This window comes from Sphingobium sp. FG125 (genome assembly GCF_057809795.1).
In genome coordinates, this window is sequence record NZ_JBMDKQ010000010.1 from 1 (window position 1) to 56,090 (window position 56,090).

A 56,090-nucleotide genomic window follows, 5' to 3' on the forward strand; every position below is an offset into this window, starting at 1 on the left:
CCCGCGACCTCCGGCGTGACAGGCCGGCACTCTAACCAACTGAGCTACACCCGCGCAGGGTGACATCTTTTCGGGATTTTAGTCCCCAGACGATGCTGCCTGATCCACCAAAATTCCCACCTTCCGGTCAAGGAAAGTGGCGCGAGTGACGGGGCTCGAACCCGCGACCTCCGGCGTGACAGGCCGGCACTCTAACCAACTGAGCTACACCCGCGTTCGGTGTGGAAGCGCCGTCTATGTGCGTCCGCCGGGACTGTCAACCGTCCGCATCGGCTGTTTTCGCATTCTCGTCACTTTCTTTGCGTGGCGCGACCGTCAGCGTCCCCTGCTCGAACAGGAAACCGGCGATGTCGGGCGTGCCGGCGGCTGAAACGACGGTCTGGATGATGATCAGCAGCGGCACACCCAGCAGCGCGCCCGGCGTCCCCCACACCCAGCCCCAGAAGGTCAGCGACACGAGAATCAGCAACGGGTTCATCGTCAGCCGCCGCCCCAGCACCGTGGGCGTGATCACATTGGCCTCGACCAGATGAAAGCCGACCTGGAGTGCCGCGGGCATCAGCGCCACCCACACATCGTCGAACACCATCAATCCGCCCAGCGCCAGCAGCACCGCCGCCAGCATCGGCCCGAAATAGGGAATGAAGTTCAGCAGCGCGACGATCCCGCCCCACATCAGCGGCGACGGCATCCCGATCAGCCACAATGCCAGCGCAACCGCCAGACCCAGGCACAGGTTGATGACGGCAATGGTGATGACATAGGCCGATGTCGCGTCGACCACATTCTGGATCACCCGCGCCACCGCCAGCGCACCGTCGAAACTGTCGCGACTGTTGATCGTGCGTCGCCGCAGACCGGTCCAGCCCGCGAGGAAGAAGTAGATGATGAGCAGCCCGAACACCATCTGGATGATCGCCGCCGGGGCGGACATCGCCGCAAACTGGAGCAGCGATCGCGGCGTATCGACCGTGGCGGTCTGCGCCGCCGCAACCGGCCCGGTCGCCAGCATCTGCACCGTTTCGTCGACGAAGCGCTGGAGGTTGGAATAAAAGTCGATGAGCGGCGCGAGGTTCGCCTGAATCTGCGGCAGTCGCTGGGGCAGGATGCGGAACCAGTCGGTGGCCGGCACGATGATCAGCACCAGCGCGGTATTGGCTACGACCAGAAAGCCGATCACCGCCAGCAACGCGGCCAGCCCCGACGGCAGCCGGTGCCGCTCCATCCATTCGAGCAGTGGCACCAGCGCGATCGCAATCACCAGCGCGGCGGTCAACGGCAGGAAAAACTCGGCCCCCGCACGCAATGCAAAGGGCAGCGCCAGCATCAGGCCAATGCCTGCCGTCAGCGCGATCGATGCGAGCAACCGGTCGCGCCTGCGGTTGATTTCCTGCTGTTCGGGCAGTTTCACGGTGGATTGATTCTCCGGTCGAAAGACCAGTCCGATGTGCGCCCGCTGCCACCGGGCGTCAATTTGCAAAGCGGGGCCGGACCATGACCGGGCGCAGGAAAACAGCGACTTAACCAAATATTGGCCGAGCCGTTCTAGGGACGAACAGGGGAACGCAGAACGGGAATGGGCATGAAGGCCGCCACATTGTCATGGATGATCGCGCTGACGGGCCTTGCGGCGTCGCAGGCGGCATGGGCGCAACCGGGCGTCCGGCTCGACACGCAGATGTTCGTCGAGCGGGTGACGACCGATGTCAACGGTCGATCCCGCCGGATATTGGCCAGTGCCGACCGGGTCGTGCCCGGCGACCAACTGATCGTCATCGTCCATTGGCGCAATGACGGCAGCGCGCCGCTGCGCGATCAGGCCGTGGTGCGCCCGCTGCCGCGTGGCGCGCAGATAGACCCGACCGATCCCATCATGCAGGTGTCGGTCGATGGCGGCGCGCATTGGGGCCGGATGGAGCAGCTATGGCTGCCCACGCCCCTTGGCGGCACGCGCCGCGCCGTAGCCGCCGACATCACCCATGTCCGCTGGCCGCTGCCCGACGCTGTACCGCCCGGTCACGCGGGAAGGCTCAGCTATCGCGCGACGATGCGCTGATTTTTAACCGACGAACAGCAAAGCCGGATTTTCCAGCAATTTGCGGATCGCCTGAACATAGCTGGCCGCGTCCCAGCCATCGACCACGCGATGGTCGCAACTGATCGACAGGTTCATCAGCTTGGCCGCGACGATCTCCTTGCCCCGGAACATGGGCCGCTCGATCACCCGGTTTGGACCGATGATCGCGACTTCGGGCCGGTTGATGACCGGGGTGGTGGCGATGCCGCCCAATGGACCCAGCGACGTCAGCGTCAGGGTGGAGCCGGACAGTTCCTCCGACTTCGCCTTGCCCGAACGCGCGGCGTCGGCCAGGCGGCGGATTTCACTCGCCAGCTGCCACACATTGCGGTCCTGCGCGTCGCGGATCACCGGCACCATCAGGCCCGCATCGGTCTGCGTCGCCAACCCCAGATGCACCGACCCATGGCGGGTCACCACGCCCGCCTCATCATCATAGCGGGCGTTGAGCATCGGAAAATCGGGCAAAGTCTTGCAGATCGCAACGATCAGCAGCGGCAACATGGTCAGCTTTGGCTTGTCGCCCCGGCTGGCATTGAGCTGTTCACGCAGCACTTCCAGCGCGGTGACGTCGATTTCCTCGACATAGGTGAAATGGGGAATGTGCCGCTTGGACGCGGCCATATTCTCCGCGATGCGGCGGCGCATCCCGATGACCTTGACCTGCTCGTCGGGACGACGCGCGGACGCCCCCGCCGCGCGATAGCCCTGCCCCTGTCCGTAGAGCAGATAGGCGTCGAGATCGGCATGGCGGATATGGTCGCCCGCGGACTTCACCTGCGCGAGGTCTATGCCCAAGTCCTTCGCGCGGGCGCGGACGGCCGGGGAGGCCAGGATGGGGGAGCTGGGCTTCTCCCCCTCTCCTTCAGGGGAGGGGGTCGGGGGGTGGGGCTGTTCGGCCAGCGGCGCGCTATCGTCGATAGGCCCCACCCCAACCCCTCCCCTGAAGGGGAGGGGCTTTTCAGCTTCCGCTACCTCAACCGCACCCGGCACCTCAGCCTCAATCACTTCGACCGGCGGCATCGGCGCGACGACAGCCTCGCCCTCCACCTCAATCTCGACCAGCATCGCGCCGATCGAAACCTGATCGCCTTCTTCGCCCGCCAGCCGCACGACTATGCCTGCAACCGGGCTTTCCATCTCGACTGTGGCCTTGTCGGTCATCATGTCGGCAATCGGCTGGTCCTCTTCGACCCGGTCGCCAACCTTGACGTGCCAGCCGACGATTTCGGCCTGCGCAATGCCTTCGCCGATATCCGGCAGCTTGAAAGTGAAGATGGCCATAAATAGCTCCGTTCGTGTCGAGCGAAGTCGAGACACATGACTTGAAACTGCGCTTCCGTTTCTCGACTTCGCTCGAAACGAACGGAAGGGGGAGGAAGGCTCAATCCTTCATGATCTTGTTGATGGCTTCGCGGATGCGGACGGGACCGGGGAAATAGGCCCATTCCAGGCTGTGCGGATAGGGCGTGTCGAACCCGGTTACCCGTTCGATCGGCGCTTCGAGATGATGGAAGCAGCGTTCCTGCACCTGCGCCAGCAGTTCCGCGCCAAAGCCGCTGGTGCGCGTCGCTTCATGCACGATCAGGCAGCGCCCGGTCTTTTTGACCGACGCCTCGATCGTCTCTATGTCGAGCGGCACGAGGCTGCGCAGATCGGCAATCTCCGCGTCCAGACCCAGCATTGCGACCGTATGTTCCACGACATGGACCATCGTGCCATAGCAGAGGATGGTCAGCGCCCCGCCCGCCCGCGCAATCCGCGCCTTGCCAAGCGGGATGCGATAATAGCCGGATGGCACCTGCGCATCCTTATGCCCGGCCCAGCTGGTCGCCGGCGTGTCATATTCGCCGTCGAAGGGACCGTTATAGATGCGCTTGGGTTCAAAGAAGATCGTCGGATCATTATCCTCGATCGCCGCGATCAGCAGCCCCTTGGCATCATAGGGGGTGGACGGGATCACCGTCTTGATCCCCGAACAATGGGTGAAGATGCCTTCTGGGCTTTGGCTATGCGTCTGACCACCGAAGATGCCGCCGCCAAAGGGCGACCGCACCGTCATCGGCGCGATAAATTCGCCCGCCGACCGATAGCGCAACCGCGCGGCTTCGGACACGAGCTGATCGAGCGCGGGATAGATATAGTCGGCAAACTGAATTTCCGGCACCGGGCGCAACCCATAGGCGCCCATGCCGACGGCTACGCCGATGATCCCGCATTCGGTGATCGGCGTGTCGAACACGCGGTTCTTGCCATATTTCTGTTGCAGCCCGGCGGTGGCGCGGAACACCCCGCCGAAAAAGCCGACATCCTCGCCCATCACCACGACGGTGGGGTCGCGCTCCATCATCACGTCCATGGCGCTGTTGATCGCCTGGATCATGTTCATGTGTTGAATGTCAGTCATGAGCGTTCCTTCCCTCTCCCTTGAGGGAGAGGGTTGCGCAGACTTGGCGGCTTTGCCGCCCAGTCGAAGCTGGGAGAGGGTGAGCGGCGGTTGAACGACGGGACCACGCAGCCCCCTCTCCAACCTTCGCTAGGCGACAAGCCGCCAAGCTACGGTATCCTCTCCCCGCCGGGGAGAGGAGGAAGTTGCGCGCCCTCACAGCCCTGCCGCCTTCCATTCGTCCAGCATCTGTTGCTGCTGTTCCTTCAGGTGCCAGGGCATGTCCTCGAACACATCCTCGAACAGGCTCTCCATCGGATGGTGCAGGCCGTGGCCAAGGATACCGTTCTTCTCCGCCTCACGCGCGGCATCGCGGACCATCTCGGCCAGTTCCTTGTCCATCGCGGCGTGGCGTTCCTGGTCCCAGATGCCAAGGGCGATGCAATGCTGCTTCAACCGCGCGATCGGGTCGCCCAGCGGCCACAGGCTGCTTTCCTCGGCAGAGCGATAGGCAGTCGGATCGTCCGACGTACTATGCCCTTCGACGCGATAGGTGAAATGTTCGATCAGCGTCGGCCCGGCATTGGCGCGCGCCCGGTCCGCGGCCCAGCGGGTCGCGGCATAGACCGCAAGCACGTCATTGCCATCGACCCGGAGGCCCGCAATGCCATAGCCTACGGCGCGCGCGGCAAAGGTCGTCGCTTCGGCCCCGGCAAAGCCTGAAAAGCTGCTGATCGCCCATTGATTATTGACAATATTCATGATGACCGGGGCGCGATAGACGCTGGCGAAGGTGCAGGCGCTGTGGAAGTCCCCCTCCGCCGTCGATCCCTCACCGCACCAGGTTGCCGCGATCCGCGTGTCGCCGCGCGCGGCGCTGGCCATCGCCCAGCCAACCGCCTGGGGATATTGTGTCGTCAGATTGCCGGAGATGGAGAAAAAGCCCGCCGCCCGCGCCGAATACATGATCGGCAGCTGGCGGCCCTTCAGCCGGTCGCCCTTGTTGGAATAGATCTGGTTCATCATGTCGATGATCGGCCAGTCGCGGGCGATCAGGATGCCCTGCTGGCGATAGCTGGGAAAGCACATATCGTCGCGATGCAGTGCCAGCGCCGCGCCGATCGACACCGCTTCCTCGCCGGTCGACTTCATGTAGAAGCTGGTCTTGCCCTGCCGCTGCGCCCGGAACATCCGCGCGTCAAACGCACGGGTCAGAGCCATAGCGCGCAGCATCCGCAGCAGCGTTTCAGGTGGCAGATTGGGGTTCCATTGCCCCACCGCCGCGCCATTCTCGTCGAGCACCCGCACTAGCCCATAGGCCATGTCGCGCATGGTCGCAGGCTGCGCCGTCTCGTCCGGGCGAGGCGCTGCGTCGGCAGCGGGAATATCGAAATGGGTGAAGTCCGCGCTCTCGCCGGGGCGGGCGGGCGGCTCAGGGACGTGCAGGCGCAGCGGGGGCAGATTGCGTCCCGACTCGCCCTGCAATCCTGCCGAAACATGCGGATCGGTCATCCTGCCTCCTATGCTGCATCGCAATAATGTTGCTTGCTGCTAACATTATATTACGTCGCCGCGAAAGGCAAGCCTTCCTTACCCATTTTTCCTTTTCACTATGTCCGGCTCACTGTCGCCTTAGACAGCGACCGGCGCGGAAATATGGGCTTGCGGCGCGTAGTCGATCACCTCGAAATCCTCGATGGCGTAGCTGAAAATGTCCGAAGGCCGCCGATTGATCCGCAGTCTGGGCGCGCCACAGGGAATTCTCTCCATCTGCGCCTCCACCAGCGCGGCGTGGTTCAGATAGAGATGCACATCGCCGCCCTGCCAGACAACTTCGCCCGGCTGCAGATCGCATTGCTGCGCCAGCATCCGGGTGATCATCGACAGGCCGAATATGTTGAAGGCGAACCCCAGCCCCAGGTCGCAACTGCGCTGGAACAACAGTCCGTTCAATTTCCCGTTCGACACCTGAAACTGATAGGTCATATGGCACGGCGGCAGCGCCATATTGGCGACTTCCGCGACATTCCATCCGGTGAACAGCAACCGCCGCGACCCCGGCGTTGCCCGGATCGCCGCGACCAGATCGGCAATCTGGTTATGCCCCTGCGCTGCCCGCCGATAGAGACCATCGCCCGCTGCTTCATAACGCGGCCAGTTGACCCATTGCGCGCCATAGACCGGGCCCAGATCACCCCATTGCCGCGCGAACGCTTCATCATCGATGATTCGCGCCTCGAACGCATCCCGGTCGATCGCCTCGCCGGTTGCGCGGCGATAGGCGTCGAGCGGCCAGTCGGTCCAGATATGCACACCCTGTCGCACCAGTTCGCGGATATTGGTGTCGCCCGACAGGAACCACAGCATCTCCCGCGCCGCGACCTTCCAATAGACGCGCTTTGTGGTCAGCAACGGAACAGCGTCGTCGGCCAGCGAAAATCGCATCGTCGCGCCCAGGATCGACCTTGTGCCGACCCCGGTGCGGTCGATCCGCTCGTCACCATGCCGCCAGATGTGGCGCATCAGATCGAGATATTGCTGCTCATAATGGGGCATGGTGTCGCGCAAGGGCGGGGATCCTGAACTAAAGGCTTTGGATTGCCTCCGCTGTAGCCCAGCCAGTCCCGCCCGCCAATCTCCCCTTCGTTCTGGACCAGATTGCGGGTGTCTTTCACCATAATGGCGCGGCTTGCGCTGGCGAGGCGGAACCGGGCTGGGTCACATTTCTGCCATGGCCGGACTGGACCTGCTCATCCTCGATCGCACCTGGCGTCCGTGCAACCGCGTGCCATTGGCGCACGACTGGCGTACCGTCATCGGACAGTTGCTGGCGCTGGAGGGGCGATGGCTGGCCATCCACCAGCAGCGACCCGGCGACATCCCCGCCCTGCCCCGCCCTGCCGACATCGCCCTGACCCGCGCCCTCACGCGGCGGCTGCGCCCGCTCGACATGCGGCTGGCCGACCATATGATAGAGGCCGGGGAAAGCCGGTTCAGCTTCCGCGCTGCCGGGCTGTTATAGAGCCGCAAAAAAAGCCGCTCTGCCCGCTTGCCAGCCTGAAATGCCGCCTCTATAGGCTGCGGCCTGCCTTACGGGGTCGCTTCATGGCGGCTTCGGCATCGGTCGGGGAATAGCTCAGCCTGGTAGAGCACTGTCTTCGGGAGGCAGGGGCCGGAGGTTCGAATCCTCTTTCCCCGACCAACTTTCTTCACAGCATCATGAACTGATCCACCCCTTCACGGGGAACGGCCATCCGCGCCGGATTTTGTTGTGTCCACGCAACGTCCGGCCTGTTCCGCGCTGGCCAGCGACTTTCGACAGATGTCATATGTCGAAAGCGGGCGGCCCCAAGTTGCGCAGTCGTAAAAGATGTTTGACCCGGCCCCGCCCTGCCGCGATGATCCAGCCCATCGGTACGGCCAACCGGCCGCATCCCAAGCACAATCCGACCCGCTAAGTGCGGGCATTTGCAGGTGGAGACGAACCTTGCACAGAAGAGATTTTCTGGCCTTTGGCACCATGGGCGTGGGCGGCCTGATCCTGCCGTCAATGTTCGGCAAGGTCATCGCCGCCGAAGAATTGAGCAGCGCCATCGACGTAGCCGTCAAGAAGGCGCTGGCCGACGCAGCGATGAACGCGGCCAAGAGCGCAGGCGCAACCTATTGCGACGTGCGCGTCGGTCGCTACCTGCGCCAGTTCGTCATCACCCGCGAGCGCAATGTGGAAAATATCGTCAACACCGAATCGACCGGCGTCGGCATCCGCGTGATTGCTGGCGGAGCCTGGGGCTTTGCCGCGACGAACGAGATGACCAGGGAGGCTGTCGCCAAGGCCGCGACCCAGGCCGTCGCCATTGCCAAGGCCAACGCCCCGACCCAGTCCGCCCCGGTGCAGCTCGCCCCGGTCAAGGGCGCTGGCGAAGTCAGCTGGCGCACGCCGATCGTCAAGAACAGCATGACCGTGCCGATCAAGGACAAGGTCGACCTGTTGATGGGCGTCAACGCCGCCGCCATGGATGCAGGCGCGGACTTCATCCGCTCGATCCTGTTCCTGGTCAACGAGCAGAAATATTTTGCCAGCACCGATGGCAGCTATATCGACCAGGACGTCCACCGCATCTGGGCACCGATGGAGGTCACCGCCGTCGACAAGGCGACCGGCAAGTTCCGCGTGCGCGAAGGCCTGTCCGCGCCGATGGGCCTGGGCTTTGAATATCTGGATGGCGCAGCATCGGGCAAGACCGTGCTGCCCAACGGCGTCACCGTCTATGGCAACAGCTATGACATGAAGGAGGATGCGATCGCCGCCGCCAAACAGGCGCGCGCCAAGATCAAGGCGCCTTCGGTCAAACCGGGCAAATATGATCTGGTGCTGGACCCCTCGCACACCTGGCTGACCATCCACGAATCGGTCGGCCATCCGCTCGAACTCGACCGGGTGCTGGGCTATGAAGCCAATTATGCCGGCACCAGCTTTGCCACGATGGACAAGCTGAAGGCCAATTTCCAATATGGCAGCGACACGGTGAATATCGTCGCGGACAAAACCCAGCCCGGCAGCCTGGGTGCGGTCGCTTTCGACGATGAAGGCGTCAAGACCAAGAAGTGGGATTTGATCCGCAACGGCAAGCTGGTCGGCTATCAGGCAATCCGCGATCAGGCGCATATCGAGGGAAAAAGCGAGAGCGACGGCTGCTGCTATGCCGACAGCTGGTCCAACGTCCAGTTCCAGCGCATGGCGAACGTCAGCCTTGAACCCGGCAAGGCCAAGCAGAGCGTGGCCGACATGATTTCCAATGTCGAGGATGGCATTTACATCATCGGCGACGGCAGCTTCTCGATCGACCAGCAGCGCTACAACGCGCAATTTGGCGGGCAGCTTTTCTACGAGATCAAGAACGGCAAGATCACCCAGCAGATCGAGGATGTCGCCTACCAGATCCGCACCCCGGAATTCTGGAATGCCTGCGCCGGGGTGTGCGACGCCAGCGACTATCGCCTGGGCGGCTCCTTCTTCGACGGCAAGGGTCAGCCTGCGCAGGTTTCCGCCGTGTCGCACGGGTCAAGCACCGCGCGCTTCAACGGCATCAACGTCATCAACACCGCCCGTTCGCTCGGTTGATCGGTCAGGGAGAGAAAATATGAGCATCCTTTCCGAAGCACAAGCCAAGGCGATCCTGACCAAGGTCGTGGGCTTTTCGAAGGCGGACGAATGTACCGCGCAGCTGACCGGTTCGATCCGTGGCAATGTGCGCTTCGCCCGCAACGACGTGTCCACCGCAGGCATTACCGACAATATCGAACTGTCGGTGCAGGTGGCCTATGGCAAGCGGGTCGGTATCGCGACCATCAACCAGTTTGACGACGCCGCGCTGGAACGCGTCGTGCGCCGGGCAGAGGAACTGGCCAAGCTGGCCCCGGAAAACCCGGAATTCATGCCCGCCGTCGAGAAACAGAGCTACACGCCGACCCCCACATATAGCGCCGCCACAGCCGGGATCACCGCCGACTATCGCGCCAAGGTGGCGATCGATTCGATCGCACCCTGCCGCGCGGAAAAGCTGATCGCGGCGGGCTATCTGGAGGATCAGGCCGGGTTCGTCGCCTTCCTGAACAACAAGGGCAATTACGGCTACCAGACCGGCACCAGCGCCGATTATACCTGCACCGTCCGTACCGAGGACGGGCGCGGGTCCGGCTGGGTCGGACATAATGTGCAGGACGTCGCGACCTTCAACGCAGGCGAGGATATTCGCGTCGCCATGCGCAAGGCGAGCGCGTCGGCGGAGGCCAAGGCGCTTGAACCGGGCAAATATACCGTCATCCTGGAACCGGCGGCGGCCGCTGGCCTCATCCAGTTCATGTTCTTCTATTTCGACGCGCGATCGGCCGACGAAGGCCGCAGCTTCCTGTCGAAAAAGGGCGGCGGCAACAAGCTGGGCGAACAGGTGTTCGGGCCGCAGGTCAATTTCTTTGCCGACCCGGCCTATCCGGGCGCAGCCGTCTATCCGTGGGACGAAGAAGGCCTGCCCCGCAAGAAGATGCCGATCGTCGAGAATGGCAAGCTGCTGAACATGGAATATTCGCGTTACTGGTCGCAGAAGCAGGGCAAGCCCGCCATGGCCCAGCCGGGCAATCTGATCATGACCGGCGGGACCAAATCGACCGCCGATCTGGTGCGCACGACCGAGCGCGGCATATTGGTGTCACGCACATGGTATATCCGCATGGTCGATCCGCAGACGGTGCTGCTGACCGGCCTGACCCGCGACGGCACTTTCTATATCGAAAATGGCCAGATCAAATATCCGATCAAGAATTTCCGCTTCAACGAATCCCCCGTCATCATGCTCAACAATGTCGAGGAACTGGGGAAGCCCGTCCGGGTGAAGGGCGACGAAGCGGACGCGCCGATGGTCGTGCCGCCGATGAAGCTGCGAGACTTCACCTTCACATCACTGTCGGACGCGGTGTGATATCAACGAATGTGATCCTCCCCCTTGTGGGGGAGGTGGCTGGCGCAGCCAGACGGAGGGGTGTCGTCCTATCGATAAGGCGACACCCCTCCGTCAGCACTTCGTGCTGCCACCTCCCCTGCAAGGGGAGGATTTCCTAGCGGGCCAACTCTCGTTGCATGATTCTCAAATCCTGAGACGCAGGACTTTTATGCGCTTGATGGCGGGTGGTCTGGCCAGCGCAATGCTGGCCCGTCCGCTCGCCGCCGCCGGGGGCTATGATTTCTGGTTCACACGGCTGCGCTACGAATCCGGGGACTGGGATGTCGACCAGCGGATGCCGTCTAACCTGATCACGTCGCTGATCGACTATACGACGCTACGGGTCGATCCGAAGGAGCATGTCATTGCCCTGTCGGACCCCAAAATGCTCACCGCGCCCTTCTGTTATCTGGCCGGGCACAAGCTGGTCGAGTTTTCGACCGCCGAGCGGCGCAATTTCGAGCGCTATGTCCGCAATGGCGGCTTCGTGCTGGTCGATGATTGCAACCATGATATTGACGGCCTGTTCGCCCGATCGTTCGAGGCGCAAATGGGCAAGATTTTTGGGGCCAGGGCGTTGAAGCAACTGCCCAACGCCCACCCGCTCTACCGGTCCTTCTTCAAATTCGACGGGCCGCCCAATACCGGCCTGGAATTGAATGGCTGGGGCGATGATCTGGTCCATGACTATCTGAAAGGGATCGAGATCGAAGGGCGGCTGGGCGTGCTGTACAGCAACAAGGATTATGGCTGCGAATGGGACTATGACTGGCGCAACAAACGGTTCCTGGCCGAGGATAATACCAAATTCGGGGTCAATATCGTGATGTATGCGCTGTCGGTGTGATTATTCAGCTGTTTGTCATTCCCGCCTTCGCGGGGATGACGGACCATGTGACAGGACATAAAATGACCAGCATCACCGAAGCCGATATTCAGGGCCAGCTTGCCAGCCTGACGCAGTTGCGCGCCGCGATCGGGCAGGCGATCGTTGGGCAAAGCGAGGTCGTCGAACAATTGCTGATCGGCCTGCTGGCGGGCGGCCATTGCCTGCTGGAGGGGGTGCCGGGCCTCGGCAAGACCTTGCTGGTCCGGTCGCTCGGCGAAGCGCTCAAGCTGGAGTTTCGCCGCGTCCAGTTCACGCCCGACCTGATGCCCAGCGACATTCTCGGCACCGAATTGCTGGAGGAGGACCATGGCACCGGCCATCGCAGCTTCCGTTTCCAGAAGGGACCGGTGTTCACCAACCTGCTGCTGGCCGACGAACTCAACCGCACCCCGCCCAAGACGCAGGCGGCGCTGCTGGAGGCGATGCAGGAAAAGACGGTGAGCTATGCCGGCGTGACGCATCAACTGCCCGCGCCCTTCTTCGTGCTGGCGACGCAGAATCCGCTGGAGCAGGCCGGCACCTATCCGCTGCCCGAAGCGCAGCTTGATCGCTTCCTGCTCCACATCCGCGTCGATTATCCGACCGAGCAGGAAGAGCAGGACATCCTCGCCCAGACAACCGGGGCGAAAGCCAACGCCGTCCCCGCCGTGATGCATGGCGAAGAGGTGCTGGCGCTACAGGCATGGGTGCGGCAGGTGCATTTCAGCGATGACCTGCTGCGCTGGGTGACCCGCATGGTCCGCGCCAGCCGCCCCGGCGACGGTGCGCCCGACGAGATCCGCAAATATGTAAAATGGGGTGCGGGGCCGCGGGCTGGCCAGTCGCTCATTCTCGCCGCGAAGGCGCGCGCGCTGCTGCACGGACGGCTGGCCGCCACGCGCGAGGATATTGTCGCGCTGGCCGCGCCGGTTATGCGCCATCGCCTGCTATTATCCTTCGCGGCGGAGGCGGAGGGACGCAGCGCCGACGATGTCGTGGCCGCCCTGCTCCGCGCCGTGCCGCTCAACTGAGCTTGCGCGTGGTCGATCTCATTCCCCCGGACGTGCGCAGCAGGCTGAAAAGCCTGCGCCTCGTCACGCGCCGGGCGGTGGGGTCGCATGGCATTGGGCTGCACCAAAGCCACAGCCGGGGCGCGGGCCTGGAATTCGCGCAATATCGCGCCTATGAGCGCGGCGACGAACTGCGCCAGATCGACTGGAAGCTTTACGCCCGATCGGACAAATTTTTCGTGCGGGAAGCCGAGCGGGAAAGCCCGGTCGCGGTGTGGATATTGATGGACGCCAGCGCGTCCATGACGCAGGCCGATGCTCCCCGCCCCGACTATCGCCGCTTCGACGCGGCAAAAGCGCTGGCTGCCTGCATCGCCGATCTGGCGATGCGGCAGGGCGATCGCTTTGGCTGGATGGCGCTGAGCGACCAGGGACTGGCGCTGCTGCCCCCTGCCAGCGGCGTACGCCAGCGGGACCGGCTGTTGCTGGAACTCATGGCAGTGGACGCGGCAGGCGGCTTTGTGCGGGAGGACCAGCTTGGCCCGCTGTGGGAGCGGATAGGCGCACGCGATCTCGTCATATTGCTCAGCGATTGTTTCGATCCCGGCGCGGTCGAACTGGCGGAAAAGCTGGCCGCAGCGGGGCGCGAAACATTGGTGATCGAAATGCTGACGGCGTCCGAGCGCGATTTTCCATTCGATGGCGGCTACCGCTTCCGTGACCCTGAAACGGGCGAGGAGTTGCTGGCAGACGGGGCCGCGTTGCGCAGCGAATTTCTGGCCCGTTTCGGCGCGGCGCGGGACGCGCTCCACGACAGGCTCGATGCCATGGGCATCCGTTACGCCACCCATGTGCTGGACCAGCCGATCGACCTGCCCCTGCGCCGCCTCTTCGGCGCGCATGAAGCGGCGGAATATTCATGACGCCAGCCCTGTTGCTGCCCGGCGCACTGGCGGCGCTGCTGGCGCTCGTCATCCCGCTGGTCATCCACATCGCCCGGCGCAGCGAACAGGTGCCGACCGATTTCGCCGCCCTGCGCTGGCTGCGGCAAAAGCCCCGGCCACGGTCGCGACTGCGCTTCGACGAATGGGTGTTGCTGTTGCTGCGCCTTATGTTGTTGGCGCTGGTGGCCTTGTGGCTGGCGCATCCGGTGCTGTTGGGGGCGGGCGACCGCACGCCGGTCGTAGGCGTGGTTCCCGGTGTCGATCCGGCGCGCGCGCCCATCGGCGATGTCCGAACCGTCTGGCTGGCACCGGGCTTTCCGGCGATCGTCCAGCCATCGCCGACCGGGGCGCTGCCGGTTGCCAGCCTGATCCGCCAGCTCGACGCTGAAATGCCGGCAGGGGTTCCGCTGACCATTGTTACGCCGCAAGTGATCGAAGGCGCCGATGCCGACCGCCTGCGCCTCTCGCGCAAGGTAAATTGGCGCATCGTGCCGGGTGCCATGCCCGCGCCTCGCCGCCAACCTGTCGCCGTGCCGTTGCTGTCAATCCGGCACGATGACCAGCATCGCGCCGGCATCCGCTATCTGCGCGCCGCTGCGCTGGCGTGGCAACCCGCTGGACGCGCGGCGACGATCGACATCGGGTCACTCGATGCGCCACTGCCGGACCAGCGCCACGCCCTCATCTGGCTGGGCGGCGGCACGATGCCGGACAGTCTGACCCAGTGGATCGCGCGGGGCGGAACAGCGCTGGTCGCTTCGGACATGCTGGTCCCTGCGGACCAGCCGCGCGCTTCGCTCTGGCGCGATCCGCTCGGCGTGCCGTTGGTAGAGGCGATGCCGGTGGGTCGAGGGCGGTTGTTGCGTTTCACCCGCCCCCTGACACCGGCCATGATGCCAGTCCTGCTGGAGGCGGAGTTTCCAGCCCAGCTTCGCGCTGTGCTGGCACCCGCTCCGCCAGCGCCAGCGCGGGTTGCTGCTGCTGATTATGCCCCGCTCACCGGCGCGCGCGCTTATGACCAGCCGCCGCAGGATATGCGCCCCTGGCTCGCCATGCTGATTGCCGCGCTGCTCATCGCCGAACGCTGGCTGGCGACCCGCCGCAACCGGGGGATCAGTCCATGAACACAGCGGATTTGGTCAGGCGCTGGACGGCCCCTGCAAAACGCCGGGTGATGGCCGACGGTATGGCGCTTACCATCCCGCTGATTTTGGCATTCTCCGCAATCGGCTGGCGCTTGTCCGGCATGGTCGCAGCCGTCGTGATTGTCGTGATCAGTGTCGCCATAGCCCTGGTCTTCGCGCGCCATCGCGCCCAGCGCTACGACCAGCGCTGGCTGGTCCGCGCGCTGAATGCCAACCGGCCGGATTTGGAGGACAGCGCCGACCTGTTGTTCGCTGACCCGGCCACACTTGGTCCACTCGAACAGCTCCAGCAGGCGCGTCTGGCCGACCGGATTGACGGCGACAGTCCGCAAAGCCTGCGTCCCGACTCGTCGCGCCGCCTGATCCTGATCCTGTGGATCGCGGCCTTGATCATGATCGGACTGTTGCTGTTCTGGCCTCGCCCTGGCCATGGTCCGCCGACCCTGGCGCCCAGCACCGAAGCACTCCCCGCAACGCCAGGCATACCGCGTCTGGTCGCCCAGAATCTGCGGATCATCCCGCCTGCTTATACCGGACTGCCGCCGCGCGATTCCGCGTCGCTGGACGCCCGCGCGCCGGTGGGATCACGCATCGAATGGACGTTGCGCTTTGATCCGCAAGCGACTGTCCCCGCGATCCAGCCGGTCGGCGGCGCGCGGCTTGCCTTGCGTCGTGATGGCGCCAACTGGATTGCCAGCCGGGCGCTTGATACATCGTTCCTCTATCGCGTCGATCCCGCCTCCGGCCGTGGCCCGACACCGCCGCTCCACCGGATCGACGCCATTGCCGATAGTCCGCCACAGGTGAAAGCTCTCAGCCCCGCCGCCAGCCTGTCGATGGTGACGCAAGGCCAGCGCAGCTGGTCGCTTGTCTTTGCCGCCACGGACGATTATGGCGTCGCCGCTACCGCCCGGCTGCGCATCACGCTTGCAATTGGCGAGGGCGAGAATGTGACCTTCAGCGAACGCGAGATCGCGATTTCCGGCAGCGGCCCGGCGCGCGACCGGCGCTTCAGTCCTCGGCTCGACTTCAGCGCGTTGGGCTTTGGCGCGGGCGGGGACATGGTGGTTCAGCTGATCGTGCGCGACACGCGCCAGCCCGTCGCGAACGAAGTGCGCGGCCCCAGCCTGATCCTGCGCTGGCCATCGCCCAAACAGCCCGAAAGCAGCGGCCTCCAGGGCATGGTCAACACCACCCTGCCCGCCTATTTTCGCAGCCAGCGCCAGATCATCATCGATGCTGAAACGCTGATCAAGCAGAAGCGCCGCCTTGTGCCCGATCGCTATCTCGCCCGTTCCGCCAGCATCGGCGGCGACCAGCAGATATTGCGCGGGCGCTACAGCCAGTTTCTGGGCGGCGAGGAGGAAGGCGCGCCAGAAGCGCCGACCGCGGATGGTGAACAGCATAGTGACGATGACGGTCATGATCATGGTGGGCCGCCGCGCCAGAGCGCACCCGGCTTTGGCGCGCCGGAGGATGTGCTGGCGGATTTCGGCCACCCGCATGACGATTCGCCCGCCTCCAGCCTTGATCCCGAAACCCGCGCGATCCTGAAACAGGCGGTCGATGAAATGTGGCAGTCCGAACTGCAACTCAAACAGGGGCATCCCGATCTAGCGCTCCCTTTCGCCTATCGCGCGCTGCGCTTCATCAAGGAGGTGCAGCAGGCGACGCGGATATTCCTGTCGCGGGTCGGGCCGGAATTGCCGCCGATCGACGCCAGCCGCCGCATGACCGGCAAGCGGGAAGGGCTGGCGAGCCGAGTGCTGGCAATTGCGCCTGTCGAGGGACGCGATGGTCCCGCCGCCGCAGCCTGGCGCGCGTTGGGCGATGGGCCGGGCGCGATCCGGGGACCAATCGCCTTGGATGCGCTTGATCGCTGGGCGCGGGGGCAGGCCGCGCATTTGCCCGATCCGCTGGCGCTGTCGGGCGCGATCGACGCGGTACGTCGCGATCCTGCCTGCGCTCCGTGTCGCGGCAAGCTGCGCGCCTTGCTGTGGACCGCGATGGCGCGGCCACCCGCGCATCTGACCCGCCGCCGTCCGGCTGATGCGGGCGGTGTGCGCTATCTGGGCGCGATGGAAGGCGGTACGCGATGACCGCCACATGGATCATCGCCGGTCTGTTGGGCGCGGCCGTGTTGCCGGCGAGCGCGCGGCTGGTCCTGTGGTATCGCACCGCTGCCGCGCCATCGTTCAAGCGCCTGATCGCGTTGTTGTTGCTCCAGCCAATCTGTGCGGTGCTGCTGTTCCTGACACTGTTCCCACCAGCGGTGACGACTGGTAGCGACGCGCTGCGAATCGCGACACAGGGAACGCCGCGTCTTGCCGCCATGGGTGATCATCTCATCCTGCTGCCCGAAGCCCCGGACCTTGGCGCTGGGGAGCGCGTGCCGGACCTTGCAACTGCACTGCGCCGGCATCCCGGCACCAGCGAGATTATCATATTGGGCGACGGCCTGCCGCCGCGCGACATGGATGCAGCCAAGACTGTTGCGGTCCGCTTCGATCCGCCGTCGCAGCGTCCGGGGATCAGCCATATCGCTCCCCCTGCGATCGTTGCGCCGGGGAGCAGTTTCAGCATCGGCGGCCAGCTAAGCGCCCTGCCCCGCGCCACCGTCGAGTTGCTGGACCCCGCCGGGCAGGTGACGGACAGCGTTCAGGCCGATGCCGATGGGCGTTTCATGCTGACCGGCACGGCGCGCGCCGCCGGAGCCGTGCTGTTCAGCCTGCGCGTGCGTGATGGGCGACGCACCGTCGAACAGGCCCGCGTGCCGGTGCTGGTGGCCGACGGCCCCACCCCCCGCTTGTTGATCCTGTCCGCCGCGCCCAATGCCGAGATCAAATATCTGCGCCGCTGGGCGAGTGATGCGGGCTTTGCCGTCACCACGCAGATGAGCGCGGGCGGCGGGATCGCGCTGGGCGACGCCCCGATCGCGATCGACGGCACGACGCTGCGCCGGTTCGACGTCGCTATCATTGATGACCGGAGCTGGGCGGCGAAGCGGGGCGTGATAATGGGCGCGGTGCGTGACGGGCTGGGCCTGATCCTGCGCGCCAGCGGACCGATCGACGCGGCGACGCGCGGCCAGTGGCGGGCGCTGGGCTTTGGCTTGGCTGGCAGGGATGGCGTGGTACCGCTCGCTTTGCCCAAGCCCCTCGCCCCCGCCATCGCCCGCACCCGTCAGGGCATCGGCAGCGACGATGTGCCAGCCGACATTACCCTGCCCGACGAGATGCTGCCGGAGATCAGCCGCCTTGGCCTGACGCCCGATGGCGGCGATGCCGTGCCCTTACTGCGCGATGCGGGGGGCGCGACGCTGGCGGCGTGGCGGTCGGTCGGCAGCGGGCGGGTTGCGCTGTTCACCGGGATCGACAGCTATGGACTGACGCTGACGGGCCATCGGACGCTCTATGGCGACTGGTGGAGCGCGATGCTGGCGACTGTCGCCCGCCCTGCGCCCGGCATGACGCCGATCACCACGTCCGGCTGGGCGGGCGACCGCATGATCCTGTGCGGTCTTTCCGCTGCGGCACAGGTCGAACGCCCGGAGGGACAGATGGCGAACCTGCTGCCCGTTGTCGGTTGCGCCGCTTTCTGGCCCGACAAAGCGGGTTGGCATCTGCTGCGCAAACCCGGAGATAGCCAGTCGACGCCCTTCTACGTACAGCCCGCCGATGCTCTGCCGGTCATGCGTGCTGCGCGCGATAGAGACGCCATGCTCATGCTGCGCCCGCCAGCACGGCACAACCGGGCGGCGACCGGCCAGGCAAGCCCCGAATCGTCCTGGCCGTTCGCTTTGGGCTGGCTGCTGGTGAGCGCGCTGCTGTGGTGGCTGGAGCGGGCGCGGATCGGCCGCGCTACTGTGCCTCAATCGGCGAGGTAGAAATCCCGCAGCGCCCGCGCGTCGTGCAGGGCGTTGTGCGGCACCCGGCTGTTGGCCGCCGCACTGAAGCCCGCCGCGTTGATCAATTCCAGCCGCAGGCCGAAATCGACCCCGGCCATCAGCGCCGGTCCCTTGACCAGCAGCGCGCAGAAATGGGCCAGATCCTCCGGCCAGTCGGCGATGATCAGCGGATCGTCATCGCCCTCCAGATAGGCAGCGACATGATCGGCCGCATCCACCCGGTTGAGTTCCAGAAAGATACCCGGTGGCACATGGCGCAAATAGGGGACGACATGCTGTGCCACCCATGGCTCGACATCATCGGGCAAAGGAAGTGCCACGTAAAATTCCTGGTCGCCATGTTCCGGCACCAACGCGACGCTGATCAGCGCGCCGCCAAAGCCGTTAAATTCGGTGTCGAGAAAATAGCGCATGAAAAGAAGAACTGCCTGCCGTTCGTATGTCTGGCCATCGCGCGACGGCATCTGGCAAATGCCTGTAGCATTTGCGCCGTGCTTGCCAAGCTGCCATGCGCGCCAGCGACGCATCATAAGGAAAGACGCCAGCATGACCCCGCGCGAATATCTTGGCTCTGCCGCCATTCCGGGCGGGGAGGAATTGAAGCTCTACCGCCGGGGTGGCGATTTCATGATCGTGCTGGATCGCAACGAATTGATGAGCAGCCGGATGAGCGGGTCGGAAAAGGCGCTGGCGGTGATGACGATCGAGCGGCTGGCGGGGCGCAAGGCGCCACATCTGCTGATCGGGGGCTATGGCATGGGCTTCACCCTGCGCGCGGCGCTGGCGATCTTGCCCGCCGACGCGCGAATCACGCTGGTCGAACTGGTGCCGGAAATCATCGCATGGGCGCGCGGGCCTATGGTGGACCTCGCGGCAGGCTGCCTGGACGATCCCCGCGTCGAACTGGTCATGGGCGACGTGGCGAGCGCAATTGCCGACGGACGGGGGAGTTATGACGCGATCCTGCTGGACGTGGATAATGGTCCCGACGGGCTGACCATGGCCGCCAATGACCGGCTCTATTCCGCGCAGGGCTTGGCGGTGGCGCGCGACGCACTGACGCCCGGCGGCATATTGGCGGTGTGGTCGGCAGGATCGGACGATGCCTTTACCCGCCGCCTGCGCAATGCCGCTTTTGCTGTCGATGAAGTGGTGGTGAAGGCACGCGACAATGGCAAGGGGCCACGCCATGTCATCTGGTTCGCGGCGAAACGCTGATCCCTAGATGCCGCCCGGCACCACCGGCCAGCCGCCCTGTTCCAACGCTGTGCTGAGCGCCGCGACGCACTGGTCGCGCGCAGTTGCATCGGTTGATCGCACCACAAAGTTCGCGCCCGTGCGGCCTTCGCGGAAAAAGGGGTAGCTGCCGATCTGGCAGCCATCATGCGCGCGTTCGGCGGCCCCCAGAAGGTCGGCAATCTCGCTTTCCGCAACCCAGCAGCCGATGGTGGCGGAGAGAACCGGCAGGCCGCCCTCCAGCGTTCCCGTCAGGCTGTCGAGCATCCCGGCGGTAATATGCGGCACGCCCGCCATGATGAAGATATTGCCATGGCGGATGCCCGGCGCGCCCGACATGCGGTTTTCGATCAGGCTGGCCCCGGCAGGCACGCGCGCCATGCGGAGCCTTGCCTCGGTCAGGCCGCCGCGCGTTTCATAATAGCCCGCCAACATCGCCCGCGCCTGCGGATGCACCTCCACCGCGACGCCCAGTGCCGCCGCGATCGCATCGACGGTGATGTCGTCATGGGTCGGGCCGATGCCACCGGTGGTGAAGAGATAGTCGTTGCGCGCGCGCAGGATATTGACCGACTCGATGATCGCGTCCCTGTCATCCGCCACGACGCGCACTTCGCGCAGGCGGATGCCCTGGACATTGAGCCAGGTCGCGATCTGGCTGACATTCTTGTCCTGGGTGCGGCCAGAGAGGATTTCGTCGCCGATCACGATCAGCGCTGCGGTCCAGATGCGGGTGGGATCGGCCATGGCGCGTCCATAGCCTGCCCTGTCCGCCCTGCCTAGCCGCCCCTCTCGCATTATGGCGCATCTGCCCCTATAGTCATGTCATGACCGAATATATGACGATGACGGCCGATGCGCCGATTTCCCGTTCGTCCGCGATCAAACTCTATGACGCGGCGGGTTTTGAAGGTATGCGCCGCGCCGGGCGGCTGGCGGCGGAGATACTCGACGCGCTGGTGCCGCATGTCGTGCCGGGCGTCACCACCGGTGAGCTGGACGACATCGTGCGGCGCATGACGCTGGATGGCGGCGGCGTGCCTGCGACATTGGGCTATCGCGGCTATACCCATAGCTGCTGCACATCGATCAACAATGTCATCTGCCATGGCATTCCCGGCGACTATCGGCTGAAGGACGGCGACATCGTCAATATCGATGTCACCCCGCTGGTCGATGGCTGGCATGGCGACACGAGCCGGATGTTCATCGCGGGCGACGCGCCGATCAAGGCGCGGCGGCTGGTCGAGGTGACCTATGAATGCCTGATGCTGGGCATCGAGCAGGCGAAACCTGGCAACCATCTGGGCGACATCGGCCATGTGATCCAGCGGCACGCCGAAAAGCACCGCTATGGCGTGGTCCGCGATTTTTGCGGCCATGGTCTGGGCCGGGTGTTCCATGACAGCCCGGAGGTCGTGCATGTCGGCCGTCCCGGCACTGGCCCCGAACTCAAGCCCGGCATGTTCTTCACGATCGAGCCGATGATCAATATCGGCAAGCCGGGCGTCAAGATGATGGATGATGGCTGGACCGCGGTAACGCGCGACCGCACCCTGTCCGCCCAGTTCGAACATAGTATCGGCATCACCGAAACGGGGTGCGAGATTTTCACCAAAAGCCCTGCCGGACTGGACGCGCCGCCCTATAGCTGAGCGCGCGTCATGCCCTGCTTAAAAAACGGGCAGTTTGACACGGAAATGCCCTGAATCCGGGCAATATGGACAAAGATTGCTGCATCGCCGAAAGCATGTTCTAGCGATTCGCCATTTGGCACGGTAATTGGATATCAAGAGGGACGGCGCTTGGCCTTTTGGGGGGACATGACGATCGTCACTTGAGGAGAGAGGGATGCGGGTCGCGCCCGCATTCTGTCGTGCGTCATGGGTTGGGATTACAAGTGATGAAAAAGATAGAAGCGATCATCAAGCCGTTCAAACTGGACGAGGTGAAGGAAGCGCTCCACGAAGTGGGCGTATCGGGCATTACCGTGACCGAAGCTAAGGGCTTTGGCCGGCAGAAGGGCCATACCGAGCTTTATCGCGGCGCTGAATATGTCGTGGATTTCCTGCCCAAGGTGAAGCTGGAGGTCGTCGTTGATGATGCGCTGGCGGACCGTGTGGTCGAGGCGATCTGTGCCGCCGCGCAGACCGGGCGCATCGGCGACGGCAAGATCTTCATTTCCAACGTCGAAGGCGCCGTGCGGATCCGCACCGGCGAGCGGGACAGCGACGCGATCTGATTTCACGCAAATTCTCGTCATCCCGGCATCGGTCTGACGGAACAACGGGCATCCATCTACCCCTTCGGGGGGGTAACAAACGAGAAGGGCAAGCGCACATGGCCAATACGCCAAAAGACATTCTCAAGATGATCGAAGAAAAGGAGATCGAGTGGGTCGATGTCCGTTTTACCGATCCCAAGGGCACCTGGCATCACCTGACGATGTGCGCGAACGTCATTGGCGAAGATGAGCTGACCGACGGCCTGATGTTCGACGGTTCCTCAATCGAGGGCTGGAAGGAAATCAACGAATCGGACATGATTCTGAAGCCCGATCTGGACGCGGTGTTCTTCGACCCGTTCAGCGCGACGCCAATGATGATCCTGGTGTGCGACATTGTGGAACCCGAAGATGGTTCGCTCTATTCGCGCGATCCGCGTTCGACCGCCAAGCGCGCCGAAATGTTCCTCCAGTCGACCGGCCTTGGCGACACCGTCTATATCGGCCCGGAACCTGAATTTTTCATGTTCGACAGCGTCGAATTCGACAACACCTATAATGGCAGCTTCTACAAGCTGGACGATGTCGAGCTGCCGACCAACAGCGGCACGAAATATGATGGCGGCAATATGGGCCACCGCCCGCGCGCCAAGGGCGGCTATTTCCCGGTCGGCCCGGTCGATGTGACCACCGACATCCGCGCCGAAATGGTGACCACGCTGATGGAAATGGGCCTGCCCATGGACAAGCATCACCATGAAGTCGCGGGCAGCCAGCACGAACTGGGCCTGACCTTCGGCAAGCTGGTCGAAACCTGCGACCGCATTCAGGTCTATAAATATGTCGTGAAGATGGTGGCCCAGGCCTATGGCAAGACCGCGACCTTCATGCCCAAGCCGATCAAGGCCGACAATGGTTCGGGTATGCACACGCATATTTCGATCTGGAGCAAGGGGCAGAACACCTTTGCCGGCGACGGCTATGCCGGCCTGTCCGACACCTGCCTCTATTTCATCGGCGGCGTCATCAAGCACGCCAAGGCGCTCAACGCCTTCACCAACCCGACCACCAACAGCTACAAGCGTCTGGTGCCGGGCTTTGAAGCCCCCGTGCTGCTCGCCTATTCCGCGCGCAACCGGTCGGCTTCTTGCCGTATCCCTTATGGTGCCGGCACGAAGGCGAAGCGCGTCGAATTCCGCTTCCCCGATCCGCTCGCCAACTCCTATCTTGCCACATCGGCGCTGCTGATGGCGGGCATCGACGGGATCGAGAACAAGATTCATCCCGGCGAGGCGATGGACAAGAATCTGTACGACCTGCCGCCGGTGGAACTGGCCAAGGTGCCGACCGTTTGCGGATCGCTCCGCGAAGCGCTCGAAAGCCTGGAAAAGGATCAGGACTTCCTGCTCAAGGGCGGCGTGTTCACCAAGGACCAGATCGACGCCTATATGGAACTGAAATGGCCCGAAGTGTATCGCTGGGAAATGGCGCCTTCGCCGGTCGAATTCGACATGTATTATAGCGGCTGATCTTTTTCAGCGCTGTACAACGGAAAAGGCCCGGTCGCTTCCAAGCGGCCGGGCCTTTTCCTTTGCAGTCACGATTGGGCAGAATTTCTTTACAGGCGCGAAATGTTAAGGGCTGGCGGCCTATGGTCTGGCGGAAATTGAGCAAAGGCACAGGGCAGTAATGCGGAACGAGCGGATTGGGAGGGCGCGGGCGACGCGGGGCGACATGCTGTTCGCTACGCCATGGTCTGCGCTCGAACGGCTGCTGCTGGCGGCAATCTGCGCCGCGACACTGTTCTTTGCGCTGGTGACGCCGCCTTTTCAGGCACCGGACGAAAATCAGCATTATATGAAGGCGCTGCTGCTGTCCGAAGGCGGCGTGCGGACAGAGCAGCGTGGCGAGGCGATCGGCGCGGAATTGCCCCGCGCAGCGATCGACCTTCATGCAGTAGATTTCCCGACCGATGTGCCGGGCACTGTGCGCCGGTTCGACTCCGCAATGCTGGCGCACAGCTGGAACGCGGATGCTTCGCGGCGCGGCACCGTCTTTGCCGAATTCCCCAATGTCGCGAGCTATGCGCCGACGCTCTATGCGCCGGGCGCGGCGGGCCTGCTGATCGGCGATGCTCTGGGCCTGCCACGGCTGGGCAGTTTCTATGCCGGGCGGATCGTCAATGCGCTGGTCGCGCTTGGGCTGCTCATCGCGGCTCTGCGACTGCTGCCCTTTGGCCGGATGGCAATGCTGGGCGTCGCCTTACTGCCGACTTTTGCCTATCAGATCGGCTCGCTCTCGCCCGATGCGGTGATCAACGGCATGGGCTTTCTGGGACTTGCACTGGCGCTGCGCGTCGGCTTCATGGGGCAGGCGTCGGCGGGACTGGTTCTGGCAGCACCACTTCTGGCGCTGGCCAAGGGCGTCTATCTGCCGTTGATGGCGGCGGGGCTGCGCTGGCCGCAGCATCGGCGCGATATGCGGTCGTGGCTTATCCTGGGTGCCATGGCACTGGGCGCGATAGCATTTGTGGGCTGGATGAAATTTTCGGGCGGTAGTCAGGCGCTCTACCATATCATGTCGCGCAAGACCGGCGAGAGCGTGCTGACCGCGCCGCTGGCCGACCAGTTGGCGGTGATCCTGAACGATCCGGTCGGCTATATCCGCATCCTGACGTCCAGCGTGATCGAGCGCGCGCCGGTCTATGCGCTTCAGATCGTCGGGCGCTTTGGCTGGAACGCGATCCTGCTGCCATTGGCGACCTATCCGCTGGCGGCGGTCGTGCTGGGCGCGGCGATTCTGAGCGGAGCGGAAGCGCGCTTTGGCATGGGCCAGCGCCTCTGGTGGCTGGCGGTCGCGGGCGGGGTCGCGCTGCTGATCGAAACCGCCATGTATCTGACCGGCACGCCGCCGGGTGCTGATTTCATCCAGGGAACACAGGGCCGCTATTTCCTGCCTGTCCTGCCGCTGGTTCTGCTGGCGTTCTCGCCCGACCGGGCCGTGCGCGGCGCACGGACAGTGCTTGCCGCCTCCGCGCTGCTCGTCCTGCTAATCGCAGCGGCCAGCGCCTATGACAGTTTCTGGGTCCATGGCTTCATCACGAGCGACGGAATGCCGCCGCATGACAGCCTGACGCGGGCGTTGCTGCTACCCTCGCCGCGCTGGTAGCCAGACGCGGCACAAAGCGAGCCAACCCAAGCCCTCAATCCATCCGGCGGTGACGTCGCTTGGCCAATGCACGCCCAGCCAGACGCGGCTGGCCCCGATCAGCGCGATCATCATGCCCGCGGCCCAATAGGCGCTGCGCCGTCCCGCCAGCATCGCCAGCGCACCGAACATCATCATGTTGCCCGCCGCATGGCCGCTGGGAAAGCTGTAGCTATGGACGATGTCGAGATGGGGCAGCAGGTCCGGGCGCGGCGCGGCGAATATCTGCTTAAGGATCAGGTTGAGCGCAGTCCCGCCCGCCATCATCAGCGCCAGCCAGAGCGCACCGGCGCGACAATGCCGCCACAGCAGCGCAGGCAGCACCAGCGCCAAAATCGCAAGCCTGCCGATCGTGTCGCCGATCGCCGTTGCCAGCCGCATCAGCGGCGTCAGTTGCTGCCCGATCCCGCTATCGCGCGCCGTCCCCGCCCAGCCCATCAGCCCGACATTCAGGCCATCCAACCACCCCGACCGCTGCATCAGCGCAATCGCCAGAACGCAAAAAAGCGCGAGAGCGAAAGCCCCCGCGCCTTTCTGTCCTGTCCAGCGATCAGGGGCAGAACCAATCAATGCCGCGCACCATCATCCAGGTCATCCTCCCCTGCAAGGGGAGGTGTCAGCACATAGTGCTGACGGTGGGGTGTCACCCTATCGAGAGCGTGACACCCCTCCGTCTGGCTTGCGGCCATCCACCTCCCCTTACAGGGGAGGATTGGGAATAGTGCAAAACTGATCGAATGTGCCTCTAGATATGAAGCGCACGGCCATAGGCCGCCAGCACGCTTTCATGCATCGATTCCGAAATGGTTGGATGCGGGAATACCGTGTGCATCAATTCCGCCTCGGTCGTCTCCAGCGTCTTGCCGATGGTATAGCCCTGGATCATTTCCGTGACTTCCGCGCCGATCATGTGTGCGCCCAGCAGTTCGCCGGTCTTGGCGTCGAACACGGTCTTGGTGAAGCCTTCGGATTCGCCCAGCGCGATCGCCTTGCCATTGCCGATGAAGGGGAACATGCCGACCTTCACCTCATAACCGGCTTCCTTGGCCTTGGCTTCGGTCAGGCCGACGCTGGCGATCTGCGGGTGGCAGTAGGTGCAGCCGGGGATGTTACGCACGTCCATGGCATGGGGATGGACATCCGTGTTGCCCAGCGCCTGCGCGATCGCCTCGGCAACGATGACGCCTTCATGGCTCGCCTTATGGGCCAGCCATGGCGGCGCGGTGACGTCGCCGATTGCCCAGAAGCCGTCGACATTGGTGCGGCCATAGGCGTCAGTCTTGATGTGGTAGCGCTGGTCCGGCTCGATACCGACATCTTCCAGACCCAGATTTTCGACATTGGGGACGATGCCGATGGCAACGATGACGTGGCTATATTCGACGGTCGTGTCTTTGCCGGCCTTGTCCTTGATCGTCGCGGTCACGCCCTTGTCGCCGGTTGCGATCGCCTCGATCTTTGCACCGGTCAGCACGGTCATGCCCTGCTTCTTGACCGCCTTTTCGAGGAAGGCGGACACATCGGCGTCCTCGACAGGAACGATGCGGTCCATCATTTCGACCACGGTCACGTCAGCGCCCATGTCATTATAGAAGCTGGCAAATTCGATGCCGATCGCGCCGGAGCCGATCACCAGCAGCTTGGTCGGCATTTCAGGCGGCGTCATGGCGTGGCGATACGTCCATACCCGCTTGCCGTCGGCTTTCAGCTTGGGCAGGTCGCGCGCGCGCGCACCAGTGGCGATGATGATATGCTTGGCGGTCAGCTCTTCGCTCTTGCCGTCCTTGGTGACGGACAGCTTGCCCTTAGCAACCAGCTTGCCATCGCCCATATGGACGGTGATCTTGTTCTTCTTCATCAGGCCGGTCACGCCCTGATTGAGTTGCTTGGCGACGCCGCGCGACCGCTTCACCACAGCTTCGATGTCGGCGGTGATATTCTCAGCGGCCAGGCCATAATCCTTGGCGTGCTGCATATAGTGGAAAATCTCGGCCGAGCGCAGCAACGCCTTGGTCGGGATACAGCCCCAGTTGAGGCAGATGCCGCCCAGACTTTCACGCTCGACAATGGCGGTTTTCAGGCCAAGCTGCGCGGCACGGATCGCGGCGACATAGCCGCCGGGGCCGGAGCCAAGGACGATGAGATCATAAGGTTCAGCCATGGGTCACACTCGCTTCTTGTGATTATGCGTCCGCGATCGGCGGAACGGAACGGGGCTGGCGATCCTCTCCGATCGCCACGAAGGTAAAGGTCGCCTGGGTCACGCGATAAGAACGGTCGTCATGACGGGCGCGCCGCCAGGCTTCAACCGCGATCTTCATCGACGTGGAGCCGACCGACGCCAGACTGGCGAACACCGACACTTCATCGCCGATGATGACCGGACGGAGGAACGTCATCCCTTCGACCGCGATCGTCACCGCCCTACCCTTAGAATGGCGGGCGGCAACCGATCCAGCTGCCGAATCCATCAGGCTCATCAACCAGCCGCCGAAAATATCCCCATGGGGATTGGTATCGGCGGGCATGGCGATGACGCGCACCGCCGGACTATATTCCGGCGGCTGCTCGTCCGTTCGCTTCAATCCATCAAGCATCGCCATTTTGTACCCTCAACGATTCGATGCAAGCCTCCAACGATGGCCAGCATTCGCTCAATTCAGTGACTTTCCCAGACGGATGCAAAATCGGCCAACTGTAGCCAGAACGACCATTGTTTGCTCCATTCAAAGTTACTGGTGTCGGAGGTCGATACGAAACAGGAGAAATGATCCACCCTATTACTGGTTCCAACAATGGAGAAGTCTGAACGGGATACTGAAAATCAACAACATAGTAGTCTGAGCCAGAGGCTATCAATTGCCCAGCCAATTCTTCGATATGTTCGACTATATCCCAATTGACCCAAATCGGTTCTACTTGGCCTTCGACCACCACCAAATGTTGATACGTCGAAACACCTTCGATCACGCCTCGATAAGTTGACGGGCCTATCGAAACAATTTTACTGGCATTATATAATTTTCCCTCGGCGTCCTTAAACACAGACAGCTCCCTTACGCGAGCATACCGATCGGGTTTTCGATCAGTTCCTTAAATGCCTTCATCAGGCGCGCACCATCGGCACCGTCGATTGCACGATGGTCGAAACTGCCGGTGGCCGACATGACGGTCGCGATCTGGAGGCTGTCGTCGACAACATAGGGCCGCTTGTCGCCCGCGCCGATTGCCATGATCATGGCCTGCGGGGGGTTGATCACCGCTTCAAACTGCTTGATGCCGAACATGCCCATGTTGGACAGCGACGCGGTGCCGCCCTGATATTCGTTGGGCGACAATTTGCCCGCCTTGGCGCGATCGGCCAGGTCCTTCATCTCGGTCGAGATAGCGGCGACGCCCTTGGCATCCGCGCCGGTCACGATCGGGGTGATAAGGCCGCCGGGGATCGACACCGCGACGCTGATGTCGGCGCGCTTGAATTGCAGCATCTGTTCGCCGGCAAACTGGACGTTGCATTCGGGGACTTGGATCAGCGCGACGCCCAGCGCCTTGATCAGCAGGTCGTTGACCGACAGCTTGACCTTGCGGCTGGCGAGACCAGCATTCAGTTCGCCACGCAGCTTGAGCAGCCTGTCGAGCTGGATGTCGACGGTCAGGTAGATGTGCGGAACCTGCTGTTTGGATTCGGTCAGGCGGCGCGCGATCGTCTTGCGCATACCGCTTAGCTTGACGACCTCGTGCGGGATGCCGAAATCCTGCGCGCCGCTGGCGGCGGCGGGTGCCGGGGCTGCGGCAGGGGCCTTTGCAGCAGGCGCAGTGACCGGGGCGGGTGCAGCGGCGGGCGCCGCAACGCCTTCTTTCGCGCCGTCCAGGTCGCCCTTGACGATGCGACCGTTGGGACCGGTGCCGGAAACAGCGGCCAGATCGATGCCCTTGGCCTGCGCCAGACGGCGGGCAAGCGGGCTGGCCTTGACGCGGGCGTCCGTCGCAGGGGCGGCGGCGGGAACCGCGTCCGCTTTCGGCGCAGCAGCGGCGGGGGCTGCGGCCTCTGCCTTGGCGGGAACGGCGTCGGCCTTGGGCGCTGGCTTGCCGCTACTGGCAGCAACGGTCGCAACATCTTCGCCCTCTTCAGCGATGATGGCGATGACGGTGCCGACCTTCACGCCTTCGGAGCCTTCGGACACCAGGATTTTGGCGACGATGCCTTCATCGACCGCTTCAAATTCCATCGTCGCCTTGTCGGTTTCGATTTCCGCCAGCAGATCGCCGGACGATACCGTATCCCCTTCCTTGACCAGCCATTTGGCCAGCGTCCCTTCCTCCATGGTCGGGGACAAAGCGGGCATCTGGATCGTCTTGCTCATGCGTTCGGGGCCTCTTCTTATCTGTACGGCACGCGCCAATAGCTGCCCGTTTTCACCCATTCGCCGGATCGGTCAAGCGAGCGCTTGCGGAAGGGGCAAATATGGCCCACATTTCACCGCACTGGTTCGTTGGACCGGCCATGACCCCCGACGGGGCCATGAATAGGACGCGGGGGCGATCGAAAGTGCGGACATATCTGGTTGTCGTGGACGAATCGCCGGAAGCGGAAACCGCGCTGCGTTTTGCTGCCCGTCGGGCAGCCCAAACGGGTGGCGCGGTCCGCATCCTGGCCCTGATTCCGCCTGCCGAGTTCGTCCAGTGGGGCGGCGTGCAGGCGACGATGGAGGATGAGGCGCTGCAACGTGCCGAAGCGCTGGTGACCAGCGCTGCGGGCACGCTAACCGACGAGTCCGGCATTCGCCCCAGCATCACCGTGCGGCAGGGCGATGCGGTCACCGTGGTGCGGCGGACGCTGGACGAGATGGACGATGTCGCTGCCCTGGTGCTGGGTGCCGCGGCCAGCGGGCCACCGGGTACGCTGGTGTCCCACTTTGCCGGGGCTGATGCGGGGCGGATGCCCTGCCCGATCATGATCATTCCGGGCGCGCTGGACGCTGAGGCGATTGATCGGCTGAGTTGAGTCTACTTATCCATCCTCCCCTGCAAGGGGAGGTGACGGGCGCAGCCCGACGGAGGGGGATGGCGTATCAGCGCTGCGCGGGCGGATAGCCCCCTCCACCACTTCGTGGTCCCCCTCCCCGTGCCGGGGAGGATGGCGGTTACCGCTTATGCTTGCCCCTTTTGGCACCGATATGGCGGACATTGATCGGTCGGCCACGATGACTGCCCGGACGGGTGCGGTCGCGTTTGATTGGGCCGCCGCGTGAAGGCGGCGCGTCGGGGAGTTCAAAGCGCAGCGCGCCGTTGATCGGGTCGGCCTCCGCCAGTCGCAATTCCAGCCGCTGGCCGACGGTGTAGCGATCGCCGCTTTCGACGCCTTCCAGCGCCCGGCCGGCTTCATCGTAGAAAAAGCGTTCGCGACCCATGGTCGATACCGGGACCAGCCCGTCACCGCCCAATTCCTCGACCGTGGCGAAGAAGCCGAAATTCTGGACCCCGGTGATCCGCGCTTTCACGATTTCGCCGACATGGGCGGCCAGGAAGGCGGCGACATAGCGATCGACCGTGTCACGCTCCGCCTCCATCGCGCGGCGCTCGAACTGGCTGATCATTTCGCCGACGCGGCCCATATTCTCATAATCCTCGACACTCAGCGAGGATTTGGCGGGAATGGTGCCGCCCTTGGGCGCGGGTAGTTCGAGGCCATGGGCGCCAACCAGCGCGCGATGGACCAACAAGTCGGCATAGCGGCGGATCGGCGAGGTGAAATGGCCGTAGGAGCCGAGCGCCAGGCCGAAATGGCCCATATTGACCGGGCTGTAATAGGCCTGGGTCTGGCTGCGCAAGATTTGCTCCATGATCAGCGGCTTTTCCTCCGCCTCCCCTACCCGCTTGATCAGATGGTTGAAGGTTGCGGGGCGAATGACCTGTCCCAGCGCGAAGTCGATGTCGAAGGTCGCGAGATACTCCTTGAGCGCGACCAGCTTGTCACGGCTGGGCGGTTCGTGGACGCGGTACATGACGGGCGCTTTTTTTTGTTCCAGCGCCTTGGCTGCTGCCACATTGGCGGCGATCATATAATCTTCGATCAGCATATGGGCGTCGAGCCGTTCGCGCACCGCGACGCTGACGATCTTGCCCCATTCGTCCAGCACCACGCGCCGTTCGGGCAGGTCAAGCGCCAGCGGCTCGCGCTTCTCGCGCGCCTTGTGCAGCAACGCCCAGCAGGCCCAGAGTGGCCTTAGCGCGATGTCCAGCATTGGGTGATCGGCCTTGCCATCAATCGCGGCCTGTGCGTCCTCATAGGCCAGCACGGCGGCGACGCGGATGATGGCGCGGGAGAAGCGCCATGACGTCACCTTGCCAGCGGCGTTGATGACAAGGTGGCAGGCCATCGCCGCACGGTCCTGCCCGGCGCGGAGCGAACACATATCGGAGGAAAGCTGGTGCGGCAGCATCGGCACGACGAGGTCGGGGAAATAGACGCTGTTGCCGCGCTTGCGGGCTTCGCGGTCCAGCGCGCTGCCGGGGCGGACATAATAGCTGACATCGGCGATGGCGACGATGGCGCGGAAGCCGCCGGGGTTGCCCTCATCCTCGTCCGGGGTCGCCCAGACCGCATCGTCATGGTCGCGGGCGTCCACCGGGTCGATCGCGACGATCGGCAGATGACGCAGATCCTCGCGCCCCGCAGATCCTCCCCTGGCAGGGGAGGTGGGTGGCCGCAGGCCAGCCGGAGGGGTGTCACCCTCTCGATAGGGCGACACCCCTCCGTCAGCACTTCGTGCTGCCACCTCCCCTGCAAGGGGAGGAGCGATGGGGCCAAGGTCGATCTTGGAGGCCGTGACCGCTTCCTCCTCCACCGCGTCGGGAAAGACGTGGGGAATGCCATGCTTGTGGATGGCGATCATGCTGAAGCTGCGCGGGGCGAAGGGGTCACCGAGAATGTCGGTGACACGGGCGGAGATGCGCGGCGGGCGACCGGTCGGTTCGGCGAGGACGAGATCGCCCTTTTTGGCGGAGCCAAGATCGCTGATCGGCGTGTCCTTGCGGATGCGCTTGTCGACTGGGCGCAACCACAGCTTGCCGTCGGCCATTTCCTCGACGACGCCGAGCAGCATCTCGGTCGCCTTGGGCAGCTTCTTCATCGGATGGGCGATCCAGCCCTTTCCGGCTTCCTCGGTGCGGGCGAGGATGCGGTCGCCAACAGTCAGCGCGCCGCGTTTGCCGCGCTCGACGATGCGCAGGCGGGGCGCGGGCTGGCCTTCGGCTTCCCACCTTTCGGGGGTGGCGATCAGAGTAGTATCGTCCACGTCGATGATGCGCAGGACCGTCACCTTGGGTACGCCGCCCAGCTTGTGGAAAGCGCGGGCGGGGCCGAGGTCGATCAAGCCTTCGTCGGCCATATCCTTCAGCAGAGCCTTGAGCGCTATCTTTTCCTGGCCCTTGAGGCCGAACGCCCTGGCGATTTCGCGCTTGCCCGCTGGCTGATCGGACGTGGTGATGAAATCCATGATTTCGTTGCGGGTCGGGAAACCGGCGGGGCGCACCTTATCGCGGGCGGGACGCTTTGGGGCGGGCGCCTTTTTGTCGTTTGATGTCATGGGACAGCTATAGGGGGCGCGCCAGCGCTGCGCCAGAGGGATGGCGGTGCGCGGAACTTCGCAAAGTTCGCCCATGTCGCATATGAGGAATTTGGGTGAAGTTTACCGGTCGACCGCGTGGTGTGCGGTCGTGGTTGGGTGCGGACGATAGGAAGGAGCCGGGTAGGTGTGTAGCAGTTTGGTAGGGTGTAGGACAGAGAACAGCGCGCCGTTCCCCCTCTTCCAACTTCGCCTAAACTCACTGCGTTCGTTAAGGCTTCATATCCTTCTCCCCCAAGGGGAGAAGGGTTAAGGGGAGAGCTTGCGGGCGCGGTCGCGCCAGGCTTCGGCCAGGACCGGGCTGTTGGCGAGGGTGCGGACGGCGGACGGGTCGCTTTTATGGCCCCCGCCGATGAGTAAATGAAAGACGCGGGCGACGCTCCAATCTGGGAGCGGGCGGTCTATCAGGGTCATGGCGGTGCCAGCCTGCGCTTCCCCCTGCTGGATCACGCGGAAGTAGAGGCCGCTGCGCGCGGTTTTCACGATGGTCGCCATGATGTCGCGTGCGGCGAAGCGGTGGTCGAGTTTCCAGCAGGGCTGGCGGCCATGGCTGACCTCCACGATCGCGCTGCCCAAGGTGAAGCGATCGCCGAGGCAAATCTGATCCTCCGTCATCCCGCGCGAGGCGATATTTTCGCCAAAGGCACCGGGCGCATCGAGCAAGGGCTGGCCGGGCTTGCGGTCACGCCACCAGCCATAATGATCCTGCGGGTAGAGGTGGATCGCCTTGTCCCAGCCGCCATGGTGGATCGGGTCGGCGACCTGATTGCCAACGAAGCCGTCCCATGTAATCTGCACCGGGCCGGTGACAGGCGTTTTCGCGATGGCGCTATAGTCGCCTTCGCGAAAAGGAACAGGCGTGCCGACAAGCAGCGCGTCGATGGTCATGAAGGGCGTGTCCATGCCCCGTCATGCCATGGCTACGCCGATGATGCGAGAGGCCGGCTGCGAGTTAGTGGCGTCAGGCGGTGTGGATTTCCGAGCTAAGTTTCAAAACCTGCGCGCCATTATCAGCGTGGATCAGATAGGCAGGGTTGGCGGGCGATCCGTTGCGGCGGACAGGCACGCCTTCGATATGGCGCTCGACGGGACGGTCGAACCGTTCCGCTATATGTCCCCGGCCGACGCCCTGCCCCCAATTCCATCTGACTCGCGCACCTTTACGGAATGTCTGCGGCATCGGGGCATCCTCTTGTTCCTTGGGCGCAACCGCGTCAGCCGGTGTCCCAATCCTAACTAAGGGCATAATTCCCAAGGGCTTACCCGGTTCCCTTGGGTTTTCACATTTCTTGGGCTAAGGGGGCTGCGATGGATGCTAGCGGCCTTCGCATTGCCCTGTTCAGCGGCAATTATAATTATGTGCGCGATGGGGCCAATCAGGCGCTCAATCGCTTCGTCGGCTATTTGCTGCGGCAGGGCGCGGCGGTGCGGGTCTATTCGCCTACCACCGATACGCCGGCCTTTGCGCCCGCAGGCGACCTGATCAGTACGCCGTCCGTGCCGGTGCCGGGCCGCAAGGAATATCGCATTCCCTACGCCATGTCGGCCAGGGTCCGCCGCGATCTCAAGGCGTTCGCGCCCAATCTGATCCACCTGTCCAGCCCCGACCCGCTGGGTCATCGCGCGCTCAGCTGGGCGCGGGACAATGATTTGCCGACGGTGGCGTCGGTGCATACCAGGTTCGAGACTTACCCGCGTTACTATGGCCTGGCGTTTCTGGAGCCGGTGATCGAGGGGATATTGCGCCGCTTCTATCGCCGCTGCGACGCGATCGTCGCCCCGTCCGAATCGATGGCGCAGCTGCTGCGCGAACAGCGGATGAGCTATGATGTCGGCATCTGGACGCGCGGCATAGACCGCGAGATTTTCAATCCGGGTCGGCGCGATCTCGATTGGCGGCGGTCCATCGGCATCCATGATGACATGCCCGCCATCGGCTTTATCGGCCGGCTGGTGATGGAAAAGGGGCTGGACGTGTTTTCCGACACGATCGACCAGCTTGCCGCGCGTCAGGTGGCACACAAGGTGCTGGTGGTGGGCGAAGGCCCGGCGCGCGAATGGTTCCAGAATCGCCTGCCCGGCGCGGTCTTTACAGGCTTCCAGCAGGGCCATGATCTGGGCCGTGCGGTCGCCAGCATGGACATGCTGTTCAACCCGTCGGTGACCGAGACGTTCGGCAATGTCACGCTGGAGGCGATGGCGTGCGGCGTGCCGACTGTTGCGGCGCGCGCGACAGGCAGCGAAAGCCTGTTGAGCGACCGGGTGACCGGGCGGCTGATCCGCCCCGGCGCAATCGGCGCCTTTGCCGATGCCTTGCAGGATTATTGCCTGGACTGTGATGCGCGCGGACAGGCGGGCGCGGCGGCGCAGACGCGGGCGGAGCGCAACGGGTGGGATCAGGTCAATCAAGCGCTGGTCGATACCTATTTGCGGATCATCCGCCAGCGTGAGCAGGGCATGATGCCGCGATCCAGCCCGGTTCCCTGAGCGCGCATTCGTCCCTATATCAAAAGGCATGGCCGATCTTTTCGCTTCCGATGACGCCCTGACCGGCGCCGATGCCGTCAGCGATACCGCGCCGCTGGCCGACCGCTTGCGTCCGCGCAGCTTGGCGGAGGTGGTGGGTCAGGAGCATCTGACCGGGCCGGAGGGGGCGATCGGGCGGATGGTGGCGGCGGGGCGACTATCCTCCATCATCCTGTGGGGACCACCTGGAACCGGCAAGACCACGACGGCGCGCCTTTTGGCCGATGCGGTGGGGATGCGGTTCGAGCCGATTTCGGCGGTGTTTTCCGGCGTTGCGGACCTGAAGAAAGTCTTTGCCGCCGCCAAGGAGCATGGGCGTCGGGGCGACAAGACCCTGTTGTTCGTAGACGAAATCCATCGCTTCAATCGGGCGCAGCAGGACGGGTTTCTGCCCTTCGTTGAAAATGGCACGGTGACGCTGGTGGGCGCGACGACCGAGAATCCGAGTTTCGAGCTGAACGCGGCGTTGCTGTCGCGGGCGCAGGTGTTGATCCTGCGACGGCTGGATGCGGCGGCGCTGGAGCAATTGCTCGACCGGGCCGAAGCCGTGACGGGGCGTCCCCTGCCGCTGGACGCAGACGCGCGCGAGGCGCTGGTGGCAAGTGCGGATGGCGACGGGCGCTTTCTGCTCAATCAGGTCGAGACGCTTTATGCGATCGACATAGCAGAGCCGCTCGATCCGGCCGGGCTGTCCGCCCTGCTTCACCGCCGGGTCGCGGTATATGACAAGGATCGGGAGGGGCATTATAACCTCATCTCCGCGCTGCATAAGTCGCTGCGCGGGTCGGACCCGCAGGCCGCGCTTTATTATATGGCGCGGATGCTGGTGGCGGGCGAACAGCCGCTTTATGTGCTGCGGCGGTTGGTGCGCTTTGCCGCGGAGGATATTGGCCTGGCTGATCCGCAAGCGCTGGTCCAGTGCCTGGCCGCCAAGGAGGCCTACGACTTTCTGGGCAGTCCCGAAGGCGAAGTGGCGATCGTGCAGGCCTGCCTCTATTGCGCGACCGCGCCCAAATCCAACGCCGCCTATATGGCGATGAATTCATCGTTCAAATCGGCGCGCGACACCGGATCGCTGATGCCGCCGCAGAATATATTGAACGCCCCCACCAAGCTGATGAAGAATGTCGGCTATGGCAAAGGCTATCAATATGATCATGACGCGGCGGACGGCTTTTCCGGCGCGAATTACTGGCCGGACGAGATGACACCGCAGACCTTCTATGCGCCCACAGATCGCGGCTATGAGGCGCGGATTGCCGAGCGGATCGCCTATTGGCAGCGGTTGCGGGCGGAGCGCGGCGCAGGGTGACGCCCGGCTTCACGCGCTTTGCCGCGATCGACTGGTCCGGGGCGAAAGGCGCGCGGCATAAGGGGATTGCGGTCGCGCTGTGCGAGGCGGGGCGCGCGGTGCCGCGGCTGGTGGAGGCACCGGGCGGGGTGTGGTCGCGGACAGGCGTGGCGGACTGGCTGGTGGGAATCGCGGGCGAGGCCCCTACCCTGTTCGGATTTGATTTCAGCTTTGCGCCGCCCTTTGTGGCGCGCGGTGGCTATCTGCCGGGCGACGCCGTGCCGGACAATGCGCCGGACTTCTGGGCCTATGTCGATGCGATTTGCGAGGATGCTGACCTGGGCGCGGCGAACCTGCTGGAGGTGGCGCACCGGCGACATTTCTATTTCGGCAAGGCGGACGGGGTGAAGGCCGATTATATGCATAATCGCGCGTGCGAGGCGCATTATCTGGCGGGTGGCGGGGGCAAGCCATCCACCGTCTATGACGCGATCGGCGCGGCGCAGGTGGCCAAGGCGAGCTTTGCCGGGATGCGACTGCTGCATCGGGTGCGGGGCGATGTGCCGGTGTGGCCGTTCGATCCCTTGCCCGCGCGCGGGTCGCTGATCGTGGAAATCTACACCAGCCTTGCCGCGTCGGCGGCCGGACGGGCGAAGGGTCGAGCCAAGATGCGCGATTCTGCGGCGCTCAATGATGCGCTGGGGGTGATCGGGTCGGAGCGGCATGAAGGCGCGATGCCCGACGATCATGGCGCGGACGCGATTGTGACGGCGGCGTGGATGCGGGCGGTGGCGGGGCAGGATGCGCTGTGGTGTCCAGCCGCGCTCGATCGACAAATTGCTGCAACGGAGGGCTGGACGTTCGGCGTCATCTGATAGTAAGGGCGTGTCGCCTGACTGGTGCGCCGGATTAGCACAGTGGTAGTGCAGCGGTTTTGTAAACCGAAGGTCGCGGGTTCAAATCCTGCATCCGGCACCAGTTGGCATCGTTCCCCAAGATGCGTTCAGCGCCAGGCCCCAAACGCAAAATGGGGGCCGACATTGCTGTCGGTCCCCACTGCCGTCGGGTCATGCGATCCGCTTCTCTGGCGAGAGGCGATCATCGGCCCGGCGTTGTCCTGGCACCGGCCTGAAAGGCTGTTTGCCAAGGACTGCTCCGGATCGGGCCAAGGGCAGCCAATCCGGCTCTGGTCCTCAAATATCCGATGCCCGACGTTCACTTTCGCGCGTACCCGGCAGCGGTCCTTTGGACCGATCCGTTAGTTGATGTCGCCCTTGCGAACGACGCCTTCCAGCGGACCCTCAGGACAGCATTAAATTCCTGTTTTACCGGGGATTTCTGGAAATGGATCACTCCGTTTCCTGCTGTTCCGATAAGGGGATGCTGTCACCAAAAGCGAGTCGTGCAAAGCGGAATCGGCAGTCGCCAGTATCAAAACTGTCATAAAGCTGTGGATAAGTTTTCGGCCCGCCCAGCTTCCTAGAAATTAGCAGCTGCAAGTCCCGCTCGTCGCGGTTCGCCACCATTTCATCTCAAGTTTTAATGCATGATAAACAATGGCTTATCTCGTTGTGAGACGTTCATGCAACTTCCATCAAGATGCAGGGGTTCAAGCGTCAAATCAGCGCAATTGGAGGAGATACTCATGCGTAAAGCCCTACTCGCCCTGGCCGCCGTCTCGCTGGCCGTTCCGCTGTCCATGGCCGTGCCGACCGATGGCGCACAGGCGCGCAAGGATTATCGGTATAAGGAATGGCGCGGTCGCGATGGCCGGACCTATTGTCGCAAGTCCAATGGCACGACCGGTCTGATCGTCGGTGCCGCCGGTGGCGCGCTGCTGGGCCGGGCGATCGATACGCGCGGCGAACGCACGACAGGTACGATCCTGGGTGCCGTTGGTGGCGGTCTGCTTGGCAAGGAAGTCGATAGCAAGCGCCGCTGCCGCTGAGCGCCACGCCAACAAAAAAGGCCGCTTCCCGTCGGAAGCGGCCTTTTTAGTGGCTCAAAAGGCGTGACGCTCAGTTCGAGGCAGCGCCGCGCGCTTCATCAACCTTGAACGTGACCTGCTGGCCGCCGGAAACGCCGGAAACCTTGCCATTCTTGACCGAGAGGTTGAAGGCAACCGCATCGGGGAAACGACGGCCGGAAATAACCTGGCCAGCCTTGGTGTCCTTCACCTCATAGACATAGGTATAGCCTTCGTGGGTGAAGCGCTGCTTGGCGGCTTCTTCAGCCTGGGCAGGGGCAACGAGGGCAACAAAAGCGCCAAGGGCGCTGGCGGCAACAAACTTGGACAGCATTCGCATGGGTAAACTCCTTGTGAATGCCGATCAAACACCTCTGTAATATTCTTATTCTGTTGAGGCGCTTCTATGGCGCAGCGCAGCAAAGCGACAATCGCAAAAAGCGCCGGAACAGTTGCGCAGAACGCAACCGGAACGATTCTGACCCCTTAAGCCTTTGATAGTGCGACGATGTGATCAAACTCATCCTTTGACACCGGTGACACGGACAGGCGCGATTGGCGCAGCATGACCATGCCGGCAAGGGCCGGATCGGCCTTCATCGTCTTGAGCGTCACTGGCTTGGCGAGCTTTTCGCGGGCGTGGACATGGACCGCGATCCATTTGCCGTTCTCGTCCGTGCTGTCGGGGGCCGCTTCCTCGACAATTTCCATGATGCCCACGGCCTCTACACCGATATTGCTGTGGTAGAAGAGCGCCAGGTCGCCCCGGCGCATCGCCTTCATATTGATCTGGGCGGTGTGATTGCGCACGCCGTCCCATTCCGCCTTCCCCTTGGCGACCAGGTCGTCATAGGAAAAAACATCGGGTTCCGATTTCATCAGCCAATAGTTCATTTTGCCTCCTTGCATCACCGCTTCGCCGCGATCAAGGATGGGAATATCGGTGCGTGTTCCTTATGTTGCACGCTCCGCCCCAGAGTTTTCGGACCCGTATTTTCGGAGAAGTATAAAGTGTCGCAATCGGTGCTGGATCAGGTGCCCGTCCTGTCGATGGCGGAGTTGAGCAAGGCGGATTTCGCGCAGGGGTTCGGCGAATCCTTCCAGCGATTCGGGTTCGCAATGGTGCGCGATCATGGCATGGACCCGGCGCTGATCGATGCGGGATGGACGCTGGCGCGCGACTTTTTCGCTCTGCCCGAAGCCGCCAAGCGCGCCCATGATGCCAAATATAATGGCGGCCAGCGCGGCTATACCGCGTTCGGCACGGAAATCGCCAAGGGCGCGAGCGAGAATGACCTGAAGGAATTTTGGCATGTCGGGCGCGATCTGCCGCCGGGCGATCCGCTGGCCGAGACGATGCCGCCCAATGTCTGGCCCGATGAACTGCCCGCGTTCCGGCCGGTCTTTGCCAAACTCTATGCCGAGTTCGACCGGGTCGGCGCGGAATTGCTGTCGGCGATCGCGCTCTATCTGGGGCTGGAGGAACGCTGGTTCGACGGGCCGATCGACCGGGGCAATTCGATCCTGCGATTGCTCCATTATCCGCCGGTATCGCCGCAAGCGCCGGGCATTCGCGCTGGTGCGCATGAGGATATAAACCTGATCACCCTGTTGCTGGGGGCCGAAGAAGGCGGGCTGGAACTGAAAGACCGCAACGGCAACTGGCTGCCGGTGGTGCCGCCGCCCGGCGCGCTGGCGATCAATGTCGGCGACATGCTGCAGCGGCTGACCAACCATAGGCTGCCATCGACCAGCCATCGCGTGGTCAATCCGCCGCCGGAGCGGCGCGGCCATTCGCGCTATTCGATGCCTTTCTTCCTGCACCTGCGCCCCGACGTGATGATCGACGCGCTGCCGCAATGCGTGAGCGACGCCAATCCGCGCCGCGACCCGCCGATCAGCGCGCATGATTATCTGACCGAGCGGCTGATCGAGATCGGACTGATCAAGAAATAGGCGGGCTATGTGGCCTGCAAACGCGATATTAGCTGTTGAACAAAGCTGATCCTCCCCTGCAAGGGGAGGTGGATGGCCGCAGGCCAGACGGAGGGGTGTCGCCTTCTCGATAGGGTGACACCCCTCCACCACTGGCGACGCCAGCGGTCCCCCTCCCCTTGCAGGGGAGGATTTTTTTCGCCGGGTTTATGGCCGCAAAAAATAGCGGAAGCTATTTCCGGCTACGGCCCAGCGTAATGCCAATCTCCTCGCCGCGTTCGGACAGGGCCAGCTTGACGATCTTCACGTCGACATGGGTCACATTGTCGCCCTGAAGGAAGATGGTGTCGATGATATGGTCGGCCACCGCCTCTATCAGGGTGAAGTGAACACCATCGGGCAAAGCGGTCGAGGCCGCATGTTTGAGGTCCATATAATTTTTCGACTGCGTCAGTGGCGTGTCGGGATCATAATGATCGGCGATCGTCAGCCGCGCGCGGATGGAGATGCGCAGCGGCTGGGGGAGATGCGTCTCCTCCGAATAAATGCCGGTCAGCACATCGACATGGAGGTTATTGACCTCCAGCGTCAAAAAATCGTCAAATCCAGTCTGCATGGCCCGCCATATCCGGCCCTTTCCTGCTGTCAGGCGGGGCCAGTTTAGTCTTTCATTTTGCGATGCGGGCGGTAAAGCCCGCCGCTCCCGGCGCGGTCCATGCGCCATTGATGGCGGATCGGCAAGACGTGTCTATGATTGTCCCTCTCGAAAGCCAGCGCCCAGACGCAATCGAGCGGCTGCTCGACGATGCGTTCGGCACGGACCGGCATGGACGGACAGCCTATCTGATTCGCGGGACGGTGGCGTGGATTCCCGCGCTCTCCTTTGCCGTGGTGGACGGTGATGGCGCGCTGATCGGATCGCTGCAAAGCTGGCCGGTGGCGTTGACGCAGGATGACGGAACGCAGCTTCCCTATATCATGGTCGGCCCTGTGGCGGTCGATCCTGCCCATCAAAATGGTGGCCATGGCCGGGCGATGATGGACGCGGTGGTCGCGGCGGCACGAGCAGAGGGGACGCCGCCACTGATGATGATTGGCGACCCCGAATATTATGGCCGTTTCTGGGGCTTTGGCGCCGACGATACCGGCGGATGGCGCGCGCCCGGCCCGGTCGAGCAGCGCCGCCTGCTGGCGTTGTCGGTCGATGGTCGCAGTATAGGCGGCACGGGGATGCTTGGTCCCGATATTCGCGTTACTGGCTGAATACCCCTTTGCCATCGGGACGCAGCGATCCTATCTGCTAGGCCATGCCGATGGACCCGATACCCGACCTGGCCGACCTGTCGCTGAGCGACATTGCGCGCCTGCTTGCCGAAAAAAAACTGCCGCCGGTGGAGAAATGGAACCCGGCCCATTGCGGCGACAGCGAGATGCGGATCGCGCGCGACGGCACATGGTTTCATCAGGGATCGCCGATTGGGCGGGAAGCGATGGTGCGGCTGTTTTCCACCATATTGCGGCGCGAGGCGGACGGCAGCTATGTGCTGGTCACCCCGGTCGAAAAACTGAGCATCGCGGTCGAGGATGCGCCGTTCGTGGCGGTGGAACTCAAGAGCGAGGGCGAAGGGCGCGAACGGGCGCTGGCGTTTAGGCTGAATACCGGCGATTTGATCGCGGCGGGGCCGGACAATGCGCTGCTGATCCGTGAAACGGCGGACGGACCGCATCCCTATCTGCATGTCCGCGCCGGGCTGGAGGCGCTGGTCGTGCGCAGTGTCTATTATGAGCTGATGAATCTGGCGCTGGATGAAGGGGCCGAGCGGATAGGCCTGTGGAGCAATGGCGCCTTCTTCCCGCTGGACGGCGCGGCATGACCCTGGCGGAGCGGCTGCGCGCCGCGCTGGCCGAGGGGCATAGCCGCGGTGGCGTATTTCTGCCGTCGGACACGCGCGATCCGCGCATCGACGGAGATATTGCGCTGGCGCCCGCCGCCGTGCTGGTGGCGATCACCGACCGGGCCGAACCGGGGCTGATCCTGACCCAGCGGTCGGAACGATTGCGCAAACATGCCGGGCAGATCGCCTTTCCCGGTGGGCGGGTCGATGCGAGCGACGCTGACGAGATTGCAGGTGCGCTGCGGGAAGCGGAGGAGGAGATCGGCCTGCCGCCGCATCTGGCGCAGGTGATCGGCACGTCCGACCGTTACCACACCTTTACCGGATTCGACATCGTGCCGGTGCTGGCGGTGATCCCGCCCGACCTGCCGCTGCGACCGCAGGAAAGCGAGGTGGCGGACTGGTTCGAACTCCCGCTCGCCTATGCGCTCGACCCGGCCAACCGGACCCAACATGCCGTCGAATTTGAAGGGGTGGTGCGCCATTATCATGAGATCATGTGGCAGGAACGGCGGATATGGGGCGTGACCGCCGCGATCCTGGCGAACCTGTCGCGCAGGCTGGGCGCGGCATGAGCGTGCTGTTGCCCGATGCGCCATGGCGGCATCGTCCGGGGCTTGATGAGTTGCTGGTGGCGCTGGATGCGGCGGGCGGCAAGGCACGCTTCGTCGGCGGCGCGGTGCGCGACGGGTTGCTGGGGCTGCCGGTCAACGACCTGGACATTGCGACAACGCTGGACCCGCATGATGTGGTCGACCGGCTGAAGGCGGCGGGGATCAAGGCGGTGCCGACCGGCATCGAGCATGGCACGATCACCGCCGTGATTGCAGGCTGGCCGGTGGAGATTACGACGCTGCGCCGCGACGTCAGCACCGACGGGCGGCGCGCGATCATCGCCTATACCGACGACTGGCGCGAGGATGCGGCGCGGCGGGACTTTACGATCAACGCCCTCTATGCCGATGCGCTGAGCGGCGAGATTACCGACTTTTTCGGCGGAATAGCTGACCTGGAAGCGCGGCGGTTGCGCTTCATCGGCGATGCTGACGCGCGGATTGCCGAGGATCATCTGCGGATATTGCGCTATTTCCGCTTTCTGGCGCGCTATGGCGACGATGAGCTGGACAATGTCGCCTATGCCGCCTGCGTCGCGGCGGCCAACAGCCTGATGGCGCTGTCGCGCGAGCGGATTGCCGATGAGCTGCTGAAATTGCTGGGGGTGGCGGCACCGATCCATGCGCTGCGGTTGATGGTGGATGGCGGGATATTGACGCCGGTTTTGCCCGAAGTGGATAGCGCGGGAATCGACCGGCTGGCGCGGTTGATGGCGCGGGAGGATGCGGCGGGCGTCGCGCCATCGGCGCTGCGGCGGCTGGCGGCCCTGTTGCCGCCCGATGCGGCGCGGGCCGATCTGGTGGGGGCGCGGCTTAAATTATCGAACAAGGCGCGCAAGCGGCTGACGATTGCGCTGGAGGGCGGCCTCGGCGATGCGCCGATCCGGGCGCTGGCCTGGCATATCGGGGTTGAGGGAGCGATCGACCGGTTGCTGCTGAATGGTGATGCTGACCTGTCGGGCGTGGCTGCATTGGCCGACTGGACGCCGCCCAAGCTGCCGATCAGCGGTGGCGCGCTGATTGCGCGTGGGCTGGAACCTGGCCCGGATGTCGCCAAGGCGTTGAATATCGTCCAGGATATGTGGGTCGCGGAGGGCTTCCCGGATGCCGCGCGGGTTGGCTCTATTGCCGATCAGACCGTTTCGAAATTCCAGCGGGCGCGCCAATAATCGAAGGCGTCCTGTTCCGCCATCGGCTTGGCGAAATGATAGCCCTGCCCCTGCCAGCACCCCATTTGCTGGAGCGCATGGGCGAGTTCCTGCGTTTCTATCCCTTCGGCCGTGACCTTGAGATTAAGCGATTCGGCGAGAGAGAGGATGGTGCGGACGATGACCGTCTTGTCGCGATCCTCCAACATGGACGACACGAAGCTGCGGTCGATCTTCAATATGTCGATCGGCAGGCTGTGCAGGCTGGCGAGGTTGGAAAAGCCGGTGCCGAAGTCGTCCATCGCGATCGACATATGCAAATCCTTGAGCGCGAACAGCAATTTGCGCGCCTTGTCGGGATCGGCGATGATCGCGCTTTCGGTGACTTCGGCGGTCAGGCGACGCCCGGCTATGCCCGAATAGCGCAGCGCTTCTTCAAACATGGACGCCACATCATCGCGCGCCATCTGGATCGGCGAGAGGTTGACGTTGACGCCGACGGGCATGGGCTGGCCGAATTTGGCGTCCCAGCGCGATAGCGCCTGCGCCGCTTCATAGGCGGCCCAGCGGCCCAGCGGGGTGATGAGCCCGCTTTCCTCGGCCACGGCGATGAATTCGACCGGGGAGACGTTGCCCAGCTCCTCGTCATCCCAACGGGCGAGCGCCTCGAACCCGGTAATCTCGCCAGTCTGGAGGTGGATGAGTGGCTGATAGGCCAGCGACAGGCCGCCCTGGGCCAGTGCGTCGCGCAGCCGGCTTTCGATCGAAAAGCGGCGCTGCGCTTCCTTGAGGACGCCGTTGCGGTAGATTTCCACCTTGCCGCTGCGCTTGGCGATCTTGACCGCGGCCTGCGCCTTGCGGACGATATCGTCGGGATCATCGCTCAGGCTGGTCGACAGGACGCAGCCGATCGCGCAGTCGACCCGGATTTGCAGATCGCTCAGCCGAATCGGTGAACTGAGCGCTTCCTTGACGCGCTGGACGATATGCAATGCGTCGGACAAGCCATTGTTGAGACGGGCAAATATCGCAAAATCATTGCCGCCGATGCGGGCCAGCACATCGCCCTGCCGCAGGCTGGATTTGAGCCGCTTGGCGACCGTGATCAGCAATTCATCGCCCGCCATGGGGCCGAGCGATTCATTGACCCGGCTGAACCGGCTGAGGTCTATGGCGATGATGCCGAACTGGGCATTGTCGGGCCAGACCGTGTTGGTGATCCGGTCGTCAATTTCTTCGCCGAAACCGGTGCGGTTGGGCAGTGCGGTCAAGCCGTCGGACAGCAATTCGCGGCGCAGATTCTTTTCGATCGTGCGTTCGCTGGTGCGGTCAGTCGCGGTGAACAGATAGAGTTCGGGGCGATCCGCATCAGCCGGCAGTCGGCCGATGGTGCACATGAAATATTCCGGCCCCAGCTTGCCATCGCGGCGGATTTCGAAACTGTCGGCGGTCTGATTCGATTGAATGAATTTCAGGATGCGTTCGCGCCATGTCGTCGCAGCCTGCGAGACGGCACCGTCCCTTTCCTGATGCTGGCGAAAGGCTTGCAGAAAACGATCATTGCCTTCGACCAACGATAATATGCTGTCATGGTGCGATAAAATTGCCGCCGCCTGCGACAGGGCGGCCAGCCAATAGGTCGGCGCTACCACGTACGACGGATGCGCGCCCGCTATCCCTGAGACAGGGTCCTTGCTGGTCTCTCCGACTGGCCAGTTGCGCACCGAAATGGATTCCATGCGTTGGCCATATCGGGAAGCGGTAAATTTTCAGGAAACGATCCAGCAACCGTTGTAAAAAATGGTCATTAAAAGCGATTGTCGCGCGGGAAGCCGGTTGGCGGCATCCGTCCGGCTGCGCCGCGTGCCACTTTCCACGGCGTCATGTCCGATTCGGTGCGGGTCCGTCCGGTTTCACCACCCATGGTCCAGCTGAGGCCATCGGACAGGCGGAAGGCGATCGCGTCGGACAGGCCGCCATCGCGATAGCGCTGCATCTGCACCCCCTGCCCACGCGCCATGCGGGGCATTTCATCCAGCGCGAATACCAGCAGCTTGCGATTCTCGCCGATCACCGCGACGCTATCCGCGCCCGGCGCGACCTGGCGGATGACGGCGAGTTTCGCGCCTGTGCGGATGTTGACGACCTGACGCCCTTTACGGGTTTCGGCCATGATCTCTGCCACCGCTGCGATGAAGCCGCGCCCGTCGGAGGAAGCCAGCAACAGGTCGGTCCCGGTCCGTGCGGGCATGAAGGCGACGATCGTGCCTTCATTGTCCATATCCACCAGCGAACGCACCGGATCGCCAAAGCCGCGCCCACCCGGCAGCTTGTCCGACCCCAGAGTATAGATGCGACCGGTGGAGGTGGCGAGCAGCAGCTTGTCGGTGGTGTAGGCGTGGAAGGCAAATTGCGGACCGTCGCCTTCCTTGAATTTCAGCGTGTCGGCGGCGGCAAGATCGCGGTGGCCGCTCATCGCCCTGATCCAGCCGCGTTCGGACAGGATAACGGTGATCGGCTCGCGCTCGATCATCGCCTCCAGCGGGATTTCCCGCGCGGGTCCGGCTTCCTCGACCAGGGTGCGGCGATGGCCAAGGACAGTGTCCGGCCCGTAGCGCTTGCGCAGCGCGGCGATGTCGCGCTTCAGCTTGGCGCGCTGGCGCTGCGGGTTTTCGACCAGCTTTTGCAGATCGTCCCGCTCCGCCACCAGATCGGCATGTTCGCGGCGCAATTCCATCTCTTCCAGCTTGCGCAGAGAACGCAACCGCATGTTGAGGATGGCTTCGGCCTGCCGGTCGGTCAGGGCAAATTCGTCCATCATCACCAGCTTCGGCTCATCCTCGGTACGGATGATCTCGATCACCCGGTCCAGGTTGAGATAGGCGATGATATAGCCGTCGAGCAGTTCAAGCCGGTCGGCGATCTTGGCGAGGCGATGCTGTGCACGGCGGACCAGCACGTCGATCTGATGCTTGAGCCATTCGACCAGCACGGCGCGCAGCCCCAGCACGCGCGGCGTATGGGTGGCGTCCAGCACGTTCAGATTGAGCGGGAAGCGGTTTTCCAGATCGGTCAGGCGGTAGAGGCTGTCTTTGAGTATCTGCGGATCGACATTGCGCGTCTTGGGCGTGATGACGATGCGGATCGTCTCATCGCTTTCGTCGCGCACATCCTCCAGGATCGGCAGCTTCTTGTCGTTGATGATCGTAGCAATCTGCTCGATCAGCTTGCCCTTCTGCACCTGATAGGGGATTTCGCTGACGACCAGTTGCCAGGTGCCGCCGCTCAATTTTTCTATGCCGGTCGGTTCCCAGACGCCCTGATCATCCTTGCCGGTCGAAAAGCGTGCACGGGTGCGGAACGCGCCGCGCCCGGTGGCATAGGCTTCGGCGATGATCGCCGGGCTATCCACAAGCACGCCGCCGGTCGGGAAATCCGGTCCCTTCACCACCGCCATCAGCGCGGCATGTGTCGTATCGGGATTGTCGATCAGCAAAGCTGCGGCGTCGAGTATTTCGGTGACATTATGCGGCGGGATGCTGGTCGCCATGCCGACCGCGATGCCGCTGGCGCCATTGGCGAGGAGATTGGGAAAAAGGCCGGGGAAAATCTCCGGCTCTTCATCTTCGCCATTATAGGTCGGGCGGAAATCGACCGTGCCTTCGTCGAGGCCCGCCATCAGATCCGCGGCGGGCTGGGTCAGGCGCGCTTCGGTATAGCGCATGGCGGCGGCATTATCGCCGTCGATATTGCCGAAATTGCCCTGGCCATCGACCAAAGGCGTGCGCAGGACGAAATCCTGCGCCAGCCGCACCATCGCGTCATAGACGCTGCTGTCGCCATGGGGGTGATATTTGCCGATGACGTCGCCCACGACGCGGGCGCATTTCTTGTAACTGGTGCCGTTGCGGGCAGGGTTGGCGACCAGCACGTCGGGCGACGCGCCGGACGGTTCCATCTTGAGCAGCCGCATCGCCCAGAGCAGGCGGCGATGCACCGGTTTCAGCCCGTCGCGCAGATCCGGCAGCGACCGCGCCGTGATGGTGGACAGCGCATAGACGAGATAGCGTTGCGACAACGCAGCGTCGAACGGATGGTCCTTAATACTGTCGAACGGGTCGCGAAAATCGGTCATCACGGGCGGGATAGCAGCACGGGGACGAAACGGAAACGGAGATTTAGCGGGGATGGCGCCGGCGCGTTAAAATCCCACCAGCAGCATGTCGAGCGCGGCGGCGATGGCATCCTGATGATCGTGAAGCGGCAAGGCTGGCTGCTCCAATGACCGCGCGGGAACCGCACCTGCAAACTGGGTCATCATTACCAGTATTTCGTCATCAATCTCAAAACGGGGATTGAGCCGCGCCATCGGTGTGCCGACGTCCGCGACAGGAATGAGCGGCACGACGAAGCGGGTAGTCAGATGATCGAGCAGGTCGGCCTGACAATCCAGAACCCAGCCGCCGTCGGGCAGGCGATGCGCGCAAAACCGCGCCATCAAAACATCCGGTATTTTTCGAGCGGCAGGCCATGTTTTTCGACATAGGCATTGGAGGCGGCAATGCCTTGTGCATTCTCCTCCTTCCACCTTCGCCCCCGTTCGGCAGCGATTTCCTGGCGGAGGGCGGCTTCGCAGGCGCGCGAGAGGTTGATGCCCAATGCCTTGGCATCCTCCACCAGCGCGCTGTCGAGCGACAGGTTGGTTGCCTTGCGCGTCCCGATCCGTTCATGCTTGGTCACAACCGACTCCTGCATATGATATGCGCATGAACATACGCATCATGCGTCACGGGGCAAGTAGCGTCCTTCCGGGTCGTCGGCGATGGCGGCGGCGAATTGCGCGCTGATCCAGTCGCGAAAGGCCTTTACCTTGGGCGTGTTGCGGGCGTGGGGCGGATAGACGATCCAGTAGCTGGCAAATTCGCGGACATAGGAGGGCATGGCTTCGACCAACAGGCCCGCCTCCAGCTCCGCCTTCCAAAGGAACAGGTTGAGGATGGCGATCCCCTGCCCGCCAATGGCGGCGCGGCCTTCCATCACCTGGCTGTCGAGCGCGATGCCGGGCGGCCCGTCGGCCGGGTCCGCCTCCACCCCCATGGCCGCGAACCATTCATGCCACCACATATCGTCGGGCGACAGGCGCGGCAGGGCGTGGAGCGCCTGCGCATCGGCGACAGGACCGTTGCGCGCCAGCCAGGCCGGGCTGCACATCGGCGCGAGCCGGTTATGGGTCAGCAGTCGCGCCTCCAGCCCCGGCCAGTCGCCCTTCCCACCGCGGATCGCCAGATCAGCCCCGGCGCGGGCGAGATCGACCACGGCATCTTCGGCCTGAATCCGCACCGCCAGCCCCGGATGGCGCATCTGGAACGCGCCGATCCGAGGCGCGAGCCAGAGATGGGCGAAGCTGTTGGTGCAGCTGATGGTGAGGACGGTCGAATGATCCTGCGCCAGAGCGGCGAAACCCTGCCGCATCTGATCGAAAGCGCGGATGATGACGGGCGCAATTTCCCGTCCCTTGTCGGTCAAACTCACGCGGCGGCCAGCGCGCTGGAACAGGCTCAGCCCCAGCCGTTCCTCCAACAATTTGATCTGATAGCTGACGGCGGCCTGGGTCATACCCAGTTCCTGCGCGGCGGCGGTGAAATTTTCGAGCCGGGCGGCTGCCTCGAACACGCGGACGGCGGAGAGCGGGGGCAGGACGGACATGGCTTTGCATAAGGCAGGCTTATAATCGCTGTCCATGCTTTTGTTGGTGATCGCTACGGCAACGGCGCATTGGCGGTTTCGCAAAGCTGCACTATTTCAATCGAAAGGATCGCGACCATGCGCGACCAGTATGACGCCCAATTGTGGACTGAGAACCATGTCGAAACCAGCGCCTGGATCGACCGGCTGATCGCGCGGATCATGCAGGCGTTCCGGGTGCTGCACTGCATCCACTGGTCGGCACCCTGGTCCGACGACAGCCGGTGCGGCGCGTAAAATCGAGGATGGGGGTTGCGGATCGCGGGCGAGACGCCACTTTGCGCCCGTGTTCGATCATCCCCTTCCCCCGCCCCCGCCCGCGCTGTTGACCGGTGCCGCGCTGTTTCTCGACTTTGACGGGACGCTGACGCCCATTAGCGCGACCCCGGACGGGGTGATCGTGGACGATGGGTTGGTGCCGTTGCTCCTGACATTGCGGGAGCGGCTGGACGGGCGGCTGGCGATCATCAGTGGACGATCGGTTGAAACGTTGCGCGCGTTGGGCTTTGGCGATTTCCTGCTGGCCGGGACGCATGGGCTGGAATTTGCGCGACCGGGCGGCGCGGTCGAGGCGCCACCGCGCCCGGTGGCGATTGATGATGCCGAAGCCGCCTTCCATGCCTTTGCCGCCGACAAGCCCGGCGTGCTGGTCGAACGCAAGTCGATCAGCGTCGGACTGCATTATCGCGGCGCGCCGGTCTGGCAGGACGAAGCTCATGCACTGGCGCGGAAATGGGTTGGCAATGGCCTGACGCTTCAACAGGGCAAGATGCTCTATGAGTTGCGGCCCGACGGCGCGGACAAGGGCAGCGCGGTCCACAGGTTGATGGCGCAAACTCCGATGATGGGCGGCATCCCCGTCTTTATCGGCGACGACGTAACCGATGAGGAAGGCTTTGCGGCCGCTTCAGATTTGGGCGGGGTTGGCATTTTGGTTGGACCTGTGCGAGAAACGCGAGCCGCATATAATTTGGAACAGGCAGCCACTGTCAGGCATTATCTTGGAGAAGGGGTTGCGCGGCTCGAATGAGCCGTGCCCCTTCAATTTGCCAAAAAGCATGAGGGGCAGACCGATAAACAGCATCAACCACCCGATATTGGGCGGGAACGCCCGCACGTTGGACCTTTGGCCGATCGGCAATTGCCAGGCGTCGGCGCTGATCGACCGGGCCGGTCGCATGGTGTGGGCCTGCGTCCCGCGCGTCGATGGCGATCCGGTCTTTTCCGCGCTGCTGGACGATGGCGAATGGGATGATGACGCGGCCTGCGGCTTCTGGGCGATCGAACTGGAAAATTGCGTTGCGGTGGAGCAGCATTATCTGCGCAACACGCCGGTGCTGGTCACGCGGCAGAGCGATGCGCAGGGCAATGCGATCGAGATTTTCGATTTCTGCCCGCGCCACAAGCATAAGGGCCGTATGTATCGGCCGGTCGCCTTTGCCCGGATCGTGCGCCCGGTGGCCGGTTCGCCGCGCATAAGGATGCGGTTGCGCCCGACCACGGCGTGGAATGCGGAAAGCGTGCCGATCAGCTATGGCTCCAACCATATCCGCATGGTGCTGTCCTATATGGCGATGCGGGTGTCGACCGATGCGCCCATTGGCCTGATCGCGCAGGAAAGCTGGTTCCGGCTGGAACAGGACGCGCATTTCTTCATGGGGCCGGACGAGGGTTTTTCCGATGCGCTGCGCCCGGCGATCGAGCGGATGCTGGACGACACGATCGAGGAGTGGCGGCTGTGGGTCCGTGGCCTGGCGATCCCGGCGGAGTGGCAGGAAGCGGTCATCCGTTCGGCCATCACCCTGAAATTATGCCAGCATGAAGAGACTGGCGCAATCGTCGCGGCGCTGACGACCAGCATCCCCGAACATGCCGATTCGGGGCGGAACTGGGACTATCGCTACTGCTGGGTGCGCGACGCCTATTATACGGTCGAGGCGCTCAACCGGCTTGGCGCGCTCGATGTGCTGGAAAGCTATCTCGTCTATCTGCGCAACATCGTCGATGGTGCGAAGGGCGGGCATATCCAGCCGCTCTATGATGTACGGGGCAATGCGACGCTGACCGAATGGGAGGCCGACAAGCTGCCCGGCTATCGCGGCATGGGTCCGGTGCGGGTGGGCAATGCGGCCTATAGCCAGATCCAGCATGACGCCTATGGCCAGATCGTGCTGTCGTCGGTGCAGGGCTTTATCGACCAGCGGCTGCTGCGCATGGCGGGCCATGCCGATTTCGAGGCGTTGGAGGCGGTGGGTGAGCGGGCCTGGACCGTCTATGACCAGCCGGACGCGGGATTGTGGGAGTTGCGGACCCGCGCGCATGTTCACAGCTATAGCGCGGTAATGTGCTGGGCGGCGTGCGACCGGCTGGCCCATGCGGCACAGGCGCTCGACCTGCCGCTGCGCGCGGCGCACTGGCAGAACCGGGCCGTCACGATGAAAGCGCGAATCGTCGAGGCGGCGTGGCGGGCGGACAGTCAGGCGATCTCGGCCAATTTCGAGGATGATTCGCGCGATGCGTCGTTGCTTCAACTGCTCGATCTGCGCTTCCTGACGGCGGATGACCCGATGTTCATCGGCACGCTGGCGGCGCTGGAGGCGGATTTGCGGCGGGGCAATGACATGCTGCGTTACAGCGCGCCCGATGATTTTGGCGAACCGGTGACCGCGTTCAATGTCTGCACTTTCTGGCTGATCGAGGCGCTGCATCGCACCGGCCGCACGGAGGAAGCGCGAACCCTGTTCGAGGAGATGCTGACCCGCCGCACGGCAGCTGGATTATTGTCCGAGGATATTGATCCGGCGACAGGCGAATTGTGGGGCAATTATCCACAAACCTATTCGCTGGTCGGCATCATCAACTGCGCCGTCCTGTTGAGCAAACCGTGGAGCGTGATGCGATGAGCCGACTGCCATGAGCCGTCTGATAGTCATTTCAAACCGTGTGTCCCGGCCCAGCAAGTCGGGCAATCAGGGCGGGCTGGCGGTCGCACTGTCGCAGGCCTTGCGCGAGAGTCGGGGGATGTGGATCGGCTGGTCGGGCGAGGTCACTGACAATTTCACCGGCCATATCGGCTTTTCCGAGGATGATGGCGTCAAGACCGCGACGATCGACCTGGAAGAACAGGATGTCGATGAATATTATAACGGATACGCCAACAAGACGCTGTGGCCGCTGTTCCATTTCCGCATCGACCTGGCCGAATATGCCCGCGATTTCGAGGGCGGCTATAATCGCGTCAACCAGCGCTTTGCCGATACCGCAGCCCCACTGATCGAGCCGGAAGATGTCATCTGGGTCCATGATTATCACATGATCCCGCTGGGCCAGATGCTGCGCGACCGGGGCCATCGCAACAGGATGGGCTTTTTCCTGCACATACCCTGGCCACCGACCCGATTGCTGGTTTCCCTGCCCCATCACACCAAGCTGGTCAGCACCCTGTTTGCCTATGATGTCGTGGGTTTCCATACCGAGGAATGGCTCGAATCCTTCCGCCATTATGTGGAAAAGGAAATGGGCGGCAGCGTGGACGGTGATTTCGTCACCGTGGGCGACCGCACGATCCAGGCCGTCGCCTGCCCGATCGGCATCAATGCCAGGGAGTTTGCCGAGGCCGCTGTCAGCAACGCCGCACGCGATATGTACGAACAGATACGCGCATCGCTTCAGGAGCGCGCGATGATCGTCGGCGTCGACCGGCTCGACTATAGCAAGGGGCTGGAGGAGCGGTTCAACGGCTATGCCCGTTTCCTGAAGGACAACCCCGACCAGCATCGCAAGGTCCTGCTCACCCAGATCGCGCCGCCGTCTCGCGGAGAGGTCGAAAGTTACCAGCAGATACGCGCGACGCTGGATGCGTTGGCAGGTCGGATCAACGGCGAATATAGCGATGTCGACTGGACGCCGATCCGATACGTCAACCAAGGCTATCCGCGCGACAAGCTGGCAGGGATTTACCGTAGCGCCCGGATCGGGCTGGTGACGCCATTGCGCGACGGGATGAACCTGGTCGCCAAGGAATATGTCGCGGCACAGAACCCGGACGATCCGGGCGTATTGATCCTGTCGCGCTTTGCCGGGGCAGCGATGCAGCTCAAGGACGCGCTGCTGATCAATCCCTACAGCCCGGAGGAGATGTCCGACGCGATTTTGCGCGCGCTGGCCATGCCGCTGGACGAGCGCAAGCGCCGCTGGCGGGCGATGATGGATAGTGTCGAGCAGCAGGATATCAGCTGGTGGCGGCGATCCTTCACCGAACGGCTGATGGCGGTCGATCGCGATACGGCGCGGGTTGAGCCGGAGACAGCGGACGGCTAACAACAGCGGATGATCGAGGATGATGATGAACCGCGCGGCCTGGCCGCGACCCTGCGCGCCCGATCGGGCGTCATCATCGGCGCGGTTGGCATGGTGGCCTGGCTGGCGCTGATCTGGGCGATGTTCGGGGATGTGCTATAGGCTGGCCCCAATTGCACGTCCGCACGCTTTGCTCTATGGGCGAGGCCCAAGCAGCCCCGGCACCCGCTGATCCTTCTCGATTCGCGATTGTCGGGGCGCAGTATTTTTGACCAGACAGGAACGCGCATGGCCCGTCGCCGCCAGATTTACGAAGGCAAGGCAAAGATCCTTTATGAAGGCCCGGAACCGGGCACGATCATCCAATATTTCAAGGATGACGCAACCGCCTTCAACGCGCAGAAGAAGGGCACGATTTCCGGCAAGGGCGTGTTGAACAACCGGATTTCCGAGCATATCTTCACGCTGCTCGGCCAGATTGGCGTGCCGACCCATTTCATCCGTCGCCTCAATATGCGCGAGCAGCTGGTGCGTCAGGTGGAGATCGTGCCGATCGAAGTGATTGTGCGCAACGTCGCCGCCGGATCGCTCAGCAAGAAGCTGGGGATTGAGGAAGGCACGCAACTGCCCCGCACGCTGATCGAATATTGCTACAAGGACGATGCGCTGGGCGACCCGCTGATCTCCGAAGAGCATATCGCCTGCTTCGGTTGGGCGACGCAGGAAGAGATGCACGATATTGCCGACATGGCGATCCGCATCAATGATTTCATGTGTGGCCTGTTTGCGGGCATCGGCATCCGCCTGATCGACTTCAAGCTGGAGTTCGGGCGGCTATATGACGGCGATTACAGCCGCATCATCCTGGCCGATGAAATCAGCCCCGACGGCTGCCGCCTGTGGGATGCGGTGACCAACGAGAAGCTAGACAAGGACCGGTTCCGCCGCGATCTGGGCGGTGAAGTGGAAGCCTATCAGGAAGTCGCGCGCCGTTTGGGTCTGCTGCCCGAAGGGCTGGACACCACGGTGCTGGACCTCGACACGCATCGCAAGAAGCGCGAGAAGGAATAAACTCAAATTCCGTTCAGGCTGAGCCTGTCGAAGCCCCGTCCTTCTTCGCGAAGAAGAACGACCCTTCGACAGGCTCAGGGCGAACGGTGTTAAGAGGTCACGCCATCAGCGCGTCGGCGATCAGTTTGATGCCCAGCAGCACCATCAGCACATAGATGAGCGTGTAGAAGCGTGCGGCGTCGACCCGGCGCACCAGCGCCACGCCCGCCAGCGTCGCGACCACCGCGACCGGCACCAGCATGGCGGTCGCGGTCAGATTGGCGCGGGTGAATTGCCCCAAAGCGGCGTAAGCGGGCACCTTCATCCAGTTCATCGTGGCAAAGGCAACCGCCGTGGTCCCGACCAGCATGTCGCGCGGCAGCCGTTTGGGCAGCACCCACATCTGAAACGGTGGCGACCCGGCATGGGCGATCTGGCTGGTGAAGCCGCTGGCGACGCCAAACAACATCCCTACCCAGTCGGGTGAGGTGG

55 protein-coding genes and 3 tRNA genes (1 of these 58 running past the window's edge) are annotated in these 56,090 nt (G+C 63.5%); 33 read left to right on the plus strand and 25 right to left on the minus strand.

The genetic code is table 11. The annotated features are described in order from the left end of the window. Positions 1–137: 137 nt before the first annotated feature. Both ACODSR_RS11270 and ACODSR_RS11275 read right to left on the minus strand, forming a co-directional pair. Positions 138–214: transfer RNA gene (locus ACODSR_RS11270), tRNA-Asp, on the minus strand. A 42-nt stretch (positions 215–256) separates the two neighbouring features. Continuing rightward, complete coding sequence (locus tag ACODSR_RS11275; protein ID WP_489076495.1) at positions 257–1,411, minus strand: AI-2E family transporter; 1,155 nt, start codon at positions 1,409–1,411, stop codon at positions 257–259. A gap of 171 nt (positions 1,412–1,582) precedes the next feature. Between ACODSR_RS11275 and ACODSR_RS11280 the strand changes: the two genes are divergently transcribed. After that, positions 1,583–2,056 (plus strand): hypothetical protein, encoded by a 474-nt coding sequence (locus ACODSR_RS11280; RefSeq protein ID WP_489076497.1) that lies wholly within the window; start codon positions 1,583–1,585, stop codon positions 2,054–2,056. 3 nt (positions 2,057–2,059) lie between these two features. Here ACODSR_RS11280 and ACODSR_RS11285 read toward each other — a convergent pair whose 3' ends face one another. The 4 genes from ACODSR_RS11285 to thyA form a co-directional block, all read right to left on the minus strand. Next, entirely contained in the window at positions 2,060–3,361 is a 1,302-nt protein-coding gene (locus ACODSR_RS11285; protein ID WP_489076499.1) for a dihydrolipoamide acetyltransferase family protein, read from the minus strand. A gap of 100 nt (positions 3,362–3,461) precedes the next feature. Next, a complete protein-coding gene (locus ACODSR_RS11290; protein ID WP_489076728.1) occupies positions 3,462–4,466 on the minus strand; it encodes an alpha-ketoacid dehydrogenase subunit beta in 1,005 nt (334 codons plus the stop codon). 213 nt (positions 4,467–4,679) lie between these two features. Next, the gene (locus ACODSR_RS11295; protein WP_489076501.1) at positions 4,680–5,975 is read right to left on the minus strand and encodes a 3-methyl-2-oxobutanoate dehydrogenase (2-methylpropanoyl-transferring) subunit alpha; all 1,296 of its coding nucleotides are present in this window, start codon (positions 5,973–5,975) and stop codon (positions 4,680–4,682) included. Positions 5,976–6,095: 120 nt separating this feature from the next. Beyond that, positions 6,096–7,019 (minus strand): thymidylate synthase, encoded by a 924-nt coding sequence (gene thyA / locus ACODSR_RS11300; RefSeq protein ID WP_489076730.1) that lies wholly within the window; start codon positions 7,017–7,019, stop codon positions 6,096–6,098. 175 nt (positions 7,020–7,194) lie between these two features. Between thyA and ACODSR_RS11305 the strand changes: the two genes are divergently transcribed. The 10 genes from ACODSR_RS11305 (at position 7,195) to ACODSR_RS11350 (ending at position 18,813) form a co-directional block, all read left to right on the plus strand. Next, positions 7,195–7,485: a JAB domain-containing protein gene (locus ACODSR_RS11305; RefSeq protein WP_489076503.1), complete on the plus strand. Its 291-nt coding sequence runs from the start codon at positions 7,195–7,197 to the stop codon at positions 7,483–7,485. A gap of 103 nt (positions 7,486–7,588) precedes the next feature. Then, positions 7,589–7,665, plus strand: a tRNA-Pro gene (locus tag ACODSR_RS11310). A gap of 285 nt (positions 7,666–7,950) precedes the next feature. Further along, complete coding sequence (locus ACODSR_RS11315; protein WP_489076505.1) at positions 7,951–9,585, plus strand: TldD/PmbA family protein; 1,635 nt, start codon at positions 7,951–7,953, stop codon at positions 9,583–9,585. Between the two features lie 19 nt (positions 9,586–9,604). Next, positions 9,605–10,939, plus strand: a complete 1,335-nt coding sequence (locus ACODSR_RS11320) for a TldD/PmbA family protein (RefSeq protein WP_489076507.1) — start codon at positions 9,605–9,607, stop codon at positions 10,937–10,939. Between the two features lie 199 nt (positions 10,940–11,138). Then, a complete protein-coding gene (locus ACODSR_RS11325) occupies positions 11,139–11,807 on the plus strand; it encodes a DUF4159 domain-containing protein (RefSeq protein WP_489076732.1) in 669 nt (222 codons plus the stop codon). A 62-nt stretch (positions 11,808–11,869) separates the two neighbouring features. Further along, positions 11,870–12,859, plus strand: a complete 990-nt coding sequence (locus ACODSR_RS11330; protein WP_489076509.1) for an AAA family ATPase — start codon at positions 11,870–11,872, stop codon at positions 12,857–12,859. An 8-nt stretch (positions 12,860–12,867) separates the two neighbouring features. Then, on the plus strand, positions 12,868–13,761 hold the full coding sequence (locus ACODSR_RS11335; protein ID WP_489076511.1) for a DUF58 domain-containing protein: 894 nt from the start codon (positions 12,868–12,870) through the stop codon (positions 13,759–13,761). Continuing rightward, positions 13,758–14,906: a BatA domain-containing protein gene (locus tag ACODSR_RS11340; RefSeq protein WP_489076513.1), complete on the plus strand. Its 1,149-nt coding sequence runs from the start codon at positions 13,758–13,760 to the stop codon at positions 14,904–14,906. The genes ACODSR_RS11335 and ACODSR_RS11340 overlap by 4 nt, the downstream gene beginning before the upstream one ends. After that, complete coding sequence (locus ACODSR_RS11345) at positions 14,903–17,026, plus strand: DUF4175 domain-containing protein (RefSeq protein WP_489076515.1); 2,124 nt, start codon at positions 14,903–14,905, stop codon at positions 17,024–17,026. Before ACODSR_RS11340 ends, ACODSR_RS11345 begins: the two co-directional genes overlap by 4 nt. Beyond that, a complete protein-coding gene (locus ACODSR_RS11350) occupies positions 17,023–18,813 on the plus strand; it encodes a carboxypeptidase-like regulatory domain-containing protein (protein WP_489076517.1) in 1,791 nt (596 codons plus the stop codon). Before ACODSR_RS11345 ends, ACODSR_RS11350 begins: the two co-directional genes overlap by 4 nt. Here ACODSR_RS11350 and ACODSR_RS11355 read toward each other — a convergent pair. Continuing rightward, complete coding sequence (locus ACODSR_RS11355) at positions 18,798–19,247, minus strand: hypothetical protein (protein WP_489076519.1); 450 nt, start codon at positions 19,245–19,247, stop codon at positions 18,798–18,800. The two genes, ACODSR_RS11350 and ACODSR_RS11355, sit on opposite strands and share 16 nt — an antisense overlap. Positions 19,248–19,380: 133 nt before the next feature. On the opposite strand from ACODSR_RS11355, the gene ACODSR_RS11360 reads away from it, so the two are divergent. Continuing rightward, positions 19,381–20,052, plus strand: coding sequence for a spermidine synthase (locus ACODSR_RS11360; RefSeq protein WP_489076521.1), 672 nt, complete (start codon positions 19,381–19,383; stop codon positions 20,050–20,052). Between the two features lie 3 nt (positions 20,053–20,055). Here the strand turns inward: ACODSR_RS11360 and ACODSR_RS11365 are convergent, their stop codons facing one another. Further along, positions 20,056–20,817, minus strand: a complete 762-nt coding sequence (locus ACODSR_RS11365) for a competence/damage-inducible protein A (protein ID WP_489076523.1) — start codon at positions 20,815–20,817, stop codon at positions 20,056–20,058. An 80-nt stretch (positions 20,818–20,897) separates the two neighbouring features. Between ACODSR_RS11365 and map the strand changes: the two genes are divergently transcribed. The 4 genes from map (at position 20,898) to ACODSR_RS11385 (ending at position 25,462) form a co-directional block, all read left to right on the plus strand. After that, the gene (gene map, locus ACODSR_RS11370) at positions 20,898–21,725 is read left to right on the plus strand and encodes a type I methionyl aminopeptidase (protein ID WP_489076525.1); all 828 of its coding nucleotides are present in this window, start codon (positions 20,898–20,900) and stop codon (positions 21,723–21,725) included. 248 nt (positions 21,726–21,973) lie between these two features. Then, positions 21,974–22,312, plus strand: coding sequence for a P-II family nitrogen regulator (locus ACODSR_RS11375; protein ID WP_043151458.1), 339 nt, complete (start codon positions 21,974–21,976; stop codon positions 22,310–22,312). A gap of 98 nt (positions 22,313–22,410) precedes the next feature. Further along, positions 22,411–23,823, plus strand: a complete 1,413-nt coding sequence (gene glnA / locus ACODSR_RS11380) for a type I glutamate--ammonia ligase (RefSeq protein WP_489076527.1) — start codon at positions 22,411–22,413, stop codon at positions 23,821–23,823. 205 nt (positions 23,824–24,028) lie between these two features. Continuing rightward, complete coding sequence (locus ACODSR_RS11385; protein ID WP_489076529.1) at positions 24,029–25,462, plus strand: DUF2142 domain-containing protein; 1,434 nt, start codon at positions 24,029–24,031, stop codon at positions 25,460–25,462. On the opposite strand, the gene ACODSR_RS11390 is transcribed toward ACODSR_RS11385, so the two are convergent. The 5 genes from ACODSR_RS11390 to ACODSR_RS11410 form a co-directional block, all read right to left on the minus strand. Beyond that, the gene (locus tag ACODSR_RS11390; protein WP_489076531.1) at positions 25,442–25,981 is read right to left on the minus strand and encodes a phosphatase PAP2 family protein; all 540 of its coding nucleotides are present in this window, start codon (positions 25,979–25,981) and stop codon (positions 25,442–25,444) included. The two genes, ACODSR_RS11385 and ACODSR_RS11390, sit on opposite strands and share 21 nt — an antisense overlap. A 265-nt stretch (positions 25,982–26,246) precedes the next feature. Continuing rightward, positions 26,247–27,662 (minus strand): dihydrolipoyl dehydrogenase, encoded by a 1,416-nt coding sequence (gene lpdA / locus ACODSR_RS11395; protein ID WP_489076533.1) that lies wholly within the window; start codon positions 27,660–27,662, stop codon positions 26,247–26,249. A 22-nt stretch (positions 27,663–27,684) separates the two neighbouring features. Continuing rightward, on the minus strand, positions 27,685–28,086 hold the full coding sequence (locus ACODSR_RS11400) for an acyl-CoA thioesterase (RefSeq protein ID WP_489076734.1): 402 nt from the start codon (positions 28,084–28,086) through the stop codon (positions 27,685–27,687). A 4-nt stretch (positions 28,087–28,090) separates the two neighbouring features. Beyond that, on the minus strand, positions 28,091–28,546 hold the full coding sequence (locus ACODSR_RS11405; protein ID WP_489076535.1) for a hypothetical protein: 456 nt from the start codon (positions 28,544–28,546) through the stop codon (positions 28,091–28,093). Between the two features lie 11 nt (positions 28,547–28,557). Beyond that, complete coding sequence (locus tag ACODSR_RS11410; RefSeq protein WP_489076537.1) at positions 28,558–29,865, minus strand: pyruvate dehydrogenase complex dihydrolipoamide acetyltransferase; 1,308 nt, start codon at positions 29,863–29,865, stop codon at positions 28,558–28,560. A gap of 185 nt (positions 29,866–30,050) precedes the next feature. Here ACODSR_RS11410 and ACODSR_RS11415 point away from each other — a divergent pair, with 185 nt between their 5' ends. Then, on the plus strand, positions 30,051–30,506 hold the full coding sequence (locus ACODSR_RS11415) for a universal stress protein (RefSeq protein WP_294134992.1): 456 nt from the start codon (positions 30,051–30,053) through the stop codon (positions 30,504–30,506). Positions 30,507–30,645: 139 nt separating this feature from the next. On the opposite strand, the gene ACODSR_RS11420 is transcribed toward ACODSR_RS11415, so the two are convergent. The 3 genes from ACODSR_RS11420 to ACODSR_RS11430 all read right to left on the minus strand — a co-directional run bounded on the left by ACODSR_RS11420 (position 30,646) and on the right by ACODSR_RS11430 (position 34,309). Further along, the gene (locus ACODSR_RS11420) at positions 30,646–33,090 is read right to left on the minus strand and encodes a ribonuclease R family protein (protein ID WP_489076539.1); all 2,445 of its coding nucleotides are present in this window, start codon (positions 33,088–33,090) and stop codon (positions 30,646–30,648) included. Positions 33,091–33,378: 288 nt separating this feature from the next. Continuing rightward, complete coding sequence (locus tag ACODSR_RS11425; protein WP_489076541.1) at positions 33,379–34,032, minus strand: MOSC domain-containing protein; 654 nt, start codon at positions 34,030–34,032, stop codon at positions 33,379–33,381. Positions 34,033–34,090: 58 nt separating this feature from the next. After that, on the minus strand, positions 34,091–34,309 hold the full coding sequence (locus tag ACODSR_RS11430) for a hypervirulence associated TUDOR domain-containing protein (protein ID WP_217672253.1): 219 nt from the start codon (positions 34,307–34,309) through the stop codon (positions 34,091–34,093). A gap of 128 nt (positions 34,310–34,437) precedes the next feature. On the opposite strand from ACODSR_RS11430, the gene ACODSR_RS11435 reads away from it, so the two are divergent. The 5 genes from ACODSR_RS11435 to ACODSR_RS11455 all read left to right on the plus strand — a co-directional run bounded on the left by ACODSR_RS11435 (position 34,438) and on the right by ACODSR_RS11455 (position 38,894). Beyond that, a complete protein-coding gene (locus tag ACODSR_RS11435) occupies positions 34,438–35,616 on the plus strand; it encodes a glycosyltransferase family 4 protein (RefSeq protein WP_489076543.1) in 1,179 nt (392 codons plus the stop codon). Positions 35,617–35,644: 28 nt separating this feature from the next. Further along, the gene (locus ACODSR_RS11440; protein ID WP_489076545.1) at positions 35,645–36,967 is read left to right on the plus strand and encodes a replication-associated recombination protein A; all 1,323 of its coding nucleotides are present in this window, start codon (positions 35,645–35,647) and stop codon (positions 36,965–36,967) included. After that, positions 36,964–37,821: a hypothetical protein gene (locus ACODSR_RS11445; RefSeq protein WP_489076736.1), complete on the plus strand. Its 858-nt coding sequence runs from the start codon at positions 36,964–36,966 to the stop codon at positions 37,819–37,821. Before ACODSR_RS11440 ends, ACODSR_RS11445 begins: the two co-directional genes overlap by 4 nt. Before the next feature lie 28 nt (positions 37,822–37,849). Then, positions 37,850–37,924, plus strand: a tRNA-Thr gene (locus ACODSR_RS11450). Positions 37,925–38,591: 667 nt separating this feature from the next. Continuing rightward, positions 38,592–38,894, plus strand: a complete 303-nt coding sequence (locus tag ACODSR_RS11455) for a glycine zipper 2TM domain-containing protein (RefSeq protein ID WP_006959876.1) — start codon at positions 38,592–38,594, stop codon at positions 38,892–38,894. 70 nt (positions 38,895–38,964) lie between these two features. Here the strand turns inward: ACODSR_RS11455 and ACODSR_RS11460 are convergent, their stop codons facing one another. Continuing rightward, entirely contained in the window at positions 38,965–39,246 is a 282-nt protein-coding gene (locus tag ACODSR_RS11460; RefSeq protein WP_489076738.1) for a hypothetical protein, read from the minus strand. Positions 39,247–39,398: 152 nt separating this feature from the next. Then, positions 39,399–39,806 carry an EVE domain-containing protein gene (locus ACODSR_RS11465; RefSeq protein ID WP_489076547.1) on the minus strand — a complete coding sequence of 136 codons (408 nt, stop codon included), beginning with the start codon at positions 39,804–39,806 and terminating at the stop codon, positions 39,399–39,401. A 117-nt stretch (positions 39,807–39,923) separates the two neighbouring features. Between ACODSR_RS11465 and ACODSR_RS11470 the strand changes: the two genes are divergently transcribed. Then, positions 39,924–40,868: an isopenicillin N synthase family dioxygenase gene (locus ACODSR_RS11470; RefSeq protein ID WP_489076549.1), complete on the plus strand. Its 945-nt coding sequence runs from the start codon at positions 39,924–39,926 to the stop codon at positions 40,866–40,868. Between the two features lie 211 nt (positions 40,869–41,079). On the opposite strand, the gene ACODSR_RS11475 is transcribed toward ACODSR_RS11470, so the two are convergent. Then, the gene (locus tag ACODSR_RS11475) at positions 41,080–41,463 is read right to left on the minus strand and encodes a dihydroneopterin aldolase (protein WP_489076551.1); all 384 of its coding nucleotides are present in this window, start codon (positions 41,461–41,463) and stop codon (positions 41,080–41,082) included. Positions 41,464–41,597: 134 nt separating this feature from the next. Between ACODSR_RS11475 and ACODSR_RS11480 the strand changes: the two genes are divergently transcribed. From ACODSR_RS11480 to ACODSR_RS11495, 4 genes are read left to right on the plus strand one after another with little or no spacing between them, the layout of a single operon-like run. Further along, positions 41,598–42,110, plus strand: coding sequence for a GNAT family N-acetyltransferase (locus ACODSR_RS11480; RefSeq protein WP_489076553.1), 513 nt, complete (start codon positions 41,598–41,600; stop codon positions 42,108–42,110). Between the two features lie 44 nt (positions 42,111–42,154). Then, complete coding sequence (locus ACODSR_RS11485) at positions 42,155–42,721, plus strand: DUF1285 domain-containing protein (protein ID WP_489076555.1); 567 nt, start codon at positions 42,155–42,157, stop codon at positions 42,719–42,721. Next, the gene (locus ACODSR_RS11490) at positions 42,718–43,317 is read left to right on the plus strand and encodes a CoA pyrophosphatase (RefSeq protein WP_489076557.1); all 600 of its coding nucleotides are present in this window, start codon (positions 42,718–42,720) and stop codon (positions 43,315–43,317) included. The genes ACODSR_RS11485 and ACODSR_RS11490 overlap by 4 nt, the downstream gene beginning before the upstream one ends. Then, a complete protein-coding gene (locus ACODSR_RS11495; RefSeq protein WP_489076740.1) occupies positions 43,314–44,525 on the plus strand; it encodes a CCA tRNA nucleotidyltransferase in 1,212 nt (403 codons plus the stop codon). Before ACODSR_RS11490 ends, ACODSR_RS11495 begins: the two co-directional genes overlap by 4 nt. Here ACODSR_RS11495 and ACODSR_RS11500 read toward each other — a convergent pair. From ACODSR_RS11500 to ACODSR_RS11520, 5 genes are all read right to left on the minus strand, one after another. Beyond that, a complete protein-coding gene (locus ACODSR_RS11500) occupies positions 44,489–46,243 on the minus strand; it encodes a putative bifunctional diguanylate cyclase/phosphodiesterase (RefSeq protein ID WP_489076559.1) in 1,755 nt (584 codons plus the stop codon). The genes ACODSR_RS11495 and ACODSR_RS11500 overlap by 37 nt on opposite strands. A 68-nt stretch (positions 46,244–46,311) precedes the next feature. After that, positions 46,312–48,639 carry a DNA topoisomerase IV subunit A gene (gene parC, locus ACODSR_RS11505; protein WP_489076561.1) on the minus strand — a complete coding sequence of 776 codons (2,328 nt, stop codon included), beginning with the start codon at positions 48,637–48,639 and terminating at the stop codon, positions 46,312–46,314. 66 nt (positions 48,640–48,705) lie between these two features. After that, positions 48,706–49,002, minus strand: coding sequence for a CcdB family protein (locus tag ACODSR_RS11510; protein ID WP_489076563.1), 297 nt, complete (start codon positions 49,000–49,002; stop codon positions 48,706–48,708). Beyond that, positions 49,002–49,259 (minus strand): type II toxin-antitoxin system CcdA family antitoxin, encoded by a 258-nt coding sequence (locus tag ACODSR_RS11515; protein ID WP_489076564.1) that lies wholly within the window; start codon positions 49,257–49,259, stop codon positions 49,002–49,004. Before ACODSR_RS11515 ends, ACODSR_RS11510 begins: the two co-directional genes overlap by 1 nt. A gap of 24 nt (positions 49,260–49,283) precedes the next feature. Continuing rightward, positions 49,284–50,210, minus strand: a complete 927-nt coding sequence (locus ACODSR_RS11520; protein ID WP_489076566.1) for a LysR substrate-binding domain-containing protein — start codon at positions 50,208–50,210, stop codon at positions 49,284–49,286. A gap of 117 nt (positions 50,211–50,327) precedes the next feature. Here ACODSR_RS11520 and ACODSR_RS11525 point away from each other — a divergent pair, with 117 nt between their 5' ends. The 6 genes from ACODSR_RS11525 (at position 50,328) to purC (ending at position 55,619) form a co-directional block, all read left to right on the plus strand. Beyond that, positions 50,328–50,486, plus strand: coding sequence for a hypothetical protein (locus tag ACODSR_RS11525; RefSeq protein WP_489076568.1), 159 nt, complete (start codon positions 50,328–50,330; stop codon positions 50,484–50,486). 49 nt (positions 50,487–50,535) lie between these two features. After that, positions 50,536–51,279 (plus strand): trehalose-phosphatase, encoded by a 744-nt coding sequence (gene otsB / locus ACODSR_RS11530; RefSeq protein WP_489076570.1) that lies wholly within the window; start codon positions 50,536–50,538, stop codon positions 51,277–51,279. Positions 51,280–51,307: 28 nt separating this feature from the next. Further along, positions 51,308–53,152 carry a glycoside hydrolase family 15 protein gene (locus ACODSR_RS11535; protein ID WP_489076572.1) on the plus strand — a complete coding sequence of 615 codons (1,845 nt, stop codon included), beginning with the start codon at positions 51,308–51,310 and terminating at the stop codon, positions 53,150–53,152. A 10-nt stretch (positions 53,153–53,162) separates the two neighbouring features. Beyond that, positions 53,163–54,569, plus strand: coding sequence for an alpha,alpha-trehalose-phosphate synthase (UDP-forming) (otsA, locus tag ACODSR_RS11540; RefSeq protein ID WP_489076574.1), 1,407 nt, complete (start codon positions 53,163–53,165; stop codon positions 54,567–54,569). Between the two features lie 9 nt (positions 54,570–54,578). After that, entirely contained in the window at positions 54,579–54,710 is a 132-nt protein-coding gene (locus ACODSR_RS11545) for a hypothetical protein (protein ID WP_294134508.1), read from the plus strand. 126 nt (positions 54,711–54,836) lie between these two features. Then, entirely contained in the window at positions 54,837–55,619 is a 783-nt protein-coding gene (gene purC, locus ACODSR_RS11550) for a phosphoribosylaminoimidazolesuccinocarboxamide synthase (RefSeq protein ID WP_489076576.1), read from the plus strand. Between the two features lie 97 nt (positions 55,620–55,716). Here purC and ACODSR_RS11555 read toward each other — a convergent pair whose 3' ends face one another. Further along, on the minus strand, positions 55,717–56,090 hold the final stretch of the coding sequence (locus ACODSR_RS11555; RefSeq protein ID WP_489076578.1) for a sulfite exporter TauE/SafE family protein. Its footprint extends 379 nt past the window's final position; only the last 374 of its 753 coding nucleotides appear in the window; the start codon falls outside the window, past its right edge; the stop codon is at positions 55,717–55,719.

Bases quoted from the DNA above. Each gene is read 5' to 3' on its own strand.
- ACODSR_RS11510 (WP_489076563.1), bottom strand. From the start codon at position 49,002: ATGGCGCGGTTTTGCGCGCATCGCCTGCCCGACGGCGGCTGGGTTCTG.
- ACODSR_RS11360 (WP_489076521.1), top strand. From the start codon at position 19,381: ATGACCCCGCGCGAATATCTTGGCTCTGCCGCCATTCCGGGCGGGGAG.
- lpdA (WP_489076533.1), bottom strand. From the start codon at position 27,662: ATGGCTGAACCTTATGATCTCATCGTCCTTGGCTCCGGCCCCGGCGGC.
- ACODSR_RS11340 (WP_489076513.1), top strand. From the start codon at position 13,758: ATGACGCCAGCCCTGTTGCTGCCCGGCGCACTGGCGGCGCTGCTGGCG.
- thyA (WP_489076730.1), bottom strand. From the start codon at position 7,019: ATGCCCCATTATGAGCAGCAATATCTCGATCTGATGCGCCACATCTGG.
- ACODSR_RS11535 (WP_489076572.1), top strand. From the start codon at position 51,308: ATGAGGGGCAGACCGATAAACAGCATCAACCACCCGATATTGGGCGGG.
- ACODSR_RS11375 (WP_043151458.1), top strand. From the start codon at position 21,974: ATGAAAAAGATAGAAGCGATCATCAAGCCGTTCAAACTGGACGAGGTG.
- glnA (WP_489076527.1), top strand. From the start codon at position 22,411: ATGGCCAATACGCCAAAAGACATTCTCAAGATGATCGAAGAAAAGGAG.
- ACODSR_RS11365 (WP_489076523.1), bottom strand. From the start codon at position 20,817: ATGGCCGATCCCACCCGCATCTGGACCGCAGCGCTGATCGTGATCGGC.
- parC (WP_489076561.1), bottom strand. From the start codon at position 48,639: ATGACCGATTTTCGCGACCCGTTCGACAGTATTAAGGACCATCCGTTC.
- ACODSR_RS11420 (WP_489076539.1), bottom strand. From the start codon at position 33,090: ATGACATCAAACGACAAAAAGGCGCCCGCCCCAAAGCGTCCCGCCCGC.
- ACODSR_RS11305 (WP_489076503.1), top strand. From the start codon at position 7,195: ATGGCCGGACTGGACCTGCTCATCCTCGATCGCACCTGGCGTCCGTGC.
- ACODSR_RS11475 (WP_489076551.1), bottom strand. From the start codon at position 41,463: ATGCAGACTGGATTTGACGATTTTTTGACGCTGGAGGTCAATAACCTC.
- ACODSR_RS11280 (WP_489076497.1), top strand. From the start codon at position 1,583: ATGAAGGCCGCCACATTGTCATGGATGATCGCGCTGACGGGCCTTGCG.
- ACODSR_RS11440 (WP_489076545.1), top strand. From the start codon at position 35,645: ATGGCCGATCTTTTCGCTTCCGATGACGCCCTGACCGGCGCCGATGCC.
- ACODSR_RS11455 (WP_006959876.1), top strand. From the start codon at position 38,592: ATGCGTAAAGCCCTACTCGCCCTGGCCGCCGTCTCGCTGGCCGTTCCG.
- purC (WP_489076576.1), top strand. From the start codon at position 54,837: ATGGCCCGTCGCCGCCAGATTTACGAAGGCAAGGCAAAGATCCTTTAT.
- ACODSR_RS11290 (WP_489076728.1), bottom strand. From the start codon at position 4,466: ATGAACATGATCCAGGCGATCAACAGCGCCATGGACGTGATGATGGAG.
- ACODSR_RS11330 (WP_489076509.1), top strand. From the start codon at position 11,870: ATGACCAGCATCACCGAAGCCGATATTCAGGGCCAGCTTGCCAGCCTG.
- ACODSR_RS11490 (WP_489076557.1), top strand. From the start codon at position 42,718: ATGACCCTGGCGGAGCGGCTGCGCGCCGCGCTGGCCGAGGGGCATAGC.
- ACODSR_RS11295 (WP_489076501.1), bottom strand. From the start codon at position 5,975: ATGACCGATCCGCATGTTTCGGCAGGATTGCAGGGCGAGTCGGGACGC.
- map (WP_489076525.1), top strand. From the start codon at position 20,898: ATGACCGAATATATGACGATGACGGCCGATGCGCCGATTTCCCGTTCG.
- ACODSR_RS11520 (WP_489076566.1), bottom strand. From the start codon at position 50,210: ATGTCCGTCCTGCCCCCGCTCTCCGCCGTCCGCGTGTTCGAGGCAGCC.
- ACODSR_RS11325 (WP_489076732.1), top strand. From the start codon at position 11,139: ATGGCGGGTGGTCTGGCCAGCGCAATGCTGGCCCGTCCGCTCGCCGCC.
- ACODSR_RS11465 (WP_489076547.1), bottom strand. From the start codon at position 39,806: ATGAACTATTGGCTGATGAAATCGGAACCCGATGTTTTTTCCTATGAC.
- ACODSR_RS11500 (WP_489076559.1), bottom strand. From the start codon at position 46,243: ATGGAATCCATTTCGGTGCGCAACTGGCCAGTCGGAGAGACCAGCAAG.
- ACODSR_RS11385 (WP_489076529.1), top strand. From the start codon at position 24,029: ATGCTGTTCGCTACGCCATGGTCTGCGCTCGAACGGCTGCTGCTGGCG.
- ACODSR_RS11525 (WP_489076568.1), top strand. From the start codon at position 50,328: ATGCGCGACCAGTATGACGCCCAATTGTGGACTGAGAACCATGTCGAA.
- ACODSR_RS11345 (WP_489076515.1), top strand. From the start codon at position 14,903: ATGAACACAGCGGATTTGGTCAGGCGCTGGACGGCCCCTGCAAAACGC.
- ACODSR_RS11480 (WP_489076553.1), top strand. From the start codon at position 41,598: ATGATTGTCCCTCTCGAAAGCCAGCGCCCAGACGCAATCGAGCGGCTG.
- ACODSR_RS11410 (WP_489076537.1), bottom strand. From the start codon at position 29,865: ATGAGCAAGACGATCCAGATGCCCGCTTTGTCCCCGACCATGGAGGAA.
- ACODSR_RS11515 (WP_489076564.1), bottom strand. From the start codon at position 49,259: ATGCAGGAGTCGGTTGTGACCAAGCATGAACGGATCGGGACGCGCAAG.
- ACODSR_RS11390 (WP_489076531.1), bottom strand. From the start codon at position 25,981: ATGCAGCGGTCGGGGTGGTTGGATGGCCTGAATGTCGGGCTGATGGGC.
- ACODSR_RS11355 (WP_489076519.1), bottom strand. From the start codon at position 19,247: ATGCGCTATTTTCTCGACACCGAATTTAACGGCTTTGGCGGCGCGCTG.
- ACODSR_RS11430 (WP_217672253.1), bottom strand. From the start codon at position 34,309: ATGCCGCAGACATTCCGTAAAGGTGCGCGAGTCAGATGGAATTGGGGG.
- ACODSR_RS11485 (WP_489076555.1), top strand. From the start codon at position 42,155: ATGCCGATGGACCCGATACCCGACCTGGCCGACCTGTCGCTGAGCGAC.
- ACODSR_RS11435 (WP_489076543.1), top strand. From the start codon at position 34,438: ATGGATGCTAGCGGCCTTCGCATTGCCCTGTTCAGCGGCAATTATAAT.
- ACODSR_RS11545 (WP_294134508.1), top strand. From the start codon at position 54,579: ATGATCGAGGATGATGATGAACCGCGCGGCCTGGCCGCGACCCTGCGC.
- otsA (WP_489076574.1), top strand. From the start codon at position 53,163: ATGAGCCGTCTGATAGTCATTTCAAACCGTGTGTCCCGGCCCAGCAAG.
- ACODSR_RS11425 (WP_489076541.1), bottom strand. From the start codon at position 34,032: ATGGACACGCCCTTCATGACCATCGACGCGCTGCTTGTCGGCACGCCT.
- ACODSR_RS11460 (WP_489076738.1), bottom strand. From the start codon at position 39,246: ATGCTGTCCAAGTTTGTTGCCGCCAGCGCCCTTGGCGCTTTTGTTGCC.
- ACODSR_RS11285 (WP_489076499.1), bottom strand. From the start codon at position 3,361: ATGGCCATCTTCACTTTCAAGCTGCCGGATATCGGCGAAGGCATTGCG.
- ACODSR_RS11320 (WP_489076507.1), top strand. From the start codon at position 9,605: ATGAGCATCCTTTCCGAAGCACAAGCCAAGGCGATCCTGACCAAGGTC.
- ACODSR_RS11495 (WP_489076740.1), top strand. From the start codon at position 43,314: ATGAGCGTGCTGTTGCCCGATGCGCCATGGCGGCATCGTCCGGGGCTT.
- ACODSR_RS11350 (WP_489076517.1), top strand. From the start codon at position 17,023: ATGACCGCCACATGGATCATCGCCGGTCTGTTGGGCGCGGCCGTGTTG.